The organism is Paenibacillus sp. GM2 (genome assembly GCF_900069005.2).
GTDB lineage: Bacteria > Bacillota > Bacilli > Paenibacillales > Paenibacillaceae > Fontibacillus.
Genome location: NZ_LN831279.1, coordinates 1,191,796 through 1,249,466 on the forward strand (window position 1 = coordinate 1,191,796; position 57,671 = coordinate 1,249,466).

Annotated in this window: 57 protein-coding genes and 1 pseudogene (1 of these 58 running past the window's edge); 57 read left to right on the top strand and 1 reads right to left on the bottom strand. The window is 48.4% G+C overall.

The features are described 5' to 3' along the window. The 3 genes and pseudogenes from BN1360_RS15140 to BN1360_RS15150 all read left to right on the top strand — a co-directional run. A pseudogene (locus BN1360_RS15140) lies at positions 1-609 on the top strand (flagellar hook-length control protein FliK); the annotation flags it as partial. Then, positions 606-914 (top strand): EscU/YscU/HrcU family type III secretion system export apparatus switch protein, encoded by a 309-nt coding sequence (locus BN1360_RS15145; protein WP_068780697.1) that lies wholly within the window; start codon positions 606-608, stop codon positions 912-914. The pseudogene BN1360_RS15140 and the gene BN1360_RS15145, both read left to right, overlap by 4 nt. Before the next feature lie 222 nt (positions 915-1,136). Further along, positions 1,137-1,529 (top strand): YraN family protein, encoded by a 393-nt coding sequence (locus BN1360_RS15150; RefSeq protein WP_068780698.1) that lies wholly within the window; start codon positions 1,137-1,139, stop codon positions 1,527-1,529. A gap of 186 nt (positions 1,530-1,715) precedes the next feature. Here the strand turns inward: BN1360_RS15150 and BN1360_RS15155 are convergent, their stop codons facing one another. Then, entirely contained in the window at positions 1,716-3,308 is a 1,593-nt protein-coding gene (locus BN1360_RS15155; RefSeq protein WP_068780946.1) for a YifB family Mg chelatase-like AAA ATPase, read from the bottom strand. 604 nt (positions 3,309-3,912) lie between these two features. Between BN1360_RS15155 and sucC the strand changes: the two genes are divergently transcribed. From sucC to BN1360_RS15425, 54 genes are all read left to right on the top strand, one after another. Beyond that, a complete protein-coding gene (gene sucC, locus BN1360_RS15160) occupies positions 3,913-5,073 on the top strand; it encodes an ADP-forming succinate--CoA ligase subunit beta (RefSeq protein ID WP_068780699.1) in 1,161 nt (386 codons plus the stop codon). A 36-nt stretch (positions 5,074-5,109) separates the two neighbouring features. After that, complete coding sequence (gene sucD / locus BN1360_RS15165) at positions 5,110-6,039, top strand: succinate--CoA ligase subunit alpha (RefSeq protein ID WP_068780700.1); 930 nt, start codon at positions 5,110-5,112, stop codon at positions 6,037-6,039. Between the two features lie 775 nt (positions 6,040-6,814). Further along, positions 6,815-7,906, top strand: a complete 1,092-nt coding sequence (gene dprA, locus BN1360_RS15170) for a DNA-processing protein DprA (protein ID WP_420707932.1) — start codon at positions 6,815-6,817, stop codon at positions 7,904-7,906. 66 nt (positions 7,907-7,972) lie between these two features. Continuing rightward, positions 7,973-10,072: a type I DNA topoisomerase gene (topA, locus tag BN1360_RS15175; protein ID WP_068780701.1), complete on the top strand. Its 2,100-nt coding sequence runs from the start codon at positions 7,973-7,975 to the stop codon at positions 10,070-10,072. 39 nt (positions 10,073-10,111) lie between these two features. After that, on the top strand, positions 10,112-11,449 hold the full coding sequence (gene trmFO, locus BN1360_RS15180; protein ID WP_148466584.1) for an FADH(2)-oxidizing methylenetetrahydrofolate--tRNA-(uracil(54)-C(5))-methyltransferase TrmFO: 1,338 nt from the start codon (positions 10,112-10,114) through the stop codon (positions 11,447-11,449). A gap of 221 nt (positions 11,450-11,670) precedes the next feature. Next, positions 11,671-12,213 (top strand): ATP-dependent protease subunit HslV, encoded by a 543-nt coding sequence (gene hslV, locus BN1360_RS15185; protein ID WP_068780948.1) that lies wholly within the window; start codon positions 11,671-11,673, stop codon positions 12,211-12,213. A gap of 17 nt (positions 12,214-12,230) precedes the next feature. Further along, on the top strand, positions 12,231-13,637 hold the full coding sequence (hslU, locus tag BN1360_RS15190; protein WP_068780703.1) for an ATP-dependent protease ATPase subunit HslU: 1,407 nt from the start codon (positions 12,231-12,233) through the stop codon (positions 13,635-13,637). Positions 13,638-14,028: 391 nt separating this feature from the next. Continuing rightward, positions 14,029-14,436 carry a flagellar basal body rod protein FlgB gene (flgB, locus tag BN1360_RS15195; RefSeq protein WP_068780704.1) on the top strand — a complete coding sequence of 136 codons (408 nt, stop codon included), beginning with the start codon at positions 14,029-14,031 and terminating at the stop codon, positions 14,434-14,436. 5 nt (positions 14,437-14,441) lie between these two features. Further along, a complete protein-coding gene (gene flgC / locus BN1360_RS15200) occupies positions 14,442-14,891 on the top strand; it encodes a flagellar basal body rod protein FlgC (RefSeq protein ID WP_068780705.1) in 450 nt (149 codons plus the stop codon). A 33-nt stretch (positions 14,892-14,924) separates the two neighbouring features. Next, complete coding sequence (fliE, locus tag BN1360_RS15205) at positions 14,925-15,239, top strand: flagellar hook-basal body complex protein FliE (protein WP_068780706.1); 315 nt, start codon at positions 14,925-14,927, stop codon at positions 15,237-15,239. 33 nt (positions 15,240-15,272) lie between these two features. Then, complete coding sequence (gene fliF / locus BN1360_RS15210; protein ID WP_068780707.1) at positions 15,273-16,865, top strand: flagellar basal-body MS-ring/collar protein FliF; 1,593 nt, start codon at positions 15,273-15,275, stop codon at positions 16,863-16,865. 11 nt (positions 16,866-16,876) lie between these two features. Further along, positions 16,877-17,893 (top strand): flagellar motor switch protein FliG, encoded by a 1,017-nt coding sequence (gene fliG, locus BN1360_RS15215; protein WP_068780708.1) that lies wholly within the window; start codon positions 16,877-16,879, stop codon positions 17,891-17,893. After that, positions 17,886-18,716: a FliH/SctL family protein gene (locus BN1360_RS15220; RefSeq protein ID WP_068780709.1), complete on the top strand. Its 831-nt coding sequence runs from the start codon at positions 17,886-17,888 to the stop codon at positions 18,714-18,716. The genes fliG and BN1360_RS15220 overlap by 8 nt, the downstream gene beginning before the upstream one ends. Before the next feature lie 11 nt (positions 18,717-18,727). Continuing rightward, positions 18,728-20,047 (top strand): flagellar protein export ATPase FliI, encoded by a 1,320-nt coding sequence (gene fliI, locus BN1360_RS15225; RefSeq protein WP_068780710.1) that lies wholly within the window; start codon positions 18,728-18,730, stop codon positions 20,045-20,047. An 11-nt stretch (positions 20,048-20,058) separates the two neighbouring features. Then, positions 20,059-20,502 (top strand): flagellar export protein FliJ, encoded by a 444-nt coding sequence (gene fliJ / locus BN1360_RS15230; RefSeq protein WP_068780711.1) that lies wholly within the window; start codon positions 20,059-20,061, stop codon positions 20,500-20,502. 67 nt (positions 20,503-20,569) lie between these two features. Further along, entirely contained in the window at positions 20,570-21,496 is a 927-nt protein-coding gene (locus BN1360_RS15235) for a MotE family protein (RefSeq protein ID WP_068780712.1), read from the top strand. Between the two features lie 250 nt (positions 21,497-21,746). Beyond that, on the top strand, positions 21,747-23,180 hold the full coding sequence (locus tag BN1360_RS15240; protein ID WP_068780713.1) for a flagellar hook-length control protein FliK: 1,434 nt from the start codon (positions 21,747-21,749) through the stop codon (positions 23,178-23,180). A 16-nt stretch (positions 23,181-23,196) separates the two neighbouring features. Beyond that, a complete protein-coding gene (locus tag BN1360_RS15245) occupies positions 23,197-23,748 on the top strand; it encodes a flagellar hook assembly protein FlgD (protein ID WP_069188356.1) in 552 nt (183 codons plus the stop codon). Further along, positions 23,745-24,134, top strand: coding sequence for a TIGR02530 family flagellar biosynthesis protein (locus tag BN1360_RS15250; protein ID WP_068780714.1), 390 nt, complete (start codon positions 23,745-23,747; stop codon positions 24,132-24,134). The genes BN1360_RS15245 and BN1360_RS15250 overlap by 4 nt, the downstream gene beginning before the upstream one ends. Positions 24,135-24,224: 90 nt before the next feature. Further along, positions 24,225-25,046, top strand: coding sequence for a flagellar basal body rod protein FlgG (flgG, locus tag BN1360_RS15255; protein WP_068780715.1), 822 nt, complete (start codon positions 24,225-24,227; stop codon positions 25,044-25,046). A gap of 104 nt (positions 25,047-25,150) precedes the next feature. Continuing rightward, positions 25,151-25,375 carry a flagellar FlbD family protein gene (locus tag BN1360_RS15260; protein ID WP_068780716.1) on the top strand — a complete coding sequence of 75 codons (225 nt, stop codon included), beginning with the start codon at positions 25,151-25,153 and terminating at the stop codon, positions 25,373-25,375. Next, positions 25,372-25,848, top strand: a complete 477-nt coding sequence (locus tag BN1360_RS15265; protein WP_068780717.1) for a flagellar basal body-associated FliL family protein — start codon at positions 25,372-25,374, stop codon at positions 25,846-25,848. The genes BN1360_RS15260 and BN1360_RS15265 overlap by 4 nt, the downstream gene beginning before the upstream one ends. 67 nt (positions 25,849-25,915) lie before the next feature. After that, a complete protein-coding gene (fliM, locus tag BN1360_RS15270) occupies positions 25,916-26,914 on the top strand; it encodes a flagellar motor switch protein FliM (RefSeq protein WP_068780718.1) in 999 nt (332 codons plus the stop codon). Further along, positions 26,904-28,115: a flagellar motor switch phosphatase FliY gene (gene fliY / locus BN1360_RS15275; protein WP_068780719.1), complete on the top strand. Its 1,212-nt coding sequence runs from the start codon at positions 26,904-26,906 to the stop codon at positions 28,113-28,115. The genes fliM and fliY overlap by 11 nt, the downstream gene beginning before the upstream one ends. A 26-nt stretch (positions 28,116-28,141) precedes the next feature. Beyond that, positions 28,142-28,507 carry a response regulator gene (locus BN1360_RS15280; protein WP_068780720.1) on the top strand — a complete coding sequence of 122 codons (366 nt, stop codon included), beginning with the start codon at positions 28,142-28,144 and terminating at the stop codon, positions 28,505-28,507. Between the two features lie 8 nt (positions 28,508-28,515). Then, positions 28,516-29,055 carry a flagellar biosynthetic protein FliO gene (locus tag BN1360_RS15285; protein WP_068780721.1) on the top strand — a complete coding sequence of 180 codons (540 nt, stop codon included), beginning with the start codon at positions 28,516-28,518 and terminating at the stop codon, positions 29,053-29,055. Then, complete coding sequence (fliP, locus tag BN1360_RS15290; protein ID WP_068780722.1) at positions 29,052-29,813, top strand: flagellar type III secretion system pore protein FliP; 762 nt, start codon at positions 29,052-29,054, stop codon at positions 29,811-29,813. Before BN1360_RS15285 ends, fliP begins: the two co-directional genes overlap by 4 nt. Positions 29,814-29,899: 86 nt before the next feature. Then, positions 29,900-30,169 (top strand): flagellar biosynthesis protein FliQ, encoded by a 270-nt coding sequence (fliQ, locus tag BN1360_RS15295; protein ID WP_068780723.1) that lies wholly within the window; start codon positions 29,900-29,902, stop codon positions 30,167-30,169. An 11-nt stretch (positions 30,170-30,180) separates the two neighbouring features. Then, positions 30,181-30,969, top strand: a complete 789-nt coding sequence (fliR, locus tag BN1360_RS15300) for a flagellar biosynthetic protein FliR (RefSeq protein ID WP_068780724.1) — start codon at positions 30,181-30,183, stop codon at positions 30,967-30,969. 15 nt (positions 30,970-30,984) lie between these two features. Next, entirely contained in the window at positions 30,985-32,073 is a 1,089-nt protein-coding gene (gene flhB, locus BN1360_RS15305; RefSeq protein WP_068780725.1) for a flagellar biosynthesis protein FlhB, read from the top strand. Positions 32,074-32,096: 23 nt separating this feature from the next. Beyond that, positions 32,097-34,133: a flagellar biosynthesis protein FlhA gene (gene flhA / locus BN1360_RS15310; RefSeq protein WP_082790080.1), complete on the top strand. Its 2,037-nt coding sequence runs from the start codon at positions 32,097-32,099 to the stop codon at positions 34,131-34,133. Further along, positions 34,130-35,506, top strand: a complete 1,377-nt coding sequence (flhF, locus tag BN1360_RS15315; protein ID WP_068780726.1) for a flagellar biosynthesis GTPase FlhF — start codon at positions 34,130-34,132, stop codon at positions 35,504-35,506. The genes flhA and flhF overlap by 4 nt, the downstream gene beginning before the upstream one ends. Next, positions 35,503-36,390: a MinD/ParA family protein gene (locus tag BN1360_RS15320; RefSeq protein WP_068780727.1), complete on the top strand. Its 888-nt coding sequence runs from the start codon at positions 35,503-35,505 to the stop codon at positions 36,388-36,390. The genes flhF and BN1360_RS15320 overlap by 4 nt, the downstream gene beginning before the upstream one ends. A gap of 40 nt (positions 36,391-36,430) precedes the next feature. Continuing rightward, the gene (cheB, locus tag BN1360_RS15325; protein ID WP_068780950.1) at positions 36,431-37,852 is read left to right on the top strand and encodes a chemotaxis-specific protein-glutamate methyltransferase CheB; all 1,422 of its coding nucleotides are present in this window, start codon (positions 36,431-36,433) and stop codon (positions 37,850-37,852) included. A gap of 28 nt (positions 37,853-37,880) precedes the next feature. Beyond that, positions 37,881-39,959 (top strand): chemotaxis protein CheA, encoded by a 2,079-nt coding sequence (locus tag BN1360_RS15330; RefSeq protein ID WP_068780728.1) that lies wholly within the window; start codon positions 37,881-37,883, stop codon positions 39,957-39,959. A 63-nt stretch (positions 39,960-40,022) separates the two neighbouring features. Continuing rightward, positions 40,023-40,484 carry a chemotaxis protein CheW gene (locus BN1360_RS15335; RefSeq protein ID WP_068780729.1) on the top strand — a complete coding sequence of 154 codons (462 nt, stop codon included), beginning with the start codon at positions 40,023-40,025 and terminating at the stop codon, positions 40,482-40,484. Between the two features lie 37 nt (positions 40,485-40,521). Beyond that, positions 40,522-41,115: a chemotaxis protein CheC gene (locus BN1360_RS15340; RefSeq protein ID WP_420707933.1), complete on the top strand. Its 594-nt coding sequence runs from the start codon at positions 40,522-40,524 to the stop codon at positions 41,113-41,115. After that, positions 41,108-41,605, top strand: a complete 498-nt coding sequence (locus BN1360_RS15345; protein WP_068780731.1) for a chemotaxis protein CheD — start codon at positions 41,108-41,110, stop codon at positions 41,603-41,605. The genes BN1360_RS15340 and BN1360_RS15345 overlap by 8 nt, the downstream gene beginning before the upstream one ends. A 3-nt stretch (positions 41,606-41,608) precedes the next feature. Further along, positions 41,609-42,031 (top strand): hypothetical protein, encoded by a 423-nt coding sequence (locus BN1360_RS15350; protein ID WP_068780732.1) that lies wholly within the window; start codon positions 41,609-41,611, stop codon positions 42,029-42,031. A gap of 15 nt (positions 42,032-42,046) precedes the next feature. Continuing rightward, entirely contained in the window at positions 42,047-42,835 is a 789-nt protein-coding gene (locus BN1360_RS15355; RefSeq protein ID WP_068780733.1) for a FliA/WhiG family RNA polymerase sigma factor, read from the top strand. 49 nt (positions 42,836-42,884) lie between these two features. Then, positions 42,885-44,294 (top strand): FapA family protein, encoded by a 1,410-nt coding sequence (locus BN1360_RS15360; RefSeq protein WP_068780734.1) that lies wholly within the window; start codon positions 42,885-42,887, stop codon positions 44,292-44,294. An 18-nt stretch (positions 44,295-44,312) separates the two neighbouring features. Continuing rightward, complete coding sequence (locus BN1360_RS15365) at positions 44,313-44,630, top strand: hypothetical protein (protein ID WP_068780735.1); 318 nt, start codon at positions 44,313-44,315, stop codon at positions 44,628-44,630. A 101-nt stretch (positions 44,631-44,731) separates the two neighbouring features. Further along, a complete protein-coding gene (locus BN1360_RS15370; RefSeq protein WP_069188357.1) occupies positions 44,732-45,394 on the top strand; it encodes a DUF6115 domain-containing protein in 663 nt (220 codons plus the stop codon). Continuing rightward, a complete protein-coding gene (locus tag BN1360_RS15375; RefSeq protein ID WP_068780737.1) occupies positions 45,391-46,002 on the top strand; it encodes a hypothetical protein in 612 nt (203 codons plus the stop codon). Before BN1360_RS15370 ends, BN1360_RS15375 begins: the two co-directional genes overlap by 4 nt. A gap of 356 nt (positions 46,003-46,358) precedes the next feature. After that, entirely contained in the window at positions 46,359-47,057 is a 699-nt protein-coding gene (gene rpsB / locus BN1360_RS15380; RefSeq protein ID WP_068780738.1) for a 30S ribosomal protein S2, read from the top strand. 125 nt (positions 47,058-47,182) lie between these two features. After that, positions 47,183-47,833, top strand: a complete 651-nt coding sequence (gene tsf / locus BN1360_RS15385) for a translation elongation factor Ts (protein WP_068780739.1) — start codon at positions 47,183-47,185, stop codon at positions 47,831-47,833. Between the two features lie 228 nt (positions 47,834-48,061). Continuing rightward, positions 48,062-48,790 carry a UMP kinase gene (gene pyrH / locus BN1360_RS15390; protein WP_068780740.1) on the top strand — a complete coding sequence of 243 codons (729 nt, stop codon included), beginning with the start codon at positions 48,062-48,064 and terminating at the stop codon, positions 48,788-48,790. Beyond that, positions 48,790-49,344, top strand: coding sequence for a ribosome recycling factor (gene frr, locus BN1360_RS15395; RefSeq protein ID WP_068780741.1), 555 nt, complete (start codon positions 48,790-48,792; stop codon positions 49,342-49,344). Before pyrH ends, frr begins: the two co-directional genes overlap by 1 nt. A 71-nt stretch (positions 49,345-49,415) precedes the next feature. Beyond that, the gene (locus tag BN1360_RS15400) at positions 49,416-50,201 is read left to right on the top strand and encodes an isoprenyl transferase (protein WP_068780742.1); all 786 of its coding nucleotides are present in this window, start codon (positions 49,416-49,418) and stop codon (positions 50,199-50,201) included. A gap of 102 nt (positions 50,202-50,303) precedes the next feature. Beyond that, on the top strand, positions 50,304-51,104 hold the full coding sequence (locus BN1360_RS15405) for a phosphatidate cytidylyltransferase (RefSeq protein ID WP_068780743.1): 801 nt from the start codon (positions 50,304-50,306) through the stop codon (positions 51,102-51,104). Between the two features lie 476 nt (positions 51,105-51,580). Beyond that, positions 51,581-52,720: a 1-deoxy-D-xylulose-5-phosphate reductoisomerase gene (locus BN1360_RS15410; protein WP_068780744.1), complete on the top strand. Its 1,140-nt coding sequence runs from the start codon at positions 51,581-51,583 to the stop codon at positions 52,718-52,720. Positions 52,721-52,849: 129 nt separating this feature from the next. Then, the gene (gene rseP / locus BN1360_RS15415) at positions 52,850-54,124 is read left to right on the top strand and encodes an RIP metalloprotease RseP (RefSeq protein ID WP_068780745.1); all 1,275 of its coding nucleotides are present in this window, start codon (positions 52,850-52,852) and stop codon (positions 54,122-54,124) included. A 33-nt stretch (positions 54,125-54,157) separates the two neighbouring features. Further along, positions 54,158-55,609, top strand: a complete 1,452-nt coding sequence (gene proS / locus BN1360_RS15420) for a proline--tRNA ligase (protein ID WP_068780746.1) — start codon at positions 54,158-54,160, stop codon at positions 55,607-55,609. 638 nt (positions 55,610-56,247) lie between these two features. Continuing rightward, on the top strand, positions 56,248-57,671 hold the 5' end (the start) of the coding sequence (locus BN1360_RS15425; protein WP_068780747.1) for a PolC-type DNA polymerase III. 2,893 nt of this gene lie beyond the right edge of the window; only the first 1,424 of its 4,317 coding nucleotides appear in the window; its start codon is at positions 56,248-56,250; the stop codon falls past the right edge of the window.

Here is a 57,671-nt window from a genome sequence, read left to right on the forward strand (position 1 = left end):
GGGGCTGTCGCGGGGCCGGCGCAGCCGGAAGCCCTGGCTGCGTCCAAGAGCAGCCCCCTCATCGTCAGCGATACGCTGAAGGGGCTGCTGATGCAGGTGCTGTCGCGGGACGACGCTCCAGCACCGCTGCTGGACACCGCCCGGCAGCTAGCCAGCCAATTGACCGGGCAGCAGCTATTGCTTACGACCGACCGTACGGCTCCGTTCGCACAAGTCACGCTATTTCTGCCCTTTATCGGGCCGGATGGCGAACAGACGGCGTCCGTGCATATCGAATCAAGGCGTGGCCGCAAAGGGCTGCTTGATGCTGACAATTGCCGACTATGGTTCGATTTGCAAATGAAGGCGCTTGGCCAAATTATGGTCGATGTACAGGTGGCAAACAAGAAGGTGCTGCTCAAGATCTATAGTGAGAATGAACTTGCCGGAGCCTTTCTTGAGTCCCGCCAGGATGAGGTGGAAGCTGCATTGGATTCGGCGGGATACCGCTTGTTAGCTTTGCACGCAGAACCGTTGTTCAAAGCTGTTGAAGAGGACGGAGCCAATGATTTAACAATGTCACAAGCTTACGCGCCCAGCTCATATAGAGGGGTGGACTACCGTGTATGAGTGAGGAGAAATCCCAGGAGCTTCCGCTTTCTATGAAGAAGGCTGTCGCTTTGAAATATGAACCGTCCAAAGGCGATGCACCGATCGTAGCCGCCAAAGGCAGGGGGCTGCTGGCGGAGCGTATCCTGGAGACGGCCAAGGAGCATGGGATTCCGGTTCAGGAGGACCCAGCGCTAGTGGAAGTGTTATCCAAACTTGATTTGGACCAACAAATCCCGCCAGAGCTTTATAATCTGGTAGCGGAAATACTCACTTTCATTTACCGTTCCGACAAGCAAGCTGAGGAAGAATGGTATTATGAATAATCCAGGGCGCCGTGAAGCAAATTCACGGCGCTTGAATTTTTCATAGTAGATCTGTCTGTTGATCCGGGTTCTGTTGATGACTGTTATCGTTAACGATGGTTTGCATAAACCATTTGCCAGATATCCATTCATAACTTATATTGGATTTAAGTGTAGTTATAGCCTTTATATCCCATAGTCCATGTATACTTTGCTATAGAAGTTATGAAGGGGTCGTTACATATGGGTAATCTGAGAAACGAAAGAACGGGTACAGATGAACGCCAAATTCGTGGCAGGCAGGCGGAAAATATGGCCGCTCTATATTTGCAAAATCAGGGATATAGGATCTTGGCCAGAAATTGGCGCTGCCGGACGGGAGAATTGGATTTAATTGTGACCAAGGAGGAGCAGATTGTTATTGTCGAGGTACGCAGCCGCAGTGGCTACGCGCTAGCCTACGGTTTTCCCTCCGAGTCCATCACTCCGCGTAAAATTCGCAAGGTGCGTGATACCGCTGCCGTCTACTTACTGCAAGCCGATAAACAGACAGCTACAGTCCGCTTTGATGTGATTACAGTTTTGTACCCTGGAGATGGCGAGCCACAGTTAGAGCATTTAAAAGCTGCCTTTTAATATAGAAAGACGCCGGGGTCATTAGAAATTGCGAACGAGGTTTATCCAAGATAATTGATAAGCGACGGATAATATATGTCTGTTGCCTCTTAACCTAGAATTTTCCGCTACCAACGATCTCGCTCCCTAATCAATGAAAGGCTTTCCAGAACCACAATGGACCGTGGAAATGGAGGCCTTTTTGATTTACAGAATCTCAACTTTGCGCCGATCTAACTGTCGATATTGGATCGCCTCGGCGATATGGGCGGAAGTAATTCGATCCACGCCCTCGAGATCGGCGATCGTACGGGCCAGCTTAATAATCCGATCATAGGCACGCATGCTGAGCCCAAGCGTTTCGAATGAAGCCTCTAGTAAACGGCCCGCTTCTGTGTCAAGGGGAGCGAACTTGCGAAGCATCCGGCCGGATAATTCACTGTTGCGGGTGAATGTGTCATTACGGTAACGATTAAGTTGAATCGCTTCGGCTCTCTCAACGGCAGCACGCATCTTAATTGAAGATAAAGGCTGTACATCGCTTTGCCAATTGGCTGGACGCGGCACTTCAACATGCATATCTATCCGGTCAAGCAGTGGGCCGGATATCTTCTCACGATACTGAGCGATCCTGGCCGGGCTGCAGGTACATGGAGGAAGCGGTGGTTCAGATCCTAAAAATCCGCAGGGGCACGGATTCAAAGAAGCCGCTAACAAAAATCGTGCTGGAAAAGTAAAGGAAGCCCGTGATCTGCTGATCGAGACGACGCGCTCCTCCAACGGTTGGCGCAGCACCTCCAGTACACCCCGTGAAAATTCGGGCAGCTCATCCAGGAATAAGACGCCGTGATGAGCAAGACTGACCTCTCCCGGCTTCGGTATGCTGCCGCCGCCAATCAGCCCAGCCCCTGAAATGGTGTGGTGAGGTGAACGAAAAGGACGTACGCGCATTAAGCCGCTCCCACTCCCTTTTAATTTGCCAGCCGAGCTGTAAATCTTTGTAACTTCCAGAGCTTCTTCTTGGGATAGCGGAGGGAGAATTGTGGGCAGTCTGCGAATGAGCATTGTCTTGCCGGTACCTGGAGGACCGATCAGGACGATATTATGCATGCCTGCCGCTGCGATCATCAGCGCCCGCTTGACATGTTGCTGTCCAAGCACATCGCTATAATCCTCGGCAGATGGCGGGAACAGGACGGGCTCCTCGGTCGCTATCGGGTGATCTTGATGGATCTGTAAATGAGAGAGTGTGGTCAAATACAAGGGGGGTGCTGTTGCTGTGCCCTTTTTATGGGATATCTCCTCTGGAGCAAGCTGCTTTAAATGTCTTAGCCCATAGACATGAACTCCATCCAGCAGCATTGCTTCCGGGGCATTCTCTATTGGTACTAGTACCGAGGTAAAGCCTCGTTTCATCGCCAGATCAACCATAGCCAACACTCCGGGAATCGGGCGAAGCGTGCCATCGAGCGAGAGCTCTCCGAGGATAAGCAGGCGTTCGCCCTCCGGCAGCCGAATTTGCTCGCTTGCTGCCAAGAGTCCGAGTGCGATGGCGAGATCGAAGGCGCTGCCTGCTTTGCGCAGATCGGCTGGCGCAAGATTTATAGTGACTCGTTGCAGTGGAAAGGTGTAGCCGCAGTTTTTTATGGCTGAGCGTACTCTTTCCACAGCTTCGCGCACGGCGGAATCCGGCAATCCGACCAGATTTACTTGAGGAATCCCACCGGACAGATCGACTTCCACCTCAATCAATACCCCATCAATCCCGTAAAGACAAGCGCTGTAAAGCTTTCCGTACATGGACATAACGAAAAACACCTCATTTCCATAATTAGGAGGTTCAGTCGTAAGCTGAGTGATTTACTCGACTTTAACGAACCTTCATTTGACACCAGTTGCCTGGCAACGGAGCCAAATCGAGGGAAAAAAGGTGCTTCCATATTTTCCTGACTATGCTTTGATCGTATCGTAGAAGTTTCTTTTGAGATTGTCAAGCTTTGATGAATAACAATAAAAAACATCACATCATTTTATCGGGTTGATTATCATGATAGAATAGGAATTCATCTCATTTCGCGATGTATTTCATAAGCTTGACTGTGATTCGCTAATACTGCTTGGAAGTGAAAAAGTCGAATATATAAATATTCTAAAATAAAATGGCGATTTTCGGCGGTGAGATGAAAGAAGGTGCGTCACTTTAAATAGTGGGTTGATTTATCTCAAAATGAGATCAAATTGATATAAAAAAGTTGTGTATAAATCATGAACTTTTTAAGGAAAGCGTTTCAAAAACATGATACAATGGTTGGGGTTTCAACGATTTGACCATACCTGTGAGGTTCGTTACTTCGGGTTATGGAACAACTTCTAATACCGCCTGTTGATAGGAGGATTCTAAAGTATGAATATCCATGAATATCAAGGAAAAGAAGTGCTGAAGCAGTATGGAGTCGCCGTTCCGAAGGGACAAGTTGCGTTTACGGTGGAGGAAGCTGTAGAGGCAGCGGCTGCACTGGACAGCCCGGTTGTCGTTGTGAAGGCGCAGATCCATGCTGGCGGACGCGGCAAAGCTGGTGGCGTTAAAGTCGCGAAGAATCTGGAAGAAGTGCGGACTTATGCACAGGAAATTCTCGGCAAGGTACTGGTAACGCATCAGACTGGCCCGGAAGGCAAAGAGGTCAAACGCTTGTTGATCGAAGAAGGTTGCGACATTAAGAAAGAGTATTACATAGGCGTTGTTGTCGACCGTGGAACCGGCAGCGTCGTAATGATGGCGTCGGAAGAAGGCGGTACGGAGATCGAAGAGGTCGCCGCAGCAACTCCGGAGAAAATCTTCAAAGAGGTAGTTGATCCTGCGCTGGGCCTACAGACCTATCAGGCGCGCAGACTGGCTTACGCGATTCACATACCTAATGAACTGGTGAATAAGGCGGTTCAATTCATGATGGCTCTTTATACGGCATTTGTCGACAAGGACTGCTCGATCGCGGAGATCAATCCGCTGGTAGTTACCGGTGACGGCAATGTAATGGCTTTGGACGCTAAATTGAATTTTGATGCCAATGCCCTGTTCCGTCATAAGGATATCCTTGCTTTGCGCGATTTGGAAGAAGAGAACGAGAAGGAGATCGAAGCCTCCAAGTACGATCTTAGCTATATTGCTCTCGACGGAAATATCGGCTGCATGGTTAATGGAGCAGGTCTTGCTATGGCGACGATGGACATCATTAAATATTACGGCGGCGATCCAGCCAACTTCCTTGATGTTGGGGGCGGAGCGACGGCTGAAAAAGTAACCGAAGCCTTTAAGATTATTCTGTCGGACGATAATGTAAAGGGCATTTTTGTTAATATTTTTGGTGGAATTATGAAATGCGACGTTATTGCAGCGGGGATCGTAGAAGCGGCACATCAGGTCGGACTGGATCGTCCGTTGGTGGTACGTCTGGAAGGAACGAATGTAGAGCTGGGCAAGCGTATTCTGGCCGAATCCGACTTAACGATCGTATCGGCGGATTCGATGGCAGACGGCGCTCAGAAGATCGTTGCGCTCGTATCGTAATGTAATCACCTTATCCATAAAGGGGAGGCTTGAAGTATGAGTATTTTAATCGATAAGAATACAAAGGTTATCACCCAGGGGATCACGGGCAAGACTGCGTTGTTCCATGCCAAGGGCGCCTTGGACTACGGGACGCAAATGGTGGGCGGCACATCCCCGGGCAAGGGAGGCACTACGGTCGAGATTGAGCTGGAGAACGGACAAACGGCGAGCTTGCCGGTGTTTAATACAGTAAGAGAGGCGAAGGAAGCGACCGGTGCAACGGCGAGTGTTATCTACGTACCGCCGGCCTTTGCCGCGGATTCGATCCTTGAAGCGGTGGAAGCGGAGCTGGAGCTCGTCATTTGTATCACGGAAGGCATTCCGGTGCTCGATATGGTCAAGGTGAAACGTTACATGGAAGGCAAGAAGACGGTACTGATCGGGCCAAACTGTCCGGGAGTAATTACGCCGGGAGAATGCAAGATCGGGATTATGCCGGGTTATATTCATCTGCCAGGCCATGTGGGCGTTGTATCGCGCAGCGGTACGCTTACCTATGAAGCGGTTCATCAGTTAACAACACGCGGCATCGGGCAATCCAGTGCTGTTGGTATCGGTGGCGATCCGGTTAAAGGCTCGGAATTTATCGATATTTTGCGCCGGTTTAATGAAGATGATAATACCCATGCGGTAATTATGATCGGCGAGATTGGCGGAACGGCTGAAGAGGAAGCGGCGGAATGGATCGCTGAGAATATGACGAAGCCTGTCGTCGGCTTCATCGGTGGGGTTACTGCGCCTCCAGGCAAGAGAATGGGCCATGCGGGTGCAATTATTTCAGGCGGCAAAGGTACGGCCAAAGAAAAGATCGCGAAGCTGGAGCAATGCGGCATTAAGGTCGCTCCGACTCCATCCGAGATGGGGGCAACCTTGGTTGGGGTGCTTGAAGAGCGCGGATTATTAGGCATGTGCACGACACATTAAGAGAGGTAATTCAAAAAGGACGCTTTTGATCACGTAGTTAAACTGAGAGCTTATTCGACATCGAATCTTAAATTCAGCCGGGCCTTCCGGTGCTCACGTACCCACAACGTACGCTGCGCTCCTCAGTCCCTGGCTTCATTCAACCTTCTCGGTGCTGAAAACCGACCTTTTTGAATCTTTGATTTGGGAGGTAATTCAAAAAGGACGCTTTTGATCACGTAGTTAAACTGAGAGCTTATTCGACATCGAATCTTGAATTCAGCCGGGCCTTCCGGTGCTCACGTACCCACAACGTACGCTGCGCTCCTCAGTCCCTGGCTTCATTCAACCTTCTCGGTGCTGAAAACCGACCTTTTTGAATCTTTGATTTGGGAGGTAATTCAAAAAGGACGCTTTTGATCACGTAGTTAAACTGAGAGCTTATTCGACATCGAATCTTGAATTCAGCCGGGCCTTCCGGTGCTCACGTACCCACAATGTACGCTGCGCTCCTCAGTCCCTGGCTTCATTCAACCTTCTCGGTGCTGAAAACCGACCTTTTTGAATCTTTGATTTGGGAGGTAATTCAAAAAGCTCGCTTTTGATCACGTAGTTAAACTGAGAGCTTATTCGGCGGGCCTTCTGGCGTTCCTTTATTTGATTTGCTATAATACTTTAAGCAAGTTTATATTGGTATATTTTAGTTAGTTTAAGGTAAGCAACCTTCTGGGCCAAATGGCAGGGGGTTGCTTTTTTGTCGTTCACGAAACTTATTGAGGATGAATGGGAGGAACGAATGGTGGATAGAAATGAAGTATTGATCGCATTGCATGAAGTGAATGGTCTCGGGTGGAGGCGGATAGAGGAAATCGTTAAGAGAGATAGCGATTGGCAGCACGCTTATCAGTTTAACGCAGCTGATTGGTTGGAAAGAGGACTTGAAGCGGAATTGGCGTTGTGGATGAGCCAGCAATTCACCTTGGATTGGGTAGAAGAAAGACTAGAGCGCATGAAGCGTAAACGGATTAGACCGGTAACTATTTACGATGAGAAATACCCACTATTAATGAAGGAAACGGTTCGGCCTCCCTGGGTTTTATACACAATTGGAAATATGAGGCTGTTATCCGCTTTATCTGTAGCGATTGTTGGCACGCGGCTTCCCACGGCTTACGGACGAAAAGTAGCCGCAGGGTTAACGGAAGGATTATGTGATAGAGGGATCACCGTTGTCAGCGGCATGGCGCGTGGCATTGACGGGGTATGTCATGAAGCCGCGCTTAACTGCGGCGGAAGAACCATCGCCGTATTGGGAACCGCGGTCGATATCGCTTACCCGCCTGAACATAACTCCTTATACCGTAGAATCGCCGAGTCCGGATTGATCATTTCGGAATACCCGATGGGCATGAAGGGACATCCGGGCATGTTCCCGCAGCGCAACCGGATCATTGCCGGGATTTCCCGGGGCACAGTCGTTGTCGAGGCGGACGCCCGCAGCGGATCGCTGATTACAGCAGATGCTGCACTCGAGGAGGATCGGGATGTATTTGCAGTGCCCGGCCCAATCACCTCCCCGAAAAGCCGGGGGACGTTGGAATTGCTCAAACAAGGGGCGAAAATGGTCACGGATGTGGACGATATTTTGGAGGAATATCAGGCTTTTTTATCTTACTCGCGTGTGACTACGAAGAGGGTATCAGAAGTTTGTGAGTTGACAGATGAGGAGCAGCGCATTTACGATATGTTGCAGCAGGGGATAAATCATTTTGACGATTTACTGCTGCAAACGTCATGGGATTTTGGACTTTTACATTCAGTTCTGTTATCTTTAATCATGAAAAAAGCGGCGGTCCAGCTGCCGGGTTCTGTTTATAAGATTATATAGTCCATTCCTATCGAAGAGTGGCTTGAACATATGACTATATACAATTGTTGAGAGGAGGATGGATCTGTGGCTGATTCTCTCGTTATCGTGGAGTCGCCTGCAAAGGCGAAGACGATCGGAAAATATTTGGGCAGCAAATACATCGTGAAGGCTTCTATGGGGCATGTTCGCGATTTGCCGAAAAGCCAAACCGGGGTTGACGTGGAAAATGACTTCAATCCCAAATATATAACCATCCGTGGAAAAGGTTCAGTACTGAAGGAATTAAAAGATGCGAGCAAAAAAGTAAAAAATATTTATCTGGCGGCTGACCCCGATCGCGAAGGGGAAGCGATTGCCTGGCATCTTGCCCACGTGCTTGATGTAGATGCCTCGAAGGCCTGCCGCGTTGTATTCAATGAGATTACGAAGCAGGCGGTTAAGGATGCCTTTAAAACGCCGCGCAAGATCAATATGGATCTGGTCAATGCCCAGCAGGCGAGACGAATTCTCGACCGTCTGGTTGGTTATAAGATTAGTCCGTTATTGTGGAAGAAGGTTAAGAAGGGGTTATCCGCTGGCCGTGTACAATCGGTAGCTGTAAAGATTATTTTGGACCGCGAAAATGAAATCTCGGCCTTTGTCCCGGAGGAATATTGGACAATTACAGCTGTCCTGAAAATCGGGGACATTGAATTTGAGGCGAAGTTCTATAAATACCGCGGAGAGAAGCTTGAGCTTGCGAATGAGCAGCAGGTCGAAGAGATTCTCAAAGCGCTGGAAGGCGCCGAGTTCAAGGTTGGTGAAGTGAAGGAGAAGGAGCGTCTTCGTCATCCGGCTGCGCCGTTTACGACGAGTTCCCTACAGCAGGAAGCGGCCCGCAAGTTGAATTTCCGTGCGGCTAAGACGATGTCTGTTGCCCAGCAATTATATGAAGGCGTTGATTTAGGCAAAGAGGGCACAGTTGGTCTAATTACTTATATGCGTACAGATTCGACGCGGATTGCTGCTTCGGCACAGGAGGAAGCCAAGGAATATATCGTGGATAAGTACGGAGAGAACTACGCTCCGGAAGCTCCGCGGCAATATTCGAAGAAGGCGGCCGGAGCGCAGGATGCCCATGAAGCGATTCGTCCTACCTCGGCACTACGCGACCCGGAATCTGTGAAGTCATTTATGAGCCGTGATCAGTTCCGCTTATATAAACTGATTTGGGAACGATTTATGGCTAGTCAAATGTCTTCTGCGGTGCTGGATACGATGTCCGTTGATATCCCTGCGGGTGAAGTGACTTTCCGGGCCGTTGGCTCGAAGATCCGCTTCCCGGGTTTCATGAAGGTCTATGTGGAAGGTAACGATGACGGAACAACGGAAGACAATAAGTTCCTGCCTCCGCTGAAGACTGGCGATGTGCTGAAGAAGGAAACGATTGATCCGAAGCAGCACTTCACTCAGCCGCCTCCGCGATATAGCGAAGCACGTCTGGTTAAGACGCTTGAAGAGCTTGGCATTGGACGCCCGAGTACGTATGCGCCGACCTTGGAGACGATTCAGAAGCGTGGGTATGTGGCGATTGAAGATAAGAAGTTCATCCCGACCGAATTGGGCGAGCTGGTTCTCGAGCAAATGGAACAGTTCTTCCCGGAAATTCTCAACGTTGAATTTACCGCCCATATGGAGGAAGATCTTGACCATGTCGAGGAAGGCACTGAAGACTGGGTTCGCGTCCTGAGCGAGTTCTATGGGCCGTTTGAGAAGCGGCTGGAAGTTGCGGAGAAAGAGATGAAGGAGATCGAGATCGAAGATGAGGTCTCCGATGAAATCTGCGATAAGTGCGGAAGACCGATGGTCTACAAATTGGGCAGATTCGGCAAGTTTCTCGCCTGCTCTGGATTCCCGGATTGCCGCAATACGAAACCGATCATCAAGGACATCGGAGTAGCCTGTCCGAAATGTAAGGAAGGGCATATTGTTGAGCGCCGCAGTAAAAAGGGCAGAGTGTTCTACGGCTGCGACCGTTATCCGGAGTGCGATTTTGTATCCTGGGATAGGCCATCGCCAATCCCTTGCCCTAAATGTGGATCGCTCCTCATCGAGAAGCGCAATAAGCAGGGCGGGAAGCTGCAATGCACCGCTTGTGATTTTGTACAGGCGATTGAGGAGAACGAAGACGCTGCGGGCGAATAAGACCATACAATTCTAATAAGACATTTACAGCAGCGAATTCTGGGGGGATTTAAGTTGACAGATTCTAGTAGAGTAACCGTCATCGGCGCCGGGTTGGCCGGAAGCGAAGCGGCGTGGCAAATCGCCAGCCGTGGGGTGCCTGTTACTTTGTATGAGATGCGTCCGGTGGTTAAGACACCGGCGCATCATACCGATAAATTTGCCGAACTCGTATGCAGCAACTCGCTGCGAGCGAATGGGCTTACGAACGCTGTAGGGGTATTGAAGGAAGAAATGAGGATGCTGAATTCGCTCGTGCTCGGATCGGCTGATCATAATGCAGTTCCTGCCGGCGGGGCGCTGGCTGTGGACCGCGACGGCTTCTCCGGGGAGATTACGAACACTTTACGCGAGCATCCGCTGATTGAGGTTGTGAACGAAGAAATCACAGAGATTCCGCAAGAGGGGGTCGTAGTCATCGCTACAGGCCCTCTAACTTCGCCGGCTCTCTCCGAGCAGATCAAGGCGTTGACGGGAGAGGATTACTTCTATTTCTACGATGCGGCTGCGCCGATCATTGAGAAAGAATCGATCGATATGAACAAGGTATACCTTGCTTCCCGTTATGATAAGGGAGAGGCCGCCTATTTGAACTGTCCGATGACAGAACAGGAATTTGATGCATTCTATGAAGCGCTTATCACCGCCGAAGTTGCTCAGCTTAAGGAGTTCGAGAAGGAAGTGTATTTTGAAGGCTGTATGCCGATTGAAATCATGATGCGCCGCGGCAAGCAGACCGCGTTATTTGGTCCGATGAAGCCAGTAGGGCTCGTGAACCCGCATACGGGTACGCTCCCCCATGCTGTCGTACAGCTTAGACAGGATAACGCTGCCGGAACGCTCTATAACATGGTTGGCTTCCAGACTCACCTTAAATGGGGCGAGCAAAAGCGCGTCTTCTCGATGATACCTGGTTTGGAAAATGCGGAGTTTGTCCGTTACGGCGTCATGCATCGCAACACATTTATCAACTCACCTCGTTTGATGCTTCCAACCTATCAACTGAAGGAACGCAGAACGCTCTTTTTTGCCGGGCAAATGACCGGTGTGGAGGGATATGTAGAATCCGCAGCTTCGGGTCTCCTTGCCGGCATCAACGCAGCGAGAGTCGCTCTCGGCCAGGAAGGCATCGTCCTGCCTGAAGATACAGCGCTAGGCAGTATGGCCCGGTATATTACAACGGCGGACTTTGAACATTTCCAGCCGATGAATGCGAATTTCGGGCTGTTCCCTAAGCTGGATACAAGGTATCGGAAGAAGGCCGAGAAGAATGAAGCGTTGGCACAGCGTGCGCTGGACAGTCTCCGCTCCTTTATTGCGGCTGAAGGAATGGCATAATTAGACTCTGGCCTTGTCGTGATATATCATAGAGATACGACATAAGATTTACTTTAGGATGGATTTTTTTCGAACCAGCCCTAGAGAGATCCTATATCGTATTGCATAGCGGACATAGCGGCACCCGTCTATGTCCTCCATAGGCTCCGGGCTTTTCGTCGGCCTGGATTGGAGGAGGTAGACGGGTGCTATAATTATCAGATGGAAGGATGCGGTTGTTCATGGTTCCTACTTTTCATGCTACAACAATTTGTGCCGTTCGTCACAACGGAAAGGGAGCAATTGCCGGTGATGGCCAAGTCACGCTTGGCGAGAGTGTCATTATGAAGCAGACCGCCAAGAAGGTCCGTAGATTATATAGAGGACAGGTGCTGGCGGGTTTTGCCGGTTCAGTTGCGGATGCAATAACCTTGTTTGAGAAGTTCGAGGGTAAACTGGAAGAGCACCAGGGGAATTTGCAGAGAGCTGCGGTTGAGCTGGCCAAGGAATGGCGTCAGGATCGCGTGCTGCGCAAGCTGGAGGCTCTTCTGATCGTTATGGACAAAACCGGGATGCTTATGATCTCCGGCGGCGGAGAAGTGATCGAGCCGGACGATGATATTTTAGCGATCGGCTCCGGGGGGAATTATGCCCTATCTGCTGCCCGTGCTCTAAAACGCAATGCCGCGCATATGGAGGCAAAGGATATTGTACGCGAATCGCTGCTGGTCGCATCGGAAATTTGCGTATTTACGAACAATAATATTATCGTTGAAGAACTTTGATGCGGGAGGGATCTTGGATGAATAATCAGAATTTAACACCACGGCAAATCGTAATCGAGTTGGATAAATATATTGTCGGACAGAAGCAAGCCAAGAAATCCGTTGCAGTTGCGCTTCGCAATCGCTATCGCCGCAGCTTGCTCAGCGATGAGGTACAGGACGAGATCGTACCTAAAAACATTCTTATGATCGGACCTACTGGAGTCGGCAAGACCGAGATCGCTCGCCGCCTCGCCAAGCTGGTAGGTGCTCCATTCGTCAAGGTTGAGGCGACGAAGTTTACAGAGGTAGGCTATGTCGGTCGGGATGTTGAATCCATGGTCCGCGACCTGGTGGAGGTTGCTATTCGTACGGTCAAAGCTGAGCGCACAGAGCAGGTGAAGGATAAGGCTGAGGAACTGGCGAATGAAAGACTTGTCCAGATTCTTGTTCCGTCCACTCATAAGTCGAAGGGGGTACGCAACCCATTCGAGATGTTGTTTGGAAATGCCAATCAGAACTCTTCCTCAGGATCAGAACCTCAAGAAGAGGATAGCAGTGAATTGAATGAGAAGCGTCGTCAAGTACGCTTCAAGCTGTTAGCGGGTCAAATGGAGGACGATATCGTTGAGATCGATGTAGAGGACAATACGCCTAACATGTTCGATATGTTCGCTGGCCAAGGCAACGATCAGATGGGCATGAATATGCAGGAGATGTTTGGCAACCTGCTGCCGCATCGGACCAAACGAAGAAAGCTGACGATCAAGGAAGCCAGAAAAGTGCTTACTCAGGAAGAAGCGGCTAAGTTGATTGATCATGATGATCTGACCCAGGAGGCTATCCGCAGGGCCGAACAGTCAGGCATTATTTTTATTGATGAGATCGACAAGGTAGCAAGCCGGGGGCAAGGCTCGGGGCCGGATGTATCTCGGGAAGGGGTGCAACGCGATATTCTGCCTATCGTTGAGGGTTCCACGATTATGACCAAATATGGCCCTGTGAAGACCGATTATGTTCTCTTTATCGCCGCCGGGGCTTTCCATATCGCCAAGCCATCGGATTTGATTCCGGAACTGCAGGGACGATTCCCAATCCGGGTTGAACTGGATAGTCTGACGCTGGACGATTTCGTATCCATTTTGACCGAACCGAAGAATGCCCTTACGAAGCAGTACGCAGATTTGCTGCGTACGGAGAATATCGAGATTGATTTCTCAGATGAGGCTATCCGGGAGATCGCTGCGATTGCAGCTAATGTGAATTCTAATACGGAGAACATCGGGGCGAGAAGACTTCACACGATTCTGGAGAAGCTGCTTGAAGATCTGTCTTTCGAAGCGCCGGAATTGACACTTGACCGAATGACGATTACACCGGAATATGTTAGCAGCAAATTAGGAGATATTGTGAAAGATCGAGATTTAAGCCAATATATTCTTTAATTTTCCATTGACATATAAGACTTGACCCGTATAAAAAGGCCGTTAGACCCAGTATTATTAGGGGGAAACGGCCTTTTTTTATTCTCTAAAGGAGTAATAGAGGGATTCTATAAGACTAGTTACTGTCGATATTTCTCGAAAAACTAGTAAAATTTTAAAATATTGTCAAATTCAAAGCCAATTATTTCAAAGATAGTGCTTTTTTCTTATTGTAATAAAATCGATTCTCCTAGAAACTTATGTTATATGACATGAAGATGTTTTTTTCTACAAACCTACATGAATTGATAAATAATTATCAAAAAAAATGTCGAAAAAAGAGGGAAAGCCATCTGAATGTTGAATACGTACATTTAAGGAAAATATGCGAAATAACAAAGGGGGCGAAATAATGCAACTGTTGAACGGAATAGGGTTTGCTCGGATTGAGTCAGCAGTACAGGCCGCTAATATGCGCCAAAGTGTGCTGGCTAACAATATAGCTAACGAAGATACCCCTTATTTCAAACGTTCAAATGTATCATTTGAGAGTTTGCTACAGCAAGCAAGTGAAGGAGATATGCCAGCTTTGCAGGGCATTCGTACCAATAATAGGCACTTTGTCATAGGTCCTCCCTCAGGTATGCCTGAGCCTGTGGTAACTACAGACAGGACGACAGCCATGAACAACAACATGAATAATGTCGATATTGATAGCGAAATGTCACAGCTTGCCGAGAATCAATTGAGATATAACACCTACATAGAGCAAATTAATTACCAGATTAAAATGAAGCGAAATGCGGTTGAAGGGAGATAACGGGGTTGAAGATCAGCGATAGCTTTAGTATTAGTTCTTCCGCTCTAACGGCGCAGCGTCTTAGAATGGACGTTATATCATCGAATATTGCGAACGCAGAGACGACAAGAGCTGGGGTGGTTGATGGCAAGGCGGTGCCCTATCGAAGAAAAATGGTTGTGCTGGAGCCTAAGCAGCAAACCTTTGGACAAGCCCTGAATACAGCGTTAGACGGCACAGATAAAGCTCAGGGGGTTAAGGTTACGGAGATTAGGGAGGACAGCGCACCTTTCAAGCCGGTCTATAATCCGACTCATCCCGATGCGGATAACGAAGGATATGTATATATGCCGAACGTGGATATTCTCAAAGAAATGGTAGATATGATCTCGGCAACCAGATCTTATGAGGCCAATGTAACAGCACTGAATGCGAGTAAAGCGATGATTACCAAGGCATTGCAAATCGGCAAATAGCATCTTTTATTTTGACTTAAGGAGTGTTGGTCGTTGATACAAAGCATGAATTTTAATACTGTAAAGCCTTTGGAAGGAGTCGAGCAGTACAGTACAGCGGAAGCTAAGGGGAAGACCCCTGCGGAAGCCATGAAGAGCTTTGGCTCGTTCTTGTCGGATGCTCTCGATAATGTAGCCGCGCAAGAACAGAATGTTCAGATATTGAACGACAAGTTCCTGGTCGGTGAAGTAAATGCCGATCAGGTAATGATCGCCTCGGAGCAGGCCTTGTTAAGTTTGCAATTAACTACGCAAGTGCGGAATAAAGTGATTGAGGCATATCAAGAAATCATGCGTACGCAAATTTAACGAAAACTAGCAAGCTTTGGATGAGGTGACGTCGTGAATGAGAGAATTGCCCAGTACCGGGACACATTAACGGGTTACTGGAACCGTTTCAGCAAGAAACAAAAAACGTTGTTAATTTCTACAGTTTCAATAATATTGCTGGCGATTATTCTGCTTACGGTTCAATTTTCTAAAACGGAATATGATGTCGCTTTTACGAATTTGGATTCCTCGGATGCAGCGGGTATTATTACTTATTTGGAATCAAGCGGTGTTCCGTACAAATTGAGCGCGGATGGTTCGAGCATTTCGGTGCCCAGTAAGAATGTAGCTAGAGTGAAGGTCGATATCGGCTCACAAGGGATCGTTCAGAACGGGTCGATCGGGCTGGAATCCTTCAACGAGAACTCTTCGTTGATCGGGATGACGGATAATGAATTCAGTGTGAAGTACAAAAAAGCACTGAATGGCGAGGTAGAGCAACTGCTGAAGAGCATGAAGGGCGTTAATAATGCGAAAGTGCTGATCAATCTGCCAGCGGAAAACGTATTCGCCAGTCCTTCCGAGCAGGAAAAAGCTTCCGCTTCCGTAGTTGTTAGTTTCAAGCCGGGTTATCGCCCGACACAGGAAGCAATCGATGGTTATTTCAATCTGATCAAGACGTCGGTGCCTAATCTGCCGATCGAGAACATCTCCTTGTCCTCCAGCGATGATAACGTGCTGCTTGCTTCGGGAGAAGGGGGGAGCGGAGGCAAGATCGCTTCGCTTACAACGGCTGTTCAGGAAAATATGGCTCTGCAGAAGAAATTCGAGAGCGATGTGCGCCAGAGTGTCAAGCAGTTCCTGTCCAAGCTAACCGGACCGGAAAAGGTCGAAGTGCTGGTAGCCTCTACCCTTAACTTCGATCAGGTTACTCAGAAGGATAATCTAGTAACTCCAGTAGATACAGAGAATATGAAGGGCATCGAAATCAGCGCCCAAAAAATTCAAAAGAGCTATACAGGCCAAGCTGATGGCGTAGGTGGTATAGCTGGAACCGGTGAGCAGGATGTCCCGGGGTATCCATCTGGTGGGACAGGTAACGGTTCTTCTTCAGAAGAGTCGTCATCGACGATAAATTATGAAGTGAATCATATTACAAAGGATATTGTTGCCAGTCCTTATGTGGTGAAGGATTTAACCATTAACGCGGTGGTTGAACCCCCGAACGGACAACAGGCTTTAGACCCTGCTACTGAATCCGCGATCCAGACTATTCTGGCTAATATCGTAGGTTCATATCTTGCAGATTCCGGTACTACATATACAGACGCTGAACTACAACGAAAAGTTGCTGTCTATTCGCAACCATTTCATGGAACTGAGCAAAGCACTTCTGGCCTGAGCCTGTCAAGCCCGCTTGTATGGGGAGTCGGAGCCGCTGCACTGCTGGCGATTGCCGGGATTATTTTCCTGGTTGTCCGCCGGGGCAGAAATCAAGAGATCGAGGAAGAAGAAATTCCAATGCCGCTTACACCGGAGTTTCCTTCCATTAATTTGGAATCAGTCACGAACGAGAACCAAGTGCGCAAACAACTTGAGACACTGGCCAAGAAGAAGCCGGATGAATTTGTCAACTTGCTTCGCACATGGCTGGCTGACGAATAGAGGTGAACGCATTGTCAAAAGGAAATCCTACGGTGCTTACCGGAAGGCAAAAAGCGGCAATTCTGTTAATTACTCTCGGACCAGAAGTGTCCGCGGAAATTTTCAAGCATCTGCGTGAGGAAGAGATTGAACAACTTACGCTTGAAATCGCAAATGTACGCAAGGTTGACAGCGCCGAGAAAGAAATGATTATGACTGAGTTTCACCAGATCTGTCTGGCTCAGGAATACATTTCACAAGGCGGTATCACTTATGCTAAGGAGATTCTGGAGAAGGCGCTTGGCGAGAGCAGGGCGCAGGATATTCTCAATAGGTTAACGGCTACTTTGCAAGTAAGGCCATTTGATTTCGCTCGTAAAGCAGATCCGAATCAAATTCTTAACTTTATTCAAAATGAAAATGCACAGACTATTGCTTTGGTATTGTCATACTTGCAGTTTGAGCAAGCAGCTTCTATATTGTCTTCCCTTCCACAGGAGAAGCAAGCTGAAGTCGCTCGCCGGATTGCAATGATGGATAGTACATCGCCAGAGGTAATATCTCAGGTAGAGCGTGTGCTGGAGCAGAAGCTGTCGGCAACGGTGACTCAGGATTATACGAGCGCTGGCGGCATAGAGTCGATCGTTCAGATCTTGAATGGCGTCGACCGCGGTACAGAGAGGACGATTCTCGATTCCCTGGAGATACAGGATCCGGAACTTGCCGAGGAAATCAAGAAGCGCATGTTCGTATTCGAGGATATCGTCAATATCGACAATCGTTCGATTCAGCGGATTATCCGCGATATCGAAAATGCCGATCTGCAGTTGGCGCTCAAAGTGGCAAGCGAAGAAGTGCGCGAAGCGGTATTTCGCAACATGTCCAAGCGGATGTCCGATACATTCAAGGAAGAAATGGAATATATGGGGCCAGTACGGCTGCGTGACGTGGAAGAAGCTCAGACTCGTATCGTAGCTACTATCCGCAGACTGGAAGAAGCCGGTGAGATCATTATCGCCCGCGGCGGAGGAGATGACATCATTGTCTAATCTGATTAAGGTGTCGCAGTACGTTCCGGTAGAGGTTCTTAAGCAGCTGGATTTAGCTAAAACCTACGCCAATCCAGAGGACGAAGTGCCTGAGGATGAGGCGGCCCCAACCGTCCAAGCAGATGTTGTTTCAGAAGCGGATTTAGCAGCGGAGGAAGCCAGACGGCAAATGCTGGCCGATGCCAAGGATTTTGCTGAACAGCAAGTCAGGGCTGCTTCGGAAGAGGCAGAGAAACTGTTGGCTGAAGCTCGCGAACAGATTGAAGCTTGGTGGCAGGAGAAGCGAGAACAGGATGAACATCTTGTCGAGGCTATTAAGTCGGAGGGCTTCAGCCAGGGGTATGAGGAAGGCAAACTGCAGGCTGAGCAAGAACTGAAGACAAAGATTGATGAGATGATGTATGAAGCGAGTACGGTTCTGCAGCAAGCCTATGTGGAGAAAGAGCGGATCATCCAAGAATCCGAGCCTTTTCTGGTCGAGTTAAGCTGTGCGATTGCCGAGAAGATTATCGACAAGCAGTTGGCGCTTGAACCATCATATACGGTGGATCTGATTAGGAGCAGCTTGGCTCGGAAAAGAGAACAAGGGGAGATTACGCTATGCGTAGCCCCTGCCCAGTTCTCCTTCGTACAAGCTGCGAGAGAAGAACTGACGCTAGCGATCGATTCACAGGCTGAACTCCAGATCCTGCCTGACCCGACTGTGAAGGATCGGGGTTGCGTTATACGATCCGCCTACGGCAGCATCGATGCCAGAATCGATACCCAGCTTGCGGAGATTAAGAAGGAATTGCTGCGTATCTCGCTGCAGACAGAGGAATAGGGGACGAAAAAATGACAACCATTAATCCTTCGCGTTATATCGAGCATCTGAGACAACTTGATCCTGTGCGTGTTAATGGCAAAGTCACACAAGTCATCGGCCTGATGATTGAGTCCGAGGGTCCGGACGCAAGCATCGGCGATGTCTGTTACATATATCCGAATAAATCCTCCCAGCCGCTGATGGCTGAAGTTGTTGGATTCCGCGACAATAAGGTGCTGTTGATGCCGCTAGGAGAATTGCAAGCTATCGGCCCCGGCTGTGACGTAGTTGGGACAGGGAAGCCGCTCACGGTGCAGGTCGGTTCTGAACTGCTAGGCAAGGTGTTGGATGGACTGGGGCAGCCGCTTGATGAATCGCTATTGCCTTCCAGACTAGGTCATTATTCCACTTTCGCCAAGCCGATCAATCCGATGAATCGTCCTCGAGTCGAGGAGCCCATTAGCATCGGTGTTAGAGCGATCGATGGATTGCTTACCATCGGCAAAGGCCAGCGCGTCGGTATCTTCGCTGGTTCAGGGGTCGGGAAAAGTACGCTGATGGGCATGATTGCCCGCAATACTTCAGCGGATGTTAACGTAATTGCACTGATCGGGGAACGGGGCCGCGAGGTGAGGGACTTTATCGAACGCGATCTCGGGCCGGAAGGGTTGGAGCGTTCGGTTGTTGTCGTAGCAACGTCCGACCAGCCGGCACTCATCCGGATGAAGGGGGCGTTAATCGCGACGACGATCGCGGAGTATTTCCGCGACCGTGGGCTGAATGTAATGCTCATGATGGACTCTGTCACACGTTACGCGATGGCGCTTCGTGAAGTCGGGTTGGCCGTCGGCGAACCTCCGGCGATGCGTGGTTATACACCGTCGGTGTTCGCTGCACTTCCCAAGCTTATGGAGCGTGCAGGGACCGGACCGGTTGGTTCGATTACGGCTTTTTACACCGTGCTGGTTGATGGGGACGATATGAATGAACCGATAGCGGATGCCGTGCGTGGGATTCTCGACGGACATATTGTCTTGAACCGCAACATTGCTAATCGGGGACATTTCCCGGCCATAGACATCTTGGCAAGCATCAGTCGTGTAATGAAGGACATTGTGTCCAGGGAACAGAACGATGCCGCCGAGAATTACAAGCGGCTGCTCGCCGTCTACAAGGATTCCGAGGATCTGATTAATATCGGCGCCTACCAGCAAGGCTCCAATGCGGAGATTGATGAAGCGCTAAGCTATATTCAAAGTATTTGGACCTTTTCAAAGCAAAGGGTGGATGAGAAGGTCGTATTGTCAGAAGCGCAGGAGCGTTTAATTTCCGAATTTACTAGGGAGTGACAGATACAAGGATGAGGTTCCGTTATGTCTATCAAAAAGTCGTAGATTTGAAGTCTAATGAGAGAACTCAGGCTGAATGGATCCTTTCTGCTGCGGTTGGCGAACTGGAGGCACAGCGGCGTTCCTTGGAGCAGCTTTTCTTGGATCGCGCGAATACTTTGGCTGAGATACAGTCGGAAATGGAAAACAGGGCTTCGGTCGTTAAGCTGCAGGAGCTGCAGTACTATGCGGATTACTTGGAAGTGTGCATTTCGCAGAAGACCGGTGAGGTAAAACGTGCCGAAATCAATGTTGATAAGAAAAAAACACATTTGACCGGCAAAATGCTTGATGAGAAAGTGTGGCTTAAAGCGAAGGAAAAGGAGCAGCAGAAATTCCAGCACGAGATGCTTCTTCGGGAACAACACGAACTGGACGAGATGGCTACGGTCCGGTTTGCCATGAAAGCCCGCTAATAACGCGTGTTACAAGTAACAGCCTCTATTGGATTAACGGGCATGGGTTACGAAGGAGGGGATAGAAATGGCCAAAAATGAGGTAGAGCTTGACGAACAACTGGAGGAATCAGGCGGAGGGTTCACACGATTTTTGTTCTTCGTGACACCGATTATATTCCTTATTGTTATGCTTACGGTGCTTATGGCACTATTCAATATGAATTTTCGGGATACTTTGTTTGACCTCGGCAAACAAATTCCGATCGTAAAAAATTGGATTCCTGACGAGGGCTCACCTGAAGCAAAGAAGAAAGAGGAGACAAAACTGCAGGAGAAGAGCTCCGAGGCGACAATCAAACAGCTTAAGGAACAACTGGCCAAGCAAGAGTCACAGCTGCAAGAAGCAAACTCAAAGGCTCAAGAGCAATCGGATCAGGTGAAGAAGCTTCAAAACGCTCTGAATTCAGAGCGTGATGTTTCGACTAAAGCCGCCCAGGAAGAGCAAGACGCGAACTACTTGAAGGAAGTCAAGAAGCTGTCGCAAATCTATGCGGAGATGAGTCCAAGTAAGGCAGCAGCGATTTTTGACAAGCTGACGGAGGAAGAAACCCTGCAGATGTTCAGCGTCATGAGCAATGATAGCAAGGTTGCGATACTGGAGAAGATGGACCCGCAAAAAGCGGCTGACATCTCGATCAAACTGAAGGATGTAAAACCTTCTGAAGATCTGAATATCGCTGCTTTGCAATCCAGACTCAAGAAGGAAGCCGAAACCGGCAGCACCGTTGCTAATAAAGGGTTGGATGATGCTCAATTAAGCGCGACGTTCGCATCGATGTCAACGGACTCGGCCGCCAAGCTTATTTTACAGACCTACAAGATCAGCCCTGAAAAATCGCTTAAGATTTTACGAGCAATCAACGATTCGACCCGCTCGAAGATTATGACTGCGATGACAGAGCAAGATGAGAAAGCATCGGTCAAAATCTTGAATCAGCTCGTAGCAAAATAAAGATTCAAGAAGACTCGGCTGAATTCAAGATTCGAAGCCGAATAAACTTTCAGCTATCGCTTCGTGATCAATTTAAGTCCGCTTTTCAGCACCGAGAAGGTTGGATGAAGCTAGGGTATGAGGAGCGGAGCGTACGTAGTGGGTACGTGAGCACCGGAAGGCCCGGCTGAATTCAAGATTCGAAGTCGATTAAACTTTCAGCTATCGCTTCGTGATCAAAAGTGGACACTTGAAAGGAGGTGAAAAAAATATGAGCCAAACAGTAACCAATCTACTTGCCGGAACCCAAGCGAACTCGATCATTTCCGCCGGAAACAGTAAGGGAACGGCTGCCGTAGACCCGGCGCAATCGTTCAGCCAAGCTATGCTGTCTATGATGGCAGGGGACGGTAAAACTCAGCCAACGCAGCTATTGACCCAATTAAATGCTCTACTAGGTATTACTTCCGAGGCAACTGGCGGGGAAGTTGAGGTTGATCCTGAGGCGGAAGCACTGAACAGCATGTTGGATAACCTGCTTCAGCAGCTTGAGCAACTGGATGAAGCCTTGGCTGACAATCCTGCGTTATTGTCTGCGCTGCAGAGCTGGATGATCCAGGCCCAGCAAATGTTACAGCCCAGCGATTTTGTTCAAGATACAGAGACATTGTCTGCGACCGAAGCCAAGGTGCCTGCACTGGCACAACATGTGGAGACGATAAAATTTGCGCTCCAGGATACATTGCTTCAGCTGGCGGCTGCAAATCTGCAATCCAAGTTAGCAGGCCTAAGTGGCAACGGTGCTCAATCCTTTGAGAATTTACTGGGTTCTCTGAAGAGTATTCTGGCGGGAGCTGGATTAACCGGCGACTTGAAGGGCACAGATGCTCAGCACGGACGATTTACTGTCTCGAATAAAGCGGAAAATGGACTCTCTCAGCTGGCTGCGGATACAAGTCTACGAGTAGATTCAGGTCAAAGTAAAGTTACCAAGGCGAATGAGGTCATCCCTTCAGCTCATCTGGCACGCGCCGTTGATTTAACTGCGGCAGAGGCAACAATAACGAGTGGACGCATACTCGAAGGTGCCGAGCAGTCGGGTTCTGGATCTAACACGGCGGATGATCTGTCCAACTTCCAGCTGGGACATGTCATGACTGCAGGCCAACTTGCTCTTCGCGATGCGGGAACGGCCCAACTTACGGTCAAAGCACCACCAGTTCCTGTGGAGAACTTCGGCAAAGAAGTCGGCCAATTTCTGATTAATAAGCTGGACATTATTAAGACTCAAGGGATGTCTGAAGCAAGAATTTCCTTGAACCCTCAGCATCTCGGCAGTGTGGATGTCCAAATTAAGATGCAGAACGGTCAACTGGTAGCACAGTTTATTACGGAGCACGCTTTTGCCAAGGAGTCATTGGAAGCGCAGATGTCACAGCTTCGTTCGGCATTGCAAGCCCAGGGGCTTCAGGTAAGCAAGCTGGAGGTAACCCAGAATACATCCCTTTCTTCGCATATGTATCATGATGGACGACAGCCAGGCAGCGGAAGCAGCGGGCAGCAGCAAAGCAAGCGGCGTGATGTGACCGTCTCTGAGGAAGAATTGCTGTCAGTCTATGACCTGAATGAAGAATGGAATGACTGGATCAGCGAAGTGCGAGCGAAAGAATTGAATATGGGCAGCTCCTTCGTAGCGAGAGCATAAGAGAGGAGGTAAGCAAATGGCAGACGTAGTAACGTCAAAGGTCATGTGGCCGAATTACTCGGCTGAGAATGTGGCCAAAGCAAGCAAGCTCGATAACTCCTTGGGCAAAGACTCCTTTCTCAAATTGCTAATTACGCAAATGGGGAATCAGGACCCGTTATCTCCGATGGATAATAAGGATACAATCGCTCAATTGGCGCAATTCACTTCAGTAGAGCAATTGATCAATATATCTGATCAGCTTGCGGTTATGAGCCAGTCGCTCGGCAACACTTCCGGGCTGATCGGGAAGGTCGTTAGCTGGAATACATCGACTTCTACCGGAGAGTACGATATAGCAACTGGTAAACCATCGATTAAATCGGAAAAGGCTAGCGGCATCGTTGAGGCAGTTATTGTTCGTAGCGGTGAAATGTATCTCAAGGTAGGCAATCAGGAGATTGAAGTATCCAAGATTGAGAGAGTGGAGAATCCGCAAGAAGCGGAGAATCCTTCTACAGAAGATCCACCACCTGTTGAGACTGCTCCGGAGGATCCTTCCACTGGACAAGGGGCTGAGACAGAATGAATGAACCTATGCGCGTAGGTAATCTATATCCTGGCATCGTTCATCCAGGTGCTTTACAGCAGCCGAAGAATCATATCGGGGGCAACACTCAATCTCAAGGGAATTCCTTTAAGGAACTGTTCCAGGACGAGTTATTCCGTTTGAGCAACCATGCGGTCAAGCGTCTGGAGCAGCGGGGAATAGAACTGGAGCCTGAACAGATCAGCAAGATCAATTCGGCCATCGATCGTGCAGCGGCCAAGGGAGCCAAGGATTCATTAATATTAATGAAGGATATGGCATTGATCGTTAATGTTCAGAACCGAACCGTTGTCACCGCGATGGACAAGAACAGTATGCAGGATAATGTGTTTACTCAGATAGATAGTGCAGTAGTAATCTCTTAAATTGGCTGGCCCGGATTCGGAGAGCCAAGCAGATGCCGCAGATCGACGGAAGCGGCTCTAACAACTATCAATAACGGGAGGAATGTATCAATGTTAAGATCGATGTACTCTGGCGTGTCCGGGATGCGCGGGTTTCAGACGAAACTTGACGTAATCGGCAACAATATCGCCAACGTGAATACAGTTGGCTTCAAAGCTGGACGCGTAATGTTCAAGGATATCATGAGTCAGACGGTATCCGGGGTCACTGCACCAAACGAAGGGGAAAACGGTGGCGTAAATGCCAAGCAAATCGGCCTTGGTGTATCTATCGGTTCGATCGATACAATGCATACCGGAGGAAGCGCAATGACAACCAATAATCCGCTGGATCTGCGGATTGATGGGGACGGATTTTTCCTCGTAAAATTGTCTCCTGATCAGGAAGTTCCATTCCTGACGAGAGCAGGGGACTTCCATCTGGATGCAGCTCGTCAATTGGTTACTTCCGATGGATTGCTTGTCTGCGATGCCGGTGGCGAGGTGCTCGAGCCGATCGGCGAGGATGTAACGGCCTTCTCAATTGCTGCTGACGGAACGATTGTACAGAAGATGAATACGGGAGAGACGGAGGCAGGCGCTCAAATCGGCGTTGCCAAGGTTACGAACCCAGAGGGACTCGAGAAGATTGGTGGCAATCTGTATCGTGTTACGCTGAACGCCATTGCTGATGGGGAGCTTGAGCCGACAACGGCCAATAACGCTGAGTTGGGCACAGGTTCAATTATCTCTGGACAATTGGAAATGTCCAACGTCGATTTGACGGGTGAATTCACAGAGATGATTGTCGCTCAGCGCGGATTCCAGGCAAACTCCCGAATTATTACGACTTCCGACGAAGTCTTGCAAGAAGTTGTTAACCTGAAACGCTAAACCTAGCATAACGGGGGAGGGAGCTCCCTTCCCCGACTTACCGGATGCACCTGCAGGTTATACAGGGAGAATGAGCGACTTACGGTTAAGACGGGAGGTTAATAATGATTTATGTCACACGCTTGAACGGCTCGCAAATGTGGCTTAATGCCTTGATGATCGAGACTGTCGAGGAAACACCCGATACATACGTAACCTTGGTTACTGGTAAGCGTATTATAGTGCTGGAGAAGGCGGCTGAGGTCATTACGATGGTTAAAAATTACTATAGTGAAATCGGCATCCACGCAGCATCCATAAAAGTGCAACAAACGGAGGAATTGTCATGAAGAAAATGGCGCCTTGGCTAATTACTATTTTACTAGCCATTACACTAATTGTACTAGCCGCCTTTCTGCTAATGAATCAAATTACGAGCCCTGACCGGAGCAGTGAAGTGAAGAACGCAGTAGGAAATGTGGCAGTGCCGAAGTCTCTATCTGCGGATGAGATTGTACAGGTCACGTCCACGATTGAGGGAATCAAGACGAACCTATCGGATGCAGGCTACGTTGTTGGAATGGACTTTGCATTCCAAATGGATAGTGCTACAACGAAGGAAGCTTTCGACAAGATCAAGGATTATAAAATTAAACCGATCATCATCAAGACTTTGGCCGATACCAAGCCGGATGAATTGACTGGAGCGAAGGGAAAAGACAATTTGAGCTCCAAATTGTTGAACCTAATCAATAAGTCATTGCCGGAAGGAAAATTGATTCAAATCGATATCACAAACTTTATTATGCAGCCGATCTTCTAGTATTGGCGGAATCTCTACTACTAGTTGATATTGATAGAATTACTTTTCTTTGGAGGGGGTGAGAGGTTTGGTAGATGTATTATCGCAAAATGAGATTGATGCTTTACTTGCGGCTCTATCTTCGGGCGAAATGGACGCCGAGGAATTGAAAAAGGAAGAGACTCAGAGGAAAATCAGATCCTATGATTTTAAACGGGCCGTTCGGTTCTCGAAGGATCATATTCGCAGCTTGACACGGATTCATGAGAATTTTGCCCGCTACCTTACCACCTATTTTTCGGCGCAACTTCGTACTTTTGTGCAGATTAATGTGGTACAGGTGGAACAGCTTCCTTATGACGAGTTTATCCGCTCAATACCGAAGATGACGATTCTTAACATTTTTGAAGCGGAACCGCTGGAAGGCCGGATGGTGCTTGAAGTTCACCCTAACGTGGCTTTTGCTATGCTGGACAGACTGCTTGGCGGGATGGGGATTGCACCTTCCAAGATCGGTTCATTGACAGAGATCGAGACGATCATCATGGAGAAGATATTCAGCCGCGCGTTTGACAGCCTCCAGGAGGCTTGGAAGACCGTGATTGATATCCAGCCACGAATGGAGGGGCTCGAGACGAATCCGCAGTTCATGCAGATTGTGTCTCCTAACGAGACGATCGCGCTTATCTCGCTGAGCACAAAGATCGGCGATACCTCCGGGATGATCAATTTATGCATACCACATGTGGTTATCGAGCCAATTATGCCGAAGCTGTCAGTCCATCACTGGTTCGTATCGCAGAAGAAGTCGCGGGCACCGGAGGAGATGGATGCGCTGCGCAACCGGGTCAGCAAAGCGAATTTGCCGATTATCGCGGAGTTAGGCGAGTCGAACATCACAGTGCGCGAGTTCTTGGAACTATCCGCAGGCGATGTGATCTCCTTGAACAAATCGGTTCAAGAGGGACTGGCTATTCGCGTCGGAGACAGATTGAAATACATCGGCAGCCCGGGTACGCTCAAGGATCGGGTAGCTGTTCAAATTGATGAAATTGTCAGCGAAGGAGTTGAGGAGCTTGACGAGTAAAGATTATTTATCCCAGGAAGAGATTGACGCCCTTCTAAAGCAGGCTAATCAGGATACACCCACTGAACCCACAGTATCGGATTATTTGACGCCGCTTGAGCAGGATGCGCTGGGCGAAATTGGCAACATTACATTCGGAAGTGCGGCGACCGCGCTGTCCACATTGTTAAGCAAGAAGGTTGACATTACAACCCCTAAAGTATCGATTATTACACGCTCTCAATTTGAATCCGAATTTCCTAAACCGCATGTTGCTGTTCATGTGCAATATGTTGACGGGTTTGAAGGAATGAATTCACTGGTTATTAAGACCAGAGATGCTCAGGTTATCGCCGATCTGATGCTCGGAGGCGACGGCAATCCGGCAGAAGAGGAATTAAATGAAATTCATATTAGCGCCGTTCAGGAAGCGATGAACCAGATGATGGGCTCGTCGGCCACATCCATGTCAACGATTTTCAACCGTTTCGTGAACATCTCGCCGCCGGGCATCGATATTCTGAATATGACGAACGGTACGGGAATCAACAATCTGCCATCCGATGAGATATTGATCAAAGTATCTTTCCGACTGACCATTGGCGATCTGATCGATTCTACGATCATGCAGCTATTGACGGTGAAATTCGCCAAGGAAATGGTGGAAAGCTTGATCAATGGTTCCGTCTCGGAGCCAGTTAAGCAGGAGACTGCAGCAGCTGCGGCACCGCCGGCACCAGCTTATGAGCCGCCAGCGCCAGCCTATGAGCCACCTGCGCCTACATATACGGCGCCGCCAATGTCGTCTCAGCCTATGCCCCAGCAGCAAGGATATTATTATCCGCCGCAGGAACGGCCTATGGCTGAACCGCAGCATTTCGGAACGGTACCGGGACGTAATTTGAACGTTCAACCGGTGCAATTCGCTAACTTTGGAAATCCAGCTTTAGGTCATATAGATGAAAATAATTTAAACTTACTGATGGACATTCCCCTTAAAGTCACCGTAGAATTAGGAAGGACCCAAAAGCAAATTAAGGATATCTTGGAATTGTCTCAGGGTTCGATTATTGAGCTGGATAAGCTCGCCGGTGAGCCCGTGGACATTCTGGTGAACAACAAGCTGATTGCGAAGGGTGAAGTCGTGGTCATCGATGAGAACTTTGGCGTTCGCGTTACAGATATCGTTAGCCAATGGGATCGAATACAAAAATTACAATAGTAGAGCTTAGGGAGGATTTTAAAGCAATGGCAAACCGAATTCTAATCGTAGACGATGCAGCATTTATGAGAATGATGGTCCGTGATATTTTAACGAAGAACGGGTTCGAGGTTGTCGGTGAAGCCCAGGATGGGGCACAGGCTATCGAAAAATACAAGGAATTGCATCCCGATCTGGTTACGATGGATATAACAATGCCTGAGATGGACGGGATTGCAGCATTGAAGGAAATCAAGAAAATGGATCCGAATGCAAAAGTAATCATGTGCTCAGCGATGGGACAGCAGGCGATGGTTATCGATGCGATTCAAGCTGGTGCCAAGGATTTCATCGTTAAGCCGTTCCAATCTGATCGGGTAATCGAAGCGATCAACAAAACCCTGGGAATATAGGTCGCGTCATGCCTTCGACACAGACGGATTCCCAGTTACCAGGCGGTGATATTAATCTTTGGGGAAATCTAACGATGGTAATTGTTGTTCTGGCCATTATCATTGTTTTAATCGTTGTCTTAATCCGTTTTTTAGGCAGGAAGAATCGCTTTTTGTCGCAAAGTCGATCGATCCGCACTCTGGGAGCTATCGGTCTAGGGCCAAATAAATCGCTGCAGGTCATAGAGATCGGCAGCAGTATTTATCTGGTTGGTGTAGGTGAGGACATTTCCATGGTCGATAAAATTTCCGACCCTGAAGAAGTCATTCTTTTACAGCAGGCGTTTGAAGAAGAGGGGACCGAGTTTGCCGGACTGACTACTGTCTTTTCTGGACTCGTCTCCCGCTTCCGCAAAGGGAATGTGGTGCAGGAGGAAGAGCTGGATGAATCAGCTTTTCATGAGATGTTCCACGCTCAATTGCAGAAGATGCCGAATCGCAAGCGGCAAATGCAGGAGCTGCTGAAGGATCAGCAGCAACAATCTACAGATCGGTTGAGGGATTCATGAAGAACAAAGTTATTATAATAAGCTTGGCTCTGATGCTCCTGAGTGTCTTTGCTGTAACCGTGGCTTCCGCAGCTCCGACCGATCCGATTCCAGATGTGAATATTCAAATCGGCAATTCTGATGGCGCATCGGGTACAAGCTCTCTATCTCTTATACTGCTTATTACAGTTTTAAGTATCGCTCCTGCGATTCTAGTACTGATGACGAGTTTTACGAGAATTGTGATCGTGCTTGGCTTCGTGCGTAACTCGCTTGGAACGCAGCAGATGCCTCCTAACCAAGTGCTGGTCGGGCTTGCGCTTTTTTTAACGCTATTTGTCATGAGTCCTACCTTGTCTACTGTAAATGAGGTAGCTCTACAGCCCTATATCAAAGGGGAAATCTCTCAGACTGAAGCGCTGGATAAAGCAGCAGTCCCGATGAAGAAATTTATGTACTCGCATACTAGGCCTAAGGATCTACAGTTGTTTATGAGCTACACGAAGACGGCCAAGCCGGAGAAATATGAGGATATTCCGATCAGTGTTATGGTACCGGCGTTCGCCATCAGCGAGTTGAAGACGGCTTTTCAAATGGGATTCCTGATTTATATTCCATTCCTGATCATCGATATTGTAGTAGCCAGCGTCCTCATGGGGATGGGGATGATGATGCTTCCTCCGGTCATGATCTCGTTGCCATTTAAGATATTGCTGTTCGTGCTTGTTGACGGTTGGTATCTGGTCATCAAATCGCTGCTTACCAGTTTTGTTACATAGCATTATTACATCTATGATTAAACGTATGCAGTGGATGCGGGGGATTCCCCGCCTGATTCGCGAGTTAAGAGGGGGGAAGACGGTTCATGAGTTCGGAATTTATTATCGGTTTGGCCGGACAAGCCGTTTATACCGTTCTGAAGGTAAGTGCACCGATGCTCCTGATTGGTCTATTGGTTGGGCTTATCGTCAGTATATTTCAGGCGACGACGCAGATTCAGGAGCAGACACTGGCCTTTATTCCAAAAATCGTTGCCGTATTAATTAGCTTGCTAATATTCGGCCCATGGATTCTGTCAACACTCGTTGATTTCACCTATGGGATTTTGAATAATCTTGCCAATTACATTAGTTAGGCCGGTACGACATGGATATTATTTTGCAAAGTGCTTCTGTCTACATGCTGATTTTTTGTCGAATGACAGCCTTTTTTGTAGTTTCACCGATATTTTCATCGCGGAGTGTCCCGAACAGTTACAAGATTGGGTTGTCGGCGATCATAGCCGTCTTCATTTTGCTTATACAGGGAACGAATCAGGCGGTGCCCAGTGATCTTAGCTATTTATTGGTCGTGATTCGGGAAATCCTGATTGGGCTTTTAATGGGTTATGTAGCTACGTTACTGTTCACGGTTATTCAGATGGCTGGCTCTTTCATTGATATACAGATCGGCTTTGGGATCGTTAATGTGCTTGACCCGGTTACGGGCTCCAGTGTACCGGTAATCGGCAATCTGAAGTATGTATTTGCGACGCTGATCTTCTTTAGTATGAACGGCCATCACTATTTACTTGATGCGGTAATTCGCAGTTACAATTGGATTCCGTTATCAAATGAAGCGTTTCAAAGAATTTACAATGGGAATCTGTCTGAATTTTTAATGACTACGTTCAGTCAGGCATTCATGCTCGCTTTTCAGATGGCTGCACCGCTTGTGGTTGCTTTATTTGTGACAGATGTGGCCCTAGGGTTTCTAGCTCGAACAGCGCCCCAATTCAATGTGTTTGTAATCGGCATTCCGCTCAAGATCTTGGTAGGTCTGGCGATGCTGCTTCTCCTGATCCCCAGCTTCATCTATGCGTTTGAGCATTTGTTTGAGGTGATGTTCCGGGCGCTGCACAATTTGTTTGCTACCATCGGAAAGGCGCCGCAGTAAGGAGGAGAATCGCAGGTGGCATATCGGATAAAGCTGGATTTGCAGCTGTTCTCTGGGGAGAAGACGGAGAAAGCGACTCCGAAGAAAAAGCAGGATGCAAGAAAGAAAGGGCAGGTTGCGAAAAGTCAGGATCTGTCCGGAGCGGCTATCCTACTCTCTTCATTTCTGAGCCTGCTTATCTTTGGCGGATATATCAAGGAACGAGTTGTCTTCATGTTCTCTGATGTATACTATCACCGTTTACAAATGAATGTGACGAGCGAAAATGTGATGGTCATGTTCGGTGATTATGCCATTCAGATACTGCTCACGCTGGCGCCGGTTTTCCTCGTTGCTGTGGTGATGGCGATTATTGTCAACTACGCACAGGTCGGGTTTCTGTTGACCGGTGACCCGCTAAAGATGAAGTTCAGCAAGATCGATCCGATCAAAGGTTTCAAAAATATATTCTCGATGCGCTCGCTCGTTCAGTTTCTGAAATCGATATTGAAGCTTATTATTATAGGCTTTCTGGTATATTCGACGATTTGGGGCACTAGAGACCAGATTGCATCGCTTAGCTATGTTCCGGTACAGGAAGCTTTTCATTTTACGGCTCAATTGACGATGAGTCTCGGCCTGAAGATTGCGGCGGCGTTGTTTGTGCTTGCAGTCCTGGATTATATTTATCAGAAATACGAACACGACAAGAGCTTGAAGATGTCCAAGCAAGACATTAAAGACGAGTATAAGAAAATGGAGGGCGATCCGCTCGTCAAAGGGAAAATCCGTGAGCGGCAAAGACGGATGGCCTTGCAGCGGATGATGCAGGAAGTGCCAAAGGCGGACGTGATTATTACAAACCCGACGCACTTTGCTGTAGCACTCAAATATGATGGCACGCAGATGGATGCACCGAAAGTAATAGCAAAAGGTCAAGATTATGTAGCTCTGCGTATCAAGGAGATCGCCAAGGAGCATGGCGTAATCACGATGGAAAATAAGCCGTTAGCACGCGCCCTTTTCCAGAGAACCGAAATCGGCGATTCGATACCTGCGGATCTGTTCCAAGCCGTAGCCGAAGTGCTGGCATATGTATATAGATTACAAGGCAAAGTGAAATAAGCTCTCGGATCGGAGGAAGACCGGTGAAGAAGTTCAAAGATCTGTTCATATTAGTGGGGATAATCGGTATCGTTCTATTGATGATCGTTCCCATCCCGACATGGCTACTGGACATTCTTCTCATCATTAATATATCGCTCTCGCTCACGATTTTGCTAGTGGCGATGAATACACGGGAAGCTCTGCAGTTCTCAATCTTCCCGGCAATGCTGCTCATTACGACTCTGTTTCGGCTTGCGCTTAACGTATCGACGACCAAGCTGATTCTGGGGCAGGCCAAAGCCGGACATGTGGTTGCTACATTTGGCTCTTGGGTGGCACAGGGGGAACCGGTTGTCGGTTTTGTCGTCTTCCTGATTCTGGTGGTTGTACAGTTTATCGTTATTACCAAAGGTTCGGAACGGGTTGCAGAAGTAGCCGCGCGCTTCACCTTGGATGCAATGCCAGGGAAGCAGATGAGTATCGATGCCGACCTTAACGCTGGCTTGATTAACGAGCAGCAGGCCCGTGAACGGCGCAGAAAGATTGAGCGCGAAGCTGACTTTTACGGAGCGATGGACGGTGCCAGTAAGTTTGTCAAAGGTGATGCAATCGCCAGTATCATTATCTTGCTGATCAATTTGATCGGTGGATTTATTATCGGAATGACGATCCACAAGATGGATTTTCAGTCATCATTAGGGACCTATTCCTTGCTGACTATCGGGGACGGACTCGTTAGTCAGATTCCGGCGCTGCTGATTTCAACGGCGTCGGGCCTGATCGTTACCCGCGCTTCTTCGGAAGGCAATCTTGCCGAAGATATTACGAGTCAGTTGTTTACATATCCGAAGCTGATCTACATCGTAGCAGGCACCATTACAGTGCTTGGCCTGTTTACGCCGATCGGTCCGTGGACTACGCTTCCTTTTGCGGCTCTTCTGTTGTTCGCGGCAAGGCGAATGCAGAAGAATATGAATAAGAAGCAGATCGAGCAGGAGCAGCAGGAGGAGGAACAGCAAATCGAAGAAGTACGCAGCCCAGAGAGCGTCATCAACTTGCTTCAGGTCGATGCTATCGAATTTGAATTCGGCTATGGGCTCATCCCGCTCGCTGATACAGCTCAGGGTGGCGATTTGCTTGACCGAATTATCATGATTCGACGGCAATGTGCACTGGAGATGGGCTTAATCGTTCCGGTGATTCGAATTCGCGACAATATTCAACTAAAACCGAATGAATATGTCATAAAAATTAAAGGAAATGTCGTTGGCAGTGGTGAATTATTACTTAATCACTATTTGGCAATGAGCCCGGGGATGGATGATGATTCCATCACAGGCATTGAGACGAAGGAACCAGCCTTTGGGCTGCCAGCACTATGGATTAATGAGGCAACCAAGGATCGCGCCGAGCTAGCCGGCTATACTGTAGTGGATCCGCCATCGGTTGTTGCTACGCATCTGACGGAGTTAATTAAGGGACATGCCCACGAATTGCTGGGACGTCAGGAGACGAAGGCTTTAATCGACAACCTGAAAGAGAATTACGCGGTTCTTGTCGATGAATTGATCCCATCTGTACTATCGATCGGCGATATTCAAAAGGTATTGGCTAAGCTGCTCCGAGAGAAAATATCAATCCGCGACTTGGTAACGATATTTGAAACTTTGGCTGATTACGGAACCTATACGAAGGATCCGGAAATTCTGACCGAATATGTCAGACAAGCACTCTCACGGCAGATTACTCAGCAATATTCACATCAGGGAGAGACCATGCGCGTCATTACGGTAGGACCTTCGCTGGAGAAGAAAATTGCCGAGAGCGTACAGCAAAGTGAGCATGGAAGCTATCTCGCTATGGATCCTACCTCCAGTCAGACGCTTTTCCAGAAGCTGTCTGAGCAGGTTAACCGTCTGATTCAATCCGGCCAACAGCCAATCGTGCTCACATCGCCAACGATCCGCATGTATTTACGGCAGATTATTGAGCGGAGTATGCAGGATATACCGGTATTGTCCTATAGTGAACTGGAACCGAATGTTGAAATTCAAAGCGTCGGAGTGGTGAACTTATGAGAGTAAAACGGTATGTCGTCGATACGATGCCTGATGCAATGCAGAAAATACGAGATGAGCTTGGAGTAGACGCTGTAATATTAAGCACGAAAGAGATGAAAATCGGCGGGTTTATGGGCATGTTCCGTAAGAAAAGGATAGAAGTGGTGGCGGCTTCCGAAGGTAACGATACAGGGGCAGCTAGAAAAGGAGTTAGCCGCCCGTCCTCTCCCCCTCTAAGACCGATGACTAAATCTTTTGCGTCGGATGTTTATATGAAATCCAGTGAATCAATGCCGGCTTCTGTAGGAAGTGTACCACAACGCCCGAAGCTGCCGGCAGAGGTGGATAATCCGGTTCTGAGCAGAGCGTTTGATGTCCTTCATGAAGCGAGTGCGACATCCGCACGAAGGGCCGAGAACGAGATTACCCAGGTCAGGACATCCGAACCGAGGCTGACGGAGGAGCAACGCCCTCCTTCGGCCTCAACCGGATTATACACGACTAATAGTCCTAGAGAGGAACGTTTGCTGGAAGAAATTCGTGAAATGAAAACCTGGCTGGAACAATTGGCTAAGCAGCAGAAGGAAAACCGTGAGTTGCCGGAGCCGTTAAGCGCATTTCAGAACCGGCTGCTATGCAAGGAATTTTCGCCACAGCTGGTCGAAGCCTGGGTGGACAAGGTGTACGATAGATGGCTTGACTCGAAGGAGTCCATGTCTGAAGACGAATTAATGGAGGAAATCCAAAGCTGTGTGTCAAGTTCATTGGAAGGGCGCTTAGACGGCGGAATTGGCGAGCATACGCGCATTGTCTATATTGCCGGGCCAACCGGGGTCGGCAAGACAACAACGATCGCTAAGCTAGCGGCGGATCAGATCTTCCGGGCACGTAAAAAAGTAGGCTTCATCACCGCTGATACGTACCGCATTTCCGCGGTTGAACAGCTCAGGACGTATGCTTCGATCCTGAATGTACCCATCGAGGTCGTACAGTCGCCGGGCGATGTGCAGAGAGCGTTTCAGCGACTTGAGCAATGCGATATCATCCTCATGGATACGGCTGGACGCAACTATTTAAATGAGATTCATGTGGCAGAGCTGCATAGTCTGCTTAACACTACCGAGAACAGCGAGACCTACTTGGTCCTTAGCCTAACTTCCAAGACGCAGGATATGGAGAGAATCACCGAGCATTTCAGCAGGTATGGATTGAAGAAGGTCATCTTCACGAAGCTGGATGAGACTGAAAGTGTAGGGCCGATGTTTAACTTACTGGAGGATTATCCTGTCTCCATGTCTTACATCACCAATGGTCAAAACGTCCCTGATGATCTGCTGGTCGCGGATTCGAAATTCATGATTGATCTCGTCATGGGAGCTGGCAGAGCATGAGTGATCAAGCCCAGGCATTAAGAAAGCTAGTCTCTTCTTATAGGGGGCTTGCAGAGGGTTCCGGCAAGAAGCGAACAGCACGTGTATTGACGGTCAGCAGCGGGAAGGGTGGTGTGGGCAAGTCCAATTTCACGCTTAATTTTGCACTCGCTCTCAAATCCTTAGGCAGGAAAGTGCTAGTGTTCGATGCGGACATCGGTATGGCTAACATAGATGTGCTTATGGGGGCGAGGCCAAAGTATAATCTCTATCATCTGTTAAGAGGCGAGAGAAAGATGTCGGAGATTGTTGAGCTGGGAACGTTGGGGCTTCCCTTTGTCGCAGGAGGATCGGGTCTGGCGGACCTATTTCTATTATCGGAAGCAGATCTGAATTATTTCACATCACAGATTGAGATTGTGGCTGAAGAGATGGACTTCATTATTTTTGATACAGGTGCCGGACTTTCCAAGGAGACGTTAAAGTTTATAACAGCGGCGGATGAATGTCTGGTTGTAACTACTCCGGAGCCGACCTCGATTACGGATGCTTATGCTTTGATCAAAGTCGTGCATGGGTTGGACGAACAGGTTAATTTTCGGCTCGTAGTAAACCGTGTGAACGGTGAGAATGAAGCGAGACAGGTCGCGGATAAAATCTCGCTTGTCTCACGCCGCTTTCTTGAGCTTGAGATTCCGATGCTTGGTTATTTGAGGGATGACACCCATGTCATGCAGGCAGTAAAAGGGCAGACCCCATTTATTACAGCTTTTCCCGCTAGTGCAGCAGCGCGCGATATTCAGCGCCTCGCTATGACTTACTTGAATGTTCCACGGAATAAACCGGATGATACTTTATCAGGAATCAAAGGATTTATGCATAAGTGGTTACGACGTGATAAGTGATTCTGAAAAAGAAGCTAAAGGTGGATGCGGGATGCGAGAAATGTCTTATCGGGTTATGGTGGTTGACGATTCGGGATTCATGCGCAAGATTATATCCGATTTGATTGAGCTGGACCCGGCATTTCAGGTCGTGGCTACGGCTGTTAATGGACGCGAAGCGATCGATAAAGTAGCGGAGCTGAAGCCTGACCTGGTTACGATGGATGTAGAAATGCCGGTAATGAACGGGCTGGAATCATTGAAAGTAATTATGAAGGATTATCCCCTGCCTGTCATTATGCTCTCCGGAATTAATGAAGAGGGCATGCGGGAGACCATCATGGCATTGGAACTGGGTGCTTTTGATTTCATCCGCAAACCGTTGGCGTCAACAAGCTCTTACGATATCGAGCAAGTCGGACGCGAGTTGCGAGAGCAGATGAAAGCGGCGATGCTGGCCAAGGAGAGAAGAGAGATGCGGCAGGCGGCGCTTGAGGCAAAGCTTCAGGAAGCGCGGACCCCAACGCCAGAACTGCCGATTATTCCGGCGAGCCGGAAGCGAAAATTGGAGCCGGATCGGCAGCCGGCAGGCCAGCCAGGTATAACCAAGCCGCAGGGGCAAGATACAGAGCCAACGCTCAGTCAACGCAATGGTAAACCGACGACAGTAGGGGAGCCGAAGAAGCAGGAGAAGCCGCAAGGCGTTGCGAAGGACGGCGGGGGAACAACGGGCGGTTCGAAGACAGTGAAGCAGCCGCTGCCGACAGCTCCTGTGGCTGCGGCAAAGGAGACCGCAGTGAAGCCGGGGCCGATAAAGAAGGTCAAGGAGACGAAGGCGAGAAAGCAGCTGATTCAAGAGCAGGCCCAGGAAGATCTGGATCGTCCACGGAGCCGCTCAAGAACCGGATTCACCGATCTCGTTGCTATCGGTACTTCAACCGGTGGCCCCAAAGCGTTAAAGGCTGTACTGGAGAAACTGCCAGCCGATTTTCCGGCACCGATCGTTATCGTGCAGCATATGCCTCCTAATTTTACAAAATCCTTGGCCCAGCGCTTGAACAGCCTGAGTGCCCTGAATGTTGTAGAGGCGGAGGAAGGAATGGAACTGCTTCCTGGCAGCGCGTATGTTGCACCAGGCGGACTGCATTTGAAAGTGGCTGCTGGCGCCGGCGGATCTTATCAGGCAACCCTGTCCAGCTTAGAAGCCTGCAATGGACATCGGCCATCGGTAGATGTGATGTTTGAATCTCTTCTGCCGTTGCAAGGGCTGAAGAAGCATATCGTATTGCTTACCGGAATGGGAAGCGATGGAGCAAGGTCGATGAAGCGTCTCTATGATGCAGGAGTCACATCGACGATTGCGGAGAGCGAAGAATCCTGCGTCGTATACGGGATGCCGCGTTCAGCGATTGAAATGGGATGTGTTAGCCAGATATTGCCGCTAGAGCAAATTGGCCCAAAGCTTGTACAGATTGTGAAATAACGGAATCTCTAGAAGGAGGTGCCTCACCATGGACATGAACCAATATTTATCCATGTTTATCGATGAGTCGAATGATCATTTGCAAGCATTAAACGAAAATATGCTGGAGCTAGAGCAAAGCCCCGATGATATCGGGATCGTGCAGGTTATTTTTAGATCAGCCCATACGCTGAAAGGGATGGCCGCAACGATGGGATTTGAGGACCTGTCATCTTTAACGCACCAGATGGAGAATGTACTGGACCTGGTTCGCAACGAGAAGCTGAAGATGCAGGATTATATTTTTGATACCTTGTTCCAAGGTTTGGACGCTCTACAGGCGATGGTACAGGATATTACCCAGGGTGGGGAAGGCAAGGCTGATGTCAGTTCGATTGTATCCTCGCTCCAGGCAATCGTACGCGGGGATTTCGCATCGAATGAAGCTCCTGCTGCAGCACTAACTGCAAGTCCGGCCTCGACTGGTGCCGAGATCAGTTTGGATCAATATCAATATTCGGTATTGGAACAATCGATCACCGAAGGCCACAGTGTTCTGTACATTAGTGTAGCCATCCGTGAAGATAGCCAGCTCAAGGCAGCGAGAGCATACATGGTGTTTGATCTGTTAGAACGTTATGGAGACATTGTTAAGTCGAGCCCTTCGGTTCAGGATATTGAGCAAGAGAAGTTCGATCGCAGTTTCTCTCTCTATTACATAACTCAAAAAGAAGCCCAGGAATTACAGAGCATGATTATGAATCTCTCAGAGATCGAATCTGCCGAAGTGATGCAGTTGGATCATGAGACGCTTAATCAGATCTCTGCCGGGGTACAAGAAGCAGCGGCCGCGGTGGTAGCTGAGCCTGCTCAGGAGGCAAATGCCGAGGATAAGGCGCCAAGCGCTGGCGCTGAAAAAGCGGCAGCTTCAGCGAAGGCCGAACCGAAAAAGGCGGCAGCCCATCTTTCAGCAGCGCCTTCAAGAACCATTCGGGTTGATATCGACCGGCTGGATGTATTGATGAACTTGCTAAGCGAATGGCTCATTGACCGTTCTCGTCTCGAGCAGCTTGCTAGCGAGGTCAAACGATCCGAATTAACTGAGACGGTTGAGCATATGAGCCGGGTTGGCAGCGATCTGCAAAATATCGTGTTGAAGCTGAGAATGGTACAGATTGATACGGTGTTCAATCGCTTCCCGCGTATGGTGCGGGATCTCGCCAAATCTTTAGACAAGAAGATAGATCTGATTATTACCGGTGCCGAGACTGAGCTTGATCGTACGGTCATTGATGAGATCGGCGACCCGCTTGTACACTTGCTCCGCAATGCGGTCGACCATGGTGTAGAGCAGACTGCGGAACGAATTACGGCCGGGAAGCCAGAGATCGGAACAGTCAATCTACGGGCTTTCCACAGCGGAAATCATGTCTTTATTGAGATTGAGGATGATGGACATGGTATTGACCGCAGCAAAATTTTAGCCAAAGCAATATCCAAAGGAATTGTCACCGAGAGCGAAGGCGCGGCGATGAAGGATGAAGAAGTCTTTATGCTGTTATTCGCACCTGGCTTCAGTACCGCAGAGATCATCTCCGATATTTCAGGCCGCGGTGTAGGACTTGATGTTGTGAAGACGAAGATAGAGTCGCTTAGCGGCGTAGTATCGGTGGAGTCCAAGCTCGGCAAGGGGACAAAATTCTCCGTCCAGCTTCCATTAACGCTATCTATTATCTCTGCGATGCTGATTAAGGTCGGATCTGAGAAATATGCGATTCCGCTATCATCAATTGTCGAGACCGGGCTTATTCAACGCAATCAAATTCGTCAGGTTCATGGCTACACGATGATTCCATACCGAGATGCGCATATTCCACTGTTATCGCTTGCTAACCTTTTCGAAGTGCCGGGGTATGATGAGGATGCGGAAGAGGAATCCGAAATTGTCGTTGTCCGCAAGGGTGATCGTCTAGCTGCTGTCACTGTGGAGGATTTCATCGGTCAGAGCGAGATTGTCATTAAGAATCTGGGCAAATATCTTCCGGCCATTCAGGGGATCGCCGGTGCGACAATCCTGGGGGACGGTCAAGTTGCACTGATCGTTGATCCGAATGCCTTCATTAAATAAGCTCATCTTATAGGTAGTTCAAAAAGTCCGCTTTTGTCAGCAATTATTTAAGGAGGAATTTCCATGGGAGAGGAATTGAAAGTAATCGTTTTTAAGCTGGGTGAAGAAGAGTACGGCATCGAGGTTAACAAAGTTCAAACCATCGAGCGTATGATGCCAATCACCCGTGTTCCTAAGACGTTCTCGTTCGTCAAAGGTGTGATCAATCTGCGCGGCGTTGTTATCCCTGTGATCGATTTGCGCGGGCGTTTCGGTCTGCCGGAGAGTGAATTTACCGATCAGACCCGAATTATTATTGTGACAGCGAATGAGATGGAGGTTGGCTTTATCGTCGATTCTGCCAATGATGTCATCGATATTAACAGTGATATTATCGATTCTCCGCCAGATGTAGTGGGCGGGGTCAAAGCCAAATATCTGCGTGGTGTTGCGCGTATTTCCGAAGAGCGCTTGCTTGTAATGCTGAATTTATCCGAGGTATTGAATCGCAGCGAGATTATCCAGCTGGAAAGCTTAGAGGGTTAAGCCTGTGGACTTATTCAATCATTTGGAAGAGTTCAAAATGGATGTGCTGAAGGAAGTAGGCAATATCGGTGCCGGCAATGCTGCTACGGCATTGTCCAGATTATTAAACAAACCGATAGATATGGCCGTTCCTAAAGTGCAGATGCTCCCATTCGAAGCCGTTTCGGATCGAGTAGGCGGAGCAGAGCAAGTCGTCTTGGCCATCTTCCTCCGTGTGGAGGGGGATGCGCCAGGCAATCTCTTCTTTATTCTCAGTCCTGAGGCGGCCAAAAAGCTGCTTCATCGTCTGGCCGGATTTGAAGTCGGTGATGGAGAGGACTTCTCTGAAATGGAATGGTCCGCACTCTCTGAAATCGGCAACATATTGGCCGGCTCCTATCTGTCCTCGCTTGCGGATTTTACGAGGCTGCAGATGACGCCGACAGTGCCTGCATTAGCGTTGGATATGGCCGGAGCTATTCTGAGCTATGGTCTGCTCCAATTCGGAGAGATGGGAGATTCCGCACTCTTGATCGATACAACCTTTATTGAAGGACAACATGAAGTTGAAGGCCAGTTTTTCCTTATCCCGGACCCAGAATCTTTTGCCAAAATATTCACTGCTCTAGGAGTGCCGCTGGACCATGATTGATGAACAGCAGGTTGTCAAGGTGGGCATGGCCGATTTGAATGTCATTTCCGGGCATGGTCTGATCCGGACAACCGGTCTTGGGTCCTGTGTTGGGTTAACGCTATATGATCCGGTCAAAAAAGTAGCCGGTCTGGCGCATGTTATGCTTCCTTCATCCGAGATCGCTCGGGAGGGAGCGTTGAACCTAGCAAAGTATGCTGATACGGCATTGGACAAGCTGTTGGAGGAAGTGCTGGCGATCGGGGCTTGCCAGAAACGACTCGTCGCCAAGATGGCCGGAGGAGCGCAAATGTTCTCTTTTGCCGGGGCTTCGGATTCGATGAGGATTGGGCCGAGAAATGTGGAGGCCTGCAAGGAGAGATTGCAGGAACTGGGGATATCATTAATTGCAGAAGATACGGGTGGAAATCACGGGCGTACGATTGAGTTAGATGTTGAGACAGGCACTTTATTTATAAGAAGTGTACAAAAGGGTGTAAAGGAACTGTAGCATATGACAGGGAAAATCCGTTACTTTTTGTTAATTGGCTTTATCGGCTTTTTGATTACTTTCGCGGTGTCCGCAGGCAATAATTTGTTCGCTACAAGCCTGATCCGGTCGCTTTTCGCCTTCGCGATTTGGTTCGCCCTTTCTTGGGCGGGAAGCTGGGTTATCGGCGTCCTTAAGGAGCTTCCGCCAGACGTGGAGGCTCAGGAAGAAGCGGCATTGGCTGCGGAACTCGGGAAAGGTGGCAATTTGGATCTAACAACTCCGGATGAAAGCAAGGAGATCGGTGACTTATTGAAGCAGGCTCCAGAAGGAGAGTTATCGGAACAACAGTTTACACCTCTTAATCCGCCAAGATTAGTGAAGACTACTGACGATAAAGCTCCGGAAGAGCTGGCTAAAGTCGTTCGTCACCTGACAGAACAATAAGGAGGGTGAGGGCAATTGCACGAGCGGAAGACATCCACTCTGAGTTATGCTGATGTTTGGGAGCAGTGGAAGGAACATGGCGATTTAGAGGCAAAGAAACAACTTATCGAGCGGTATTTGCATATTGTTGACTACGTTTCGGGACGTCTGGCCGTCGGCTTGCCGAAGAACGTCTCCAAGGATGATTTGTTCAGCAATGGGGTTATGGGATTGATCGATGCTGTCGAGAAATTCGACTACAAACGTGGACTCCAGTTTGAAACCTATGCTTCATGGAGAGTAAGAGGAGCAATACTGGACGGGCTTCGGCAAGGCGACTGGGTGCCTCGTTCCGTCAGAGAAAAGGCGAAGAAGATCGAAGAGGGTTATCAGCAGCTTGAGCAACAGTATCTGCGTTCGGTAACGGATGCGGAGATGAGCGATTACTTACAGATCAGTGAGAAAGAGTTTCAATCCATGCTTCAAGAAGTAGCAGTTATGACGCTATGCTCTCTCGAAGACCCGATTCGGGAAGAAGAATCTGAGACAAGGCTTACATTACTCGTTGACGAGAAGGCAAAAAACCCGGATTATAAGGTGCGGGAGTTCTTTTTGAAAGATTCGCTGACGAAGGGAATTGAGAAGTTGACCGAGAAGGAACGTACGGTGGTCTCTTTGTTGTATTATGAAGATTTGTCTTTGAGTGAGATCGCGGAGGTCATGTCATTATCGCCTTCACGGATTTCACAGCTTCATTCCAAAGCGATCCTAAGGCTTCGTGGAACTTTGGAAAAGCAGCGGGATTTGCTCATGTGTAATGATTAATGAAATATCATTTTCCACAGGGTGAATGGATTTCGGAGAGGAGCGGCTAATGGACTATTCAGGTGATTTGGGACAAATTCTCGGAGTTACAATCAATGACGATAAGACAGTTGCCTATTTGCAGTTTCTGAAGAAGGAAGAGGAATTTAGCTGCACGGAAGATGCCCTGCTGCATTTTCTGCGCAGTGAAGGAATCAAATACGGTATACAACAAGATATTGTAAAGCGCTTTATTGTAAATCCGAAAGAGTATTATTATAGTAAAACCCCGATTGCAATCGGTTTAGAGTCGCAGCAAGGGGAGGATGGCAGGATCAAGCTTTCGGTGTCAGTGGAGGATGATCAGCGCGTAAAACCTGCTGAGTTGGAAGATGGGAAAGTGGACTATAAGGATGTAACACGCCTTAACAATGTGCGCAAAGGCCAAATTATCGCGGAATTGATTCCGCCGGTTCCTGGCAAGCAGGGGATGGCTGTGACGGGTGATTCGATCCCTTATCGCGAGGGAAAGGTGGCCAGATTCAAGGTTGGCAAGAACGTGGTGCTTAATCCGGAGCAGACAGCGATGTATGCTGCGATTGATGGTCTGGTGACGCAGACGGATAAAGGGAAAATTAATGTTTTTCCGGTTTATGAAGTGAACGGCGACGTTGATTATAGTACGGGAAATATCGATTTTGTAGGGACCGTTGTGATTCGTGGCAATGTGCTTACAGGTTTCAAGATAACGGCGTCCGGCGATATTCGTATTGTAGGCGGTGTCGAAGGGGCCGAGCTTTATGCGGATGGCTCCATAGAGGTCACCGGGGGCATTATTGGCTATAACAAGGGGATGATTAAGGCGGGGCATACTGTCAAAGGCTCTTTCATCCAGGATGCGAATGTTATTGCCGGTGAAGATGTAATTGCCACCCAGAGCATTATGCATTCCAATATCCGAGCTGGCAGAGATGTCATTTGCAGCGGTTCCAAGGGGCTTATTGTAGGAGGGGTCGTTCAGGCTGGCGAGCGAGTTGTGGCTCGTATCATTGGAAATCCGATGTCTACGACAACCTCGATCGAAGTCGGCGTTGTTCCCGAGCTTCGCAATGAGCTGCAAAATCTTAGACAGCAAATTAGAGATATTATGGTCAATCTGGATAAAACGGACAAGGCTCTCACTCTGTTGGATCAATTGGCTTCCATGGGCAAGCTGACCCCGGATAAAGTAGCGATGCGTTCCAAGCTGGGGCTTACCAAGAAATCAAACCTCGAAGAAATTAATGATATCAAGGAACGAATCCTGGATATTGAAAAGGCTTTAGAAGATACAGGAAAAGCCCGTGTAGATGTAATGAAAATGATATACGGCGGATCGAGAATCGTCATTGGACGTTATACGAAATATATAAAAGATCCGATCTCGCGAATGTCTTTCTACTATAGTGAAGGGGATATTACGATGTCACCTTATGTTTAGAGGAAGAGAGGCAATCCTATGGATTTGAAATCTATCGAATTGCAGATCGCAGTGCCGCGAACAAGTGAAGCAGGACGAGTTCAGCACGAAGGACAGCATAGACCTCAGATCGACCAGAGTTTGCTATCAACGCAAAATATGAAGGATAGCGATCTCCAGAGACAACGCAGTACTGAAGTAGATGAGGGTTCATCCAGCTCTCATGTGAAGCGGGATGACGAATCATCCCGAAAGCAGCAGCAGGGCAAATCATCCGGGGATCATCAGGATGAGAAAGAGAAAGAAAAACCGGCTGAGCATCCCTATAAAGGACATCACATCGATCTTTCTTTATAGAGGTAGTTCAAAAAGTCCACTTTGAACATGCGCTTATAGGATGTTCGTTTCGGATTAAATCATAGAGAAATACACAATATTGATACAGCAAAAAGGTGTGGATGACAGTGTCTTTTAGTGATCCGTGGGTTTATATCGTGCTCCTCGGATTGGCAGCGCTGGTCTATGCGCTGTTCATTCCCGAGCGGAAAGCGGCTGCCCAGGCGAAGGCTGGCGCAAATCATGAGTTGGAAGCAACTTTAGAACAATATATGGCTGACATTGAACAAGAGAATGGCGAACTCATTGATCTGGTATCGCAGATGAAGCAGGAGTTCGTCTCCAAGCAGTTGGCCCAGCAGGAGCAGATTGCAGAATTAAGGCAGCGGGTCCTTGAAGTAGAGCTTGCCGCTCGAGAACAGACCTTTGCAGTTAAGCCGATTTCTACTGCTGCTCCTGCTTTGGATCAGGCGGGACAGGATTCCGGTCAGAAGACCTCTGATGTGGTGGCTTTTGAAGTAACTCTTTCAGAGCTTAACGAAGCTGCCGTTCAAACTGCGGCTGCTCAGACAGTGGCCGAGGAGGCTGTGTTGGACTCGGCCGAGCCTATAGTTGAACCGCAGCAAGAGCCACAGGTTCCGGAATTAGTGCGTGATCGTTATCCGCAATTATTTGAATTGTATAGCAGTGGCAAATCTATCGATTCAATTACCAAGACTCTCGGCATCCCGCGCGGAGAAGTGCAGCTTATTTTGCAGCTGGCCAAAAGGGAGGAGTCCCAATGATTAAAAATCGCCATTTTATGATGGGACTTGGTGTCGGTTTGATCGTTGGAGCATTGCTTCTTCAGCTTATGTTGATCGGGCAGGAAGGCAGCGGGAAGTTATGGACTAAGGAACAAGTTGAACAAGCTGCCGCACTGCTTAACTTGAAGGTCGTCGAACATGAGGATGAACTGCTCACTAAGGAAGAGTGGGAAGCCCAGTCGGAGCCAGCTGCAGGTTCGGGGGAGAACTCGAAGTCCGAGTCTATAGATAAGAAGGCGGACACCCCGGAGGATCCCAAAGCTCCAACGGTGCCTGATACACCTGCGACGGATAATGGCACAAAAGATACCGCCAAGACGACTTCGCCGGAAACCCCGAAGACAGACGCCCCTAAAGAACCCAGTAAGCCGGAAGCTACCGAGGTACAATATAAAATATCCTATGGAAACACGTTGACCAACGTAGCTGACGGGCTTCATAAGAAGGGCATTATTGCTAACAAAAATGAGTTTATTAAGCAAGCCAAGGCACGCAAAATCAACTCCAAGATTCGCACCGGTACGTATTCATTCCAGGTCGGCGAAGATTATGATTCAATCATCGACAAGATCATTGCCCCTAGATGAGGATTTCAAAAAATCCGCTTTGATTAGAAAGCCAATCAATTCGTTCAAAAATGAGCGACTGTGATATCATATTTCATCAGCTGCGATCAGAGTATAACCGCGGTTTGTCTGATCTATAGCGAAAGCTCCTGAACCTGCGGGGCTTTTTTGCATGGTTAGCACTTTTTCGCGAAAAGCAGTGACGATTTGTTGCATCCACATTTTACTTATGGTATATTAAATGACGGTGTTATAACGCACGCTGACTGATTTCGCGAAGGGTGCTCCTATATAGGCATCTGCACTAGGGAGTCTTGGCGGGAAATGACGTTTGCGGAGGAAGCATCAAAAAAACCAAACTTAGGAGGTGCGTGAAGATGGCAGTAATCTCCATGAAACAACTGCTTGAAGCAGGGGTGCACTTCGGACACCAAACACGTCGTTGGAATCCGAAAATGGACAAATATATCTTCACTGAAAGAAACGGAATTTACATTATTGACTTGCAAAAGACAGTCAAGAAAGTGGAAGAAGCTTATAACTTTGTTAAGAGCATCGCTGAAGAGAACGGAACGATCCTGTTCGTAGGTACTAAGAAGCAAGCTCAAGACTCTGTTAAAGAAGAAGCTGAACGCGCTGGTCAATTCTTCATCAACCAACGTTGGCTCGGCGGAACGCTGACAAACTTCCAAACGATTCAAAAACGGATCGACCGTTTGAAACTGCTGGAAACTTGGGAAGAAGACGGAACTTTCACTGTATTGCCTAAGAAGGAAGTTATCATCCTTCGCAAAGAGAAAGATCGTCTTGAGAAATTCCTCGGCGGTATCAAGAACATGAAGGGCTTGCCTAGCGCTTTGTTTATCATCGATCCTCGTAAAGAGCGTATCGCTGTTGCTGAAGCTCGCAAACTTGGTATCCCAATCGTAGGTATCGTTGATACAAACTGCGATCCGGATGAAATCGATTATGTGATTCCTGGTAACGACGATGCGATCCGCGCTGTTAAATTGCTTACTAGCAAAATGGCTGATGCTGTGATTGAAGCTAACCAAGGCGAACAAACTACAGCTTAATTCAGTCTTACAGTGAAATAATAAATTAAATCAAAAAAGGGTGGTTAGTAGGTGTTAAACCTCTCGCTACCCTTTTTTTAGAGGAAGCTAAACAATTTGCTTATTCGATATGGAGGGTAATAACAATGGCTGTTGATGCAAAATTGGTAAAAGAACTTCGCGAAAAGACTGGAGCAGGAATTCTGGACTCCAAAAAAGCTTTGGAAGAAGCTAATAATGATTTGAACAAAGCGATCGAATTGCTCCGCGAAAAAGGTTTGGCAGCTGCTGCTAACAAAGCGGGCCGTATTGCGACTGAAGGTGTTGTAGAATCCTACATCCACGCTGGCGGACGTATCGGTGTATTGGTAGAAATCAACTGCGAAACTGACTTCGTAGCTAAGACGGATCAATTTAAAGAATTCGCTCGTGACGTTGCAATGCACATCGCTGCAATGAGCCCACGTTATGTTCGTCGCGAAGAAGTGGCACAAGATGAAATCGAGAAGGAAAAGGAAATTTTGCGCGCTCAAGCCTTGAACGAAGGCAAGCCTGAGAAGATTGTTGAAAAAATGGTTGAAGGCCGCATCAACAAATACTACGAAGAGTTCTGCCTGCTTGAGCAAGCTTTCGTTAAAGATCCAGACAAGACGATCGCTAACCTTGTGAGCGAGAAGATCAGCACAATCGGTGAGAACATCTCGATCCGTCGTTTTGTTCGTTATGAGCTTGGTGAAGGTCTGGAGAAAAAAGTCGATAATTTCGTAGAAGAAGTTATGGCTCAAGTTAAGAACTAAGCGATAGAATATAATCGAATTACATCTATAGAAGTGGGAACACACCGTGTTCCTTCTTTTATAGATATAGAATTTATAAGTGATTCCAAAGGGGATATTCGTTTGCAAGAACGGCTAAATCTTTTGGCTTGACCTAAGCCCAGCGTGAGAACGCGTATATATCCTCTTTGCTGAGGCAAGAAGGGTATATACGATGCCTCATGAAGGATGATTGTGGAGGGTATGCATTTGAAACAGCCAGTTTATAAACGTATTGTCTTGAAAGTCAGCGGTGAGTCGCTTTCCGGTCAGAACGGATATGGTATTGATGCCGAGACGATCTCATCGATCGCTGAACAGGTGAAGGAAGTCGTCGAGCTTGGTGTGGAAGTAGCTATCGTATGTGGCGGCGGCAATATCTGGCGCGGAATCGCTGGAAGTGCCAAAGGCATCGACCGGGCGACAGCTGACTATATGGGGATGCTAGCGACGGTGATGAATTCCTTGGCTCTGCAGGACGCATTGGAGCAGATTGACGTGCCTACGCGGGTTCAAACTTCAATTGCGATGCAGCAAATCGCTGAGCCATATATTCGCCGTAGAGCGATCCGTCATTTGGAGAAGGGCCGTGTTGTTATTTTCGCAGCAGGTACCGGGAACCCGTTCTTCTCCACAGATACGACAGCAGCTCTCCGTGCCGCAGAGATTGAAGCTGAAGTCATCCTGATGGCTAAGAACAAGGTGGATGGAGTATACTCGGCAGATCCGTTTGTGGATCCGACAGCTGAGAAGTTTGAAGTCCTGACTTACCTTGAAGTACTTAACAAAAATCTGGGCGTTATGGATTCTACGGCTTCATCGCTTTGCATGGACAACAACATTCCGCTCATCGTGTTTGCTATTACAGAACAAGGTAATATTAAGCGCGTCGTCCTGGGCGAGAAGATCGGGACGATCGTCAAAGGGAGTGTAGATTAATGCCAGAAACGATTAAAAAGCATGCTGAAGAACGTATGGAGAAAGCGATTCAGGCGTTGAAAAGAGATCTTGCAACTCTTCGCGCAGGAAGAGCGACCCCGGCCTTGCTTGACCGTATTCAAGTAGAGTATTACGGATCGATGACTCCGCTTAATCAGTTGGCTAACATTAACACACCGGATTCGCGCACGTTAATGATTCAGCCTTGGGACAAATCGTCGCTGTCTGATATTGAGCGAGCGATTATGAAGTCGGATTTGGGTCTAACGCCGGCTAACGACGGTATGAACATTCGCTTGTCGATTCCGCCACTAACTGAAGAACGTCGGGTTGAATTGGTGAAGATGACGAAGAAATATGGAGAAGAATCCAAAGTCGCTATTCGTAACATTCGCCGTGATGCTAACGACGACATTAAAAAGCTGGAAAAAACGGACATTTCCGAGGATGAGTCTCGCAGACATCAAGATGATGTTCAGAAAATGACCGATAAATATATCGCGGAAGTGGATAAAGTGCTTGCAGCTAAAGAAAAAGAGATCATGGAAGTTTAAGAGACGAGAAGCGGCCCCTCCAAATACGGTGGGGTTTTGTCTCTTTTTCATCACCTACTGGAGGAAAAGAAATGATCAAGCTATTTCAATCCTGGTGGAAAAAAGGGGATAGACCCGCGTCGTCTGTAGATCCGTCAGCTGTGGATCTCTCAGATGGAAAAATTCCGAAGCACGTTGCAATCATTATGGATGGGAACGGGCGCTGGGCGCGTAGACGGGGAATGCCGCGTAATATGGGCCACCGTAGCGGGATGAAGGCTGTGAAGCGGGCAACGATTGCAGCCGATGAACTGGGCATTTCTGTATTGACGCTATACGCGTTCTCTACAGAGAATTGGAAGCGTCCTAAGGAGGAAGTAGACTACCTGATGGCTATTCCACAAGAGTTTCTCGCCTTGGAGCTGGATGAACTGATTCAGAAGAATGTGCAGATCCGCATGATGGGCTATACAAAGGAACTTCCGGAGCATACAATCGCTGCTATGAAAGAAGCGATGGAACGTACCAAGAATAATACAGGACTTATATTGAACTTTGCCTTGAACTATGGAAGCCGGCGCGAGATCACAGAGGGCGTTAGAGAACTCGCTCGCCGTGTTCAGGTCGGTGAGATCTCTGCCGAAGAGATTACTGAAGAGATGATTCAATCCAAGCTCTTGTCTGCAGGCTTGCCAGAACCGGATTTGTTGATTCGGACGAGTGGAGAACTCAGGCTAAGCAATTTCATGCTCTGGCAGACCGCTTATAGTGAGCTATGGTTCACGGATCTATATTGGCCTGACTTTGGCCGGGAGCATCTATTCGCTGCGGTCGCAGAATATCAACGACGGACACGCCGATATGGCGGGTTATCCTAGTGAAGATGGATATTTAATGACTTGACCCCTGACTTCATTCAACCTTCTGGTTGCTGGAAAGCCAAGTCATTAAATCTTGATTGAAATGGAAGGTGCAGACCAGTGAAACAACGATTGATCACAGGAATTGTGGCCGGAGGCTTTTTCCTTGGACTTTGCCTGCTCGGTGGAATCGGCTTCAATATATTAATTTTGCTCATGGCCTTGATAGGCTTCTATGAGTTTGTTCGAATGATTGGGCTACCGGCTTTCGGTGCACCTGCTCTGCTCGGCTATTTGGGTGTGTTCTACGCGCTCTTCCCTTGGGAGGCGCTTGGATTGGAGATGCCTTGGAACCTGATGCGCGTCTTTGGCCTGCTGATGCTGTTGTTCCTAGTCGTTACTGTGATTACAAAAAATGAACTTCCTATTTCCACGGTCTCTTTGTTATTCCTTGGTATGGTATATATCGGCATTGGCTTCTCCTCGATCGTGGCAACGAGAAATACGCAGGATGGACAGGGGTTATTCTGGACCTTCCTGATGCTTATCTCGATCTGGAGCAGTGACGCAGGGGCATATTTTGTCGGACGCAGGTTAGGGAAAAATAAGCTCTGGCCAGCCATTAGCCCCAATAAAACGGTGGAAGGCGCGATAGGTGGAATTGTGTTGTCTGTCGTTGCTGCTGTAATCTTTGCGCTGGCTTCAGGCGGATTGCTGACCATCGGACGTGCTGTTATCCTCGGGATTATTGCCGCTGTTGTCGGTCAGATGGGCGACTTGATTCAGTCGGCATATAAACGGGCCTATGGAATCAAGGATTCCGGCACGATCTTGCCGGGGCATGGGGGAATTCTTGATCGGTGTGATAGTTGGATTGCGGTATTCCCGTTCATACATATCCTAATGCTGCTCCCCTATTAGAGGTAATTCAATAATTGACTTTGATCACGAAGGTTAGTCGAAGAAGCGGACTCGGCATCGAATCTTGAATTCATCTAAGTTCTTCCGGTACTCACGTAGGTTTACCTACGCTCCGTTCCTCAGATCTTAGATTCAATCAACCTTCTCGGTGCTGGAAAGCCAAGGCATTAAATCTTGATTGGAAGAGGAAATTTAATGACTAGTTTTTGATCACGAAGGTTAGTCGAAGAAGCGGACTCGGCATCGAATCTTGAATTCATCTAAGCTCTTCCGGTACTCACGTAGGTTTACCTACGCTCCGTTCCTCAGATCTTAGATTCAATCAACCTTCTCGGTGCTGAAAAGCCAAGGCATTAAATCTTGATTGGAAGAGGAAATTTTATAACTGTCTTATCATCATGCAAGGGACGCAAGGAAGCAGAGTCGGCGTCGAATCTTGAAGATCCATTCATTACATGAGTGTGGTGAGGTGCTTTATGAAGAAAATTGCAATTATTGGCTCGACCGGATCGATCGGGACGCAGACGCTGGATGTTGTCCAGCAGCATCCTGAACAATTTGTCGTTGAGGGACTTGCTGCCGGAGCCAATATGGAGCTGTTCGTACAGCAAGTGAATCAATTTCGGCCGAAGAAGGCTTCTATTGCTACCAAGGAGTTGGCGGATCAAGTCCGTCCGCTGCTGCCGGCCGGGGTAGAGCTTAGCTATGGGGAAGAGGGCTTGATCGAAGTTGCGGCAGGTACCGAAGCGGATACCGTACTCACCGCGATTGTCGGCAGTGCTGGTCTTCCGGCTACTTTGGCGGCTATTTCCGAGGGCAAAACCATCGCTCTGGCGAATAAAGAAACGCTGGTAACAGCCGGTCACCTGGTAATGGCTCTAGCCAAGGAGAAAGGCGTGCCCATCCTTCCAGTTGACAGTGAACATTCGGCGATCTTCCAATGTCTGAATGGTGAGCATATGGAGGATATAGCCGGCATTACATTAACAGCGTCGGGCGGTTCCTTCCGCGATTATAGCCGGGAGCAGCTTGCGAATGTAACGGTTGAGGACGCCCTGAAGCATCCGAACTGGTCGATGGGCGCCAAGGTGACGATCGATTCAGCCACGATGGTCAACAAAGGATTGGAAGTGATTGAAGCCCACTGGTTGTTTGGGCTTGGATTTGAACAGATTGAGGTATTGCTCCATCCTGAGAGCATTGTCCACTCTTTCGTTGAGTATCGTGATGGCAGCATTATTGCTCAGCTTGGTGCACCGGATATGCGGGTTCCGATTCAGTACGCGCTTTCGTATCCACGGCGCTGGAATTCGGCGGCGCAGCGCCTTTCTTTGGCCAAGGCAGGCGAGCTCCAGTTTAGAGAGATGGATTTTGAACGTTTTCCTTGTTTAAGACTAGCTTTTGAATGTGGTAAAATAGGAGGTACCGCACCGACGGTGTTCAATGCAGCTAATGAAGTTGCGGTAGCTCGCTTCTTAAATAGAGAAATTTCATTCCTGAAGATTGAATATCTCATTGAGACCGTGCTTTCCAGACATGAAGCTCTGGCCGATCCAAGTCTTGAAGTAATCAAGGATGCTGACCAATGGGCGAGAGCGGTGGCTGAATCGTTGTAATTCCTCAAAGGGCCTGCTGTCGTCATCATGGAAAAGATTCATTCTTGTATTCTCTTGTGCCTGATCGGAGAATAATGATAATCTAGAAAGAACTTGGACGATCCGTGGCCAAAAGGAGGATGCTTTCGATTGGAACTACTGAAAATTATTTTTTTGACGGTGCTCATGTTTTTCGTCATTGTGGCGGTGCATGAATGGGGGCACTTTTACTTCGCAAAACGTGCTGGGATACTGGTACGGGAGTTCGCGATAGGATTTGGACCTAAATTGTTCGCTTATAAGCGAGGCGAGACGCAGTTTACTTTCCGTCTGCTTCCCTTTGGCGGATATGCCCGCATGGCCGGAGAAGATCCTGAGTTGATTGAGATTTCTAACGGGCAGACGATAGCGCTCCGCCTGGAGGAAGATAAAGTCGGCAAGATTTATTTGGATCGACTGGACAGTCGCAAGAATGTCATTCGCGGCGAGGTGCTGCAAATCGACCTGGTGGATGATCTGTCCGTACTGCTGGATGTAGATGGGGAGAGCGTAAGGTACTCGATTCATCCGCAGGCGATGCTTGTTGTCAAAGGCAAGGAGACACAGATTGCACCTAGGGATCGTCAATATGGCAGCAAAACAGTGCGACAAAGAGCATTATCGATTTTCGCCGGGCCCCTCATGAACTTCATTCTTGCCTTTGTGTTATTTGCGTTGTATACGCTAATGGCAGGGATTCCGCTTGATAAGCCAAGTCATCTGCAAGTTGGTGATGTCGTGAAAGGAATGCCTGCAGCGGAAGCCGGAGTTCTAGAGGGCGATATTATTGAGAAGATCAATGGTATGCCAGTTGGAACCGATGCGAACAAAATGATCGAGACGATTCAGGCTTCTAAAGATAAACCGATGGTATGGACGCTTAAGCGTGGAGAACAGGAAGTGAATATTACCGTTACCCCCCGGGCGACAGACAACGAGCAGGTGGGGAAGGTAGGCAGCTCGATTATCACTTTCTTCCCTATGCGCAGCGCCTCTGTGGGTGAGTCAATTACCAGAGCCGGAACGGATATGGTCGATACAACGAAGCTGATCTTCCAGGGGTTTAAGCAATTGATTAACAAATTCTCCATGGATGATCTTGGCGGGCCAGTAAGAACGTTTGAAGTAACAGGGCAGATTGCCAAGCAAGGGATTGTACAGCTCACAAGATGGACGGCCATCCTTAGCCTGTATCTGGGGATCTTTAATTTGCTGCCGATTCCGGCACTTGATGGCAGCAGGCTGATCTTCCTGGGCATCGAAGCCCTTCGCCGCAAGCCGGTGGATCCGAATCATGAAGGCTTGGTGCATTTTATCGGATTTGCCATGCTGTTCCTGCTAATGATTGCGGTAACCTATAACGATATATTACGATTGTTTGGATAATTATGAGGCTTTTACGGGAGGACAAGAGTTTTTATGGCTAACGAGGAGAAACAATTTGTAACGGAAATTACCCCGCAGGGAGAAGACTTCTCGCGCTGGTATATCGACGTCATTAAGAAAGCGGATTTGATGGACTATTCGCCAGTACGCGGCTGTATTGTGTTCAAGCCGGACGGCTACGAAATTTGGGAGCATATTCAGTCTGAGCTGGATCGCCGCTTTAAAGAGACCGGCCATCGCAACGCTTATTTCCCACTCTTTATTCCGGAGAGCTTCTTCCAGAAAGAGAAGGAGCATGTGGAGGGCTTCAACCCTGAGCTTCCTTGGGTGACTGAGGCGGCTGGCGAGAAGCTGGAAGAGCGCCTTGCGATCCGGCCTACCTCTGAGACGATGATTGGGCATATGTATGAGAAGTGGATTCAATCCTATCGCGATTTGCCGGTATTGATCAATCAATGGGCTAACGTCGTTCGCTGGGAGAAACGGACACTACCGTTCCTGCGCACAAGCGAATTCTTGTGGCAGGAAGGCCATACTGCTCATGAAAATGAACAGGAAGCTCGGGAAGAGACGATGCGGATGCTGGAAATCTACCGCGATTTTGTCGAGGGTTATCTGGCAATTCCGGTAATTACGGGTCAGAAGACACCGTCCGAGAAATTTGCCGGAGCTGTGGATACTTTTTCGATTGAAGCGATGATGAAGGATGGACGTGCCGTACAGGCGGGAACTTCGCATTATCTTGGTACCAACTTTGCATCTGCGTTTAATATCCAGTATTTGAACCGCGAGAATGAGCACGAATTTGTGCATACGACCTCCTGGGGCGTGAGCACCCGCTTGATCGGTTCCTTGATCATGGTGCACGGGGATGACCGTGGGCTGGCATTGCCGCCTAAAGTAGCTCCAAAGCAAGTTATGATCATTCCGATCGGACCGCCAAAGACGCGCGATATGGTGATTGCTCGCAGCGATGAATTGTTTGCTGAATTGAAGAAGGCGGGGATCCGCGTAGGAATGGATGACCGTGCTGATGTTCGTCCGGGCTGGAAGTTCAATGAATATGAAATGCGTGGTGTTCCTGTCCGCCTTGAGATTGGCCCTCGTGATATGGAGAATGGCGTATGTGTCCTCGTATCGCGTATTAGCGGCGAGAAGAAGGTTGTACAGCAAGACCGTCTTGTGGAAGAAGTTCAAGCGATGCTGGAGCAGGTTCATCAGGAAATGTACAACCGTGCCAAGGTATTCCGTGATGAGCATTTCTATTCCGTGGATACATTGGATGAGATGAAAGCCAGCATGGAAGAGAAGCGTGGCTTTACGCTTGCAGGCTGGTGTGGTTCTGAGGCTTGTGAACATCAAGTCAAAGAAGAGACCGGAGCAACTAGCCGGAATATTCCGTTTGAGCCGGAAGTTCAGAAGACGAAATGTCTCGTCTGTGGAGAAACGGCCAAGCATACTGTTGTTTTTGCCAGAGCCTATTAATTAGTCCTGCCGCAAGAACCGTGCAAGGGGAACTGGACTGTTGTCCAGAGGATATAACGATATTAAGGCTTTCGGCAGAAACGGCCATGACAGGTATTTGTTGCTACAAGCTCCTGTCGGCCAGATTTGCGGAGGCCTTAATTTTTGCACTGATATACATTTTTCGTCTAACGAAACTACAGAACGTTATTTCCTGAAAAATAAGGGGAGAAATTTATTAACGAAACCCCCAATCGTTATTTGGAGGAAATCCGCGGGTTGGCTCCGTAATTAGCTCAAATAGCGATAGCAAGTTTCGTTAGGAATTTGGAAACTCTTTTTTAGCGCAAATAACGATACTGTGTTTCGTTAGCGTTTAAGAAATGTTCAAAAAGCTCGCTTTTCAGCACCGAGGCTTATGCTTCGCTATGCGTTTTTTCAATATGCTTCAGTGGAAAAAGGCTGGGGCTAAGGAGTGAAGCGTACATAGTGGGTACGTGAGGCACCCGAGAGGTTTCCGGAGGAAACATAACTTCGCAAGCAACTGCTTAGGTCCGGGGAATTCAAGATTCGATCCCGCATGGGCTTGCTGAAGCTTAGGGATCAAAAGCGGACTTTTTGAACTTCATTGCCACTATTTGAGTATGGGGGAGGAAGAGATGACCGACGTCCAGGAGAAAAGAACCAGACTTGAACTGTTGATGAAGCAGGCGGAAGTTCCGGCTTCGCTGATTGATCCGTATTTTCTAGACGGATATATCGATCAGGTAGAGGTTAGCCGCGGCAACCGCGAGTGGAAGATTACGATCCGCAAACAGACGCTTGTCCCTGCCCAGGTCTATAGAACGTTTTGCTTGCGTATCCAGGAGCGAATGCAGCATATTGCCAAGATCGCTATTCTATTCCGATATGAACAGGACCAGACTGCCGAGCAGATCGTGACGGAATATTGGAAGCTGTTCCTGGAATGGGTGCAGCGGGAAATACCATCCGTTAATGGCTGGATGGCCAAGGCTGGTTATGAGATCGAGGACGATCTTGTAACGGTAGCGTTAGGCGATGCGATGGCGCTGGAACTAGCCCGTAAGAAGAATATAGACAAGGCGATCACGACCTTCTATGGCAATTATTTTGGGCTGGATGTAAGAGTCAAGCTGCATGTAGCCGAGAACAATGAGGAAGCTTTTGAGGAATTCCAGCAACGGATTGCTGAGGAAGAACGCGAAGTGATCCAGCGGATGATGGAGAGTATGGAAGCAGAAGCGCCGCCGGAGGAAGACGATGGCGAAGCGGTTAAGCTGCAGATCGGCTATGACATCAAAGATCAGCCAATTCCACTGCAGGAACTGCAAGATGAAGAAAAACGGGTCACGATCCAGGGCACGATCTTCGGACTGGAGAGCAAGGAACTGCGTAATGGCAATACTTTATTTACTTTTTATATTACCGATTTTAGCGATTCTTTGCAGATGAAGCTGTTTGCCAAGAATAAGGAAGATCTCAAGATCATGGGTCAATTAGCCAACGGGAAATGGATCAAAGCCCGCGGCAGAGTAGAGATGGACCGCTTTATGTCCATTCCTGAGCTTGTCATGATCCCTTCGGATTTATGCGAAGTGAACTCCCCTCCATCTCGTAAGGATAATGCTGCAGAGAAGCGCGTTGAGTTCCATTTGCATTCGACGATGAGTGCGATGGATGCGGTAACTCCAATCGGCGATTACGTGAAGATGGCGGCCAAATGGGGACATAAAGCGATCGCGGTAACCGATCATGGCGGTGTGCAATGCTATCCTGATGCTGCGAAAGCTGCCAAGAAGAACGGGATCAAGATGATCTACGGTGTCGAGGCGAATGTAGTGAATGATAATGTGGCCGTCGTATTAAATCCGCGCCCTGATGATCTGAAGACGACAACTTATATCGTATTCGATATTGAGACTACCGGTCTGTCTGTAACGCAGAACAAAATTATTGAAATCGCCGCGGTCAAGATGCAGGAAGGCAAAGAACTGGAACGTTACGCCACCTTTGTTGATCCGCATGAACTTATTCCATATCATATTCAACAATTGACGAACAT

Coding starts and splice junctions, on each gene's coding strand:
- BN1360_RS15145 (WP_068780697.1), top strand. CDS start 606: ATGAGTGAGGAGAAATCCCAGGAGCTTCCGCTTTCTATGAAGAAGGCT.
- BN1360_RS15150 (WP_068780698.1), top strand. CDS start 1,137: ATGGGTAATCTGAGAAACGAAAGAACGGGTACAGATGAACGCCAAATT.
- BN1360_RS15155 (WP_068780946.1), bottom strand. CDS start 3,308: ATGTACGGAAAGCTTTACAGCGCTTGTCTTTACGGGATTGATGGGGTA.
- sucC (WP_068780699.1), top strand. CDS start 3,913: ATGAATATCCATGAATATCAAGGAAAAGAAGTGCTGAAGCAGTATGGA.
- sucD (WP_068780700.1), top strand. CDS start 5,110: ATGAGTATTTTAATCGATAAGAATACAAAGGTTATCACCCAGGGGATC.
- dprA (WP_420707932.1), top strand. CDS start 6,815: ATGGTGGATAGAAATGAAGTATTGATCGCATTGCATGAAGTGAATGGT.
- hslV (WP_068780948.1), top strand. CDS start 11,671: ATGGTTCCTACTTTTCATGCTACAACAATTTGTGCCGTTCGTCACAAC.
- hslU (WP_068780703.1), top strand. CDS start 12,231: ATGAATAATCAGAATTTAACACCACGGCAAATCGTAATCGAGTTGGAT.
- flgB (WP_068780704.1), top strand. CDS start 14,029: ATGCAACTGTTGAACGGAATAGGGTTTGCTCGGATTGAGTCAGCAGTA.
- fliI (WP_068780710.1), top strand. CDS start 18,728: ATGACAACCATTAATCCTTCGCGTTATATCGAGCATCTGAGACAACTT.
- fliJ (WP_068780711.1), top strand. CDS start 20,059: ATGAGGTTCCGTTATGTCTATCAAAAAGTCGTAGATTTGAAGTCTAAT.
- BN1360_RS15235 (WP_068780712.1), top strand. CDS start 20,570: ATGGCCAAAAATGAGGTAGAGCTTGACGAACAACTGGAGGAATCAGGC.
- BN1360_RS15240 (WP_068780713.1), top strand. CDS start 21,747: ATGAGCCAAACAGTAACCAATCTACTTGCCGGAACCCAAGCGAACTCG.
- BN1360_RS15245 (WP_069188356.1), top strand. CDS start 23,197: ATGGCAGACGTAGTAACGTCAAAGGTCATGTGGCCGAATTACTCGGCT.
- BN1360_RS15250 (WP_068780714.1), top strand. CDS start 23,745: ATGAATGAACCTATGCGCGTAGGTAATCTATATCCTGGCATCGTTCAT.
- flgG (WP_068780715.1), top strand. CDS start 24,225: ATGTTAAGATCGATGTACTCTGGCGTGTCCGGGATGCGCGGGTTTCAG.
- BN1360_RS15260 (WP_068780716.1), top strand. CDS start 25,151: ATGATTTATGTCACACGCTTGAACGGCTCGCAAATGTGGCTTAATGCC.
- BN1360_RS15265 (WP_068780717.1), top strand. CDS start 25,372: ATGAAGAAAATGGCGCCTTGGCTAATTACTATTTTACTAGCCATTACA.
- BN1360_RS15280 (WP_068780720.1), top strand. CDS start 28,142: ATGGCAAACCGAATTCTAATCGTAGACGATGCAGCATTTATGAGAATG.
- BN1360_RS15285 (WP_068780721.1), top strand. CDS start 28,516: ATGCCTTCGACACAGACGGATTCCCAGTTACCAGGCGGTGATATTAAT.
- fliP (WP_068780722.1), top strand. CDS start 29,052: ATGAAGAACAAAGTTATTATAATAAGCTTGGCTCTGATGCTCCTGAGT.
- fliQ (WP_068780723.1), top strand. CDS start 29,900: ATGAGTTCGGAATTTATTATCGGTTTGGCCGGACAAGCCGTTTATACC.
- fliR (WP_068780724.1), top strand. CDS start 30,181: ATGGATATTATTTTGCAAAGTGCTTCTGTCTACATGCTGATTTTTTGT.
- flhF (WP_068780726.1), top strand. CDS start 34,130: ATGAGAGTAAAACGGTATGTCGTCGATACGATGCCTGATGCAATGCAG.
- BN1360_RS15320 (WP_068780727.1), top strand. CDS start 35,503: ATGAGTGATCAAGCCCAGGCATTAAGAAAGCTAGTCTCTTCTTATAGG.
- cheB (WP_068780950.1), top strand. CDS start 36,431: ATGTCTTATCGGGTTATGGTGGTTGACGATTCGGGATTCATGCGCAAG.
- BN1360_RS15330 (WP_068780728.1), top strand. CDS start 37,881: ATGGACATGAACCAATATTTATCCATGTTTATCGATGAGTCGAATGAT.
- BN1360_RS15335 (WP_068780729.1), top strand. CDS start 40,023: ATGGGAGAGGAATTGAAAGTAATCGTTTTTAAGCTGGGTGAAGAAGAG.
- BN1360_RS15340 (WP_420707933.1), top strand. CDS start 40,522: ATGGATGTGCTGAAGGAAGTAGGCAATATCGGTGCCGGCAATGCTGCT.
- BN1360_RS15345 (WP_068780731.1), top strand. CDS start 41,108: ATGATTGATGAACAGCAGGTTGTCAAGGTGGGCATGGCCGATTTGAAT.
- BN1360_RS15350 (WP_068780732.1), top strand. CDS start 41,609: ATGACAGGGAAAATCCGTTACTTTTTGTTAATTGGCTTTATCGGCTTT.
- BN1360_RS15360 (WP_068780734.1), top strand. CDS start 42,885: ATGGACTATTCAGGTGATTTGGGACAAATTCTCGGAGTTACAATCAAT.
- BN1360_RS15365 (WP_068780735.1), top strand. CDS start 44,313: ATGGATTTGAAATCTATCGAATTGCAGATCGCAGTGCCGCGAACAAGT.
- BN1360_RS15370 (WP_069188357.1), top strand. CDS start 44,732: ATGACAGTGTCTTTTAGTGATCCGTGGGTTTATATCGTGCTCCTCGGA.
- BN1360_RS15375 (WP_068780737.1), top strand. CDS start 45,391: ATGATTAAAAATCGCCATTTTATGATGGGACTTGGTGTCGGTTTGATC.
- rpsB (WP_068780738.1), top strand. CDS start 46,359: ATGGCAGTAATCTCCATGAAACAACTGCTTGAAGCAGGGGTGCACTTC.
- tsf (WP_068780739.1), top strand. CDS start 47,183: ATGGCTGTTGATGCAAAATTGGTAAAAGAACTTCGCGAAAAGACTGGA.
- frr (WP_068780741.1), top strand. CDS start 48,790: ATGCCAGAAACGATTAAAAAGCATGCTGAAGAACGTATGGAGAAAGCG.
- BN1360_RS15400 (WP_068780742.1), top strand. CDS start 49,416: ATGATCAAGCTATTTCAATCCTGGTGGAAAAAAGGGGATAGACCCGCG.
- BN1360_RS15410 (WP_068780744.1), top strand. CDS start 51,581: ATGAAGAAAATTGCAATTATTGGCTCGACCGGATCGATCGGGACGCAG.
- proS (WP_068780746.1), top strand. CDS start 54,158: ATGGCTAACGAGGAGAAACAATTTGTAACGGAAATTACCCCGCAGGGA.